Below are 57,671 nucleotides of genomic sequence, written 5' to 3' on the forward strand. Positions count from 1 at the left end.
GCACCTTTAACATGACCAAAAAATTCTGATTCAAATAGCTCAGCAGGGATAGCTGCACAGTTTATGGCAATAAATGGTCCTGTATTTCTCGGGCTTGTATCATGAAGGGTTTGTGCGCAAACTTCTTTACCGGTTCCACTTTCACCTGTGATAAATACACACGCTTTACTTCTAGCTGCACTATCAAGTAATCTAAAAACGGTTTTCATTGCCAGTGATTCACCAACAAAATCTTGATTTTTATCTCTGTTTTTAACCAATGGTTGAACTTTAACTTGCTCTTTTGGCGTCAAGGCACTTTCTACTGAACTAATGAGTCGTTGACTTGTGAAAGGTTTTTCTAAAAAATCAAAACCGCCTAAACGCATTGCTTCCACTGCAATATCAATAGAGCTGTTTGAGGTGATCATGACTACATTAGCAGGATTTTTTTGCTTATTTACAAATTGTAATACCTCAAGCCCACTTATATCTGGCAAGCATACGTCTTGTACTATGACCGCTGGCATTTTTTCTTTAATACCTACTAAAGCAGAGTACCCATCTGTAAAGTGTTTGCATTGGAAACCAGCCTGTTCAAGCTGACTTGCATATAAAGCACCACTGGCAATGCTATCTTCAACTATATAAACAAGACCTTTATCGATTATATCTGACACGGCTTTCTCCTAGATAGCTATACTATTACTCATTATTTGATACGCATCTCGGGTTTTATCCAAGTTGTGTTTAATAACAAGCGCTGCGTGCAAGTTTTCTTGTGTAGTTGACGGTGGCGAATCGTGTAATTGTGTTGCTAACGCAGCTAAAGCAGATGCACCATATAAAGCTGCTGAATTTTTTAAGACATGCATTACTTCTTTAATTTTTATAGTATCTTCACTACTAATTGCCGTATCTAATTGGTTAGCCATAGTAACTAATTCATCAATAAATAATTTAATTAAACGAGCTAACACAGTTGTCCCAACATCCTTTTCGAGTTGAGTTAATACATTTAGCTCGGTAATACTTTTATCGACAAACTGCTCTGATATGGGCATAGATAACCTTTGTGTAAGTTAAAACTTCGTACACTAATAATATGTAAGAGTTGTAGTTTAAGAGTAATTTGTTTTTTGCATTTTGCAAATCAAAATGAATATAAACATTTACAAAGCCCAAGTATCAATACTTTTAGTTAACGTTTGCGGCTTATCTAGCAGGTACCCCTGAGCTATATCGCAACCAAGTTGTTCTAATATTTGTAATTGCTCATTCTCTTCAATACCTTCTGCTACCGTTTGTAAACCCAATCGTTGAGCCATCGCAATAATTGCGCTACATAACGTAAAGTCTTCATTATTAGTTGCAATACCACTTACAAAACTGCGATCAATTTTTAAACCATCAATATCAAATTGACGAAGTAAACCTAAAGAGGCATACCCAGTGCCAAAATCATCAATCCACACCTTTACGCCTTCTTTATGGAAGTTTTCAAACGCCTTAGCTATTTTATCAGGACTATGAATGAGCGCTGTTTCCGTTAATTCGACTTTAATAGCCTGTGGTGGTATTTGGTGCTTTTCTAGCAAAGACATTACTTTTGCAAACACATCACCATCTAAGATTTGTACCGGTGAAATATTTAATGAAACAGCAATATCTGTCATACCAAACTGCCGCATATGTTTTAAATCAGACAAACATTGCTCAAAAATCCAGTCACCTAATTCTAAAATCATTCCCGATTGCTCTACATGAGGGATAAACTCATCAGGGCCAACAATGCCAAAGCGCGGTGATTGGCACCTTACTAGCGACTCAAAGCCGACCAGCTTTCCAGATCCCAATGATACAAGCGGTTGATAAACCATTTTAAAATAATTATTTTGCATTGAATCAGACATGATCCTCTCTAACTCATGCCATCTTGCTAGATTGACTGGTTTTTCCGATTCTAGGTATTTAAACGCACTCATGATTTTGCTCCGGTTTCACTCTTAGTGACTTATTATATTAAAGAGCAATTTACAGGCCATTTTAAATACAAAAAAACAGAAATAAAAACCAATATATTCAGGTAGTTAAATTAGAATATTAAATGGATTTACTTCTCCCATTTCATTCGCATTTTGCAATTCAGTTTGCAATGCAGCTACATTGGCAATGTGAGCGCTTAATCGAGCTTATAAAACACAGATAAGCCAGTTAATAGATACTGACCAAAGCTAATATTAGCAATTGTATATGAGAAAAGAGAAAGCTTTGATAAAACCCTGTTTAGGTTAAGCACCATCTAAATTTAAGAGAAAATAAATAATTTTATGGGGAGGGATAAAAAATTAAATTGGTGGTAGGAACATAAAAAAACGCAGGCAACTATAAATAGTTACCTGCGCAAAAGTCTCTAGTTTGAAAGAGTGTCGTTATTTTCGTTTTTAGAAGAAGTTACATGTTGTGCATAGTTGGTATTTTGCGAGTCAAACGTATTACTCATCAACTGAGCGTTTTCAACATCAGCTTGTGTAAAAGTAATTGGCTGAATATCTGCCAGCGGTTCAATCGAATCGCTACCTCGTAAAACTGTTATACCTATTACTAAAGTGGCAACAAGCAAAATTGACAAAACCATAATTTCAGGTGTTAGTACCCAATTGTTACCTTTAGGCTGTTGTTTGGCTTTTGTGTTTGTTTGCATATTGCACCCCTTAAAAATTTAACTAAATTCGTCTTGATTTGATATTTAATATATTGCGAAAGTCGTGCCAACCAGATAACAACTTTACAAAAAAGTAAAAACCTTACAAAATCATGTCGTTAAAATAAATTAAAGGTATGATTGAGTATTTAAATAAAGTTCATAACATTTTATTTTTATTTTGAATTGCAATTTGCGAATCAAATTAAAAAAACACACACTAAAAACACTCATTAATTACTAAAAAATAAATTTAACTTACCCCTAAAATACTAGGTTAATTTCTCCGTTTATCAAGTTCTATGCAACACAAACCCACTTTTTATATTGTCTGTTGATCTTTGCGGATTAAAATTCGTTCAAACTACAGGCGGTTTAATCGCGGCGCGAGGTTTATAACCTAGCGGGATCGGTAACTGCTCCTGCGTTACCCTACTGACTTACATCGATGTAAGACCGAGCAAAGCTTCCGCGTTCTGCTCACGCCCCTTACCCCTTCCCTACATGCATGTTGGCAACAAAGAGTAAATAGCCCTTAGGAAGAAACCTTTGGGCAGCGCCTGTTTGGCATTAATGCTACGTTATCGCCCATTTATGGAAAATAACCACACTGCATAGGCTCAACTTTGCCTAAATACCAAACACACTGCTACAAACTTAACCCTAAACGTTTAACAAACCCTAGCCTTCATTGCTCAACTCAGCTTTTCCCACACTTGCGCTAAACGAGAGAGCTTCAAATGTTTAGATTCAATAACCTGCTCTGGGGCATATTTATCAAGTAATAAATAAAGTGTCTCACTTACAATTGGCTTAGCTAAATAGTCATTCATCCCCGCGTCTATAAATCGCTCTTTATCACCATGAATCGCATTTGCAGTGAGTGCTATTATGGGGGTGGTTATACCTAACTTTCTGATTGCTTTAGTTGCAGAAATCCCATCGAGTATTGGCATTTGGATATCCATAAAAATAATATCAATTTCACCGCTTTGCGCCTTTATTATTGCCTCTTGACCATCACTAACAATATGCACACGGCAACCTTTTTGTTCTAAAAACTGCCGAATTACAATTTGATTATTCGTATTATCTTCAGCAACCAATACCTTGGTTCCGCTTAACTGAGTTAACCCTAAGGGGCTTTCTAAAGTTTCTTTTTGCTCACGATTGGTAAATATAATATCCAAATGAAACAGCTGCTCTTCTAATAAACTAATTGCCCGTAGTACATGCGATACTTTATAAGGGCCATTTAACCTAAGCTCTCTGTCGTTAATATTTTGCGGTAATAAGCTTTTACCTAGCAAATCTAGGATGAGTAAACACGGTGAATTAAGGGAGTTGTATGTATTTATACGCTCGCGTGTTTGGGCTAACATTTGAGGATCAGTTAGTACAATTGCATCAGGAAAACTATCGTACTTGGGTATATCTGGGCATACTTCGTAGTGTTCAAAAGTGATAGAAAACCGAGTGAGCGTATGCTCCAAGGCTGTTTTTAGAATTTCGTGACTTCCTACTATCCATACTTTTGGCTTTTTACTTCGTGCTGCAAACCCTTCTCTTAAAATTGAGTCAGTTGTGTCTATTTGCAGCGGGTAATTAACTATAAACTCGCTTCCTTTATTAAACTCAGAACTAACCGAAATATCTCCACCTACCACATCACAAATTTGCCTACATATCGCAAGCCCTAAGCCACTGCCACCATGCTTTCGAGTAATTGAATTATCGGATTGAATAAAAGGCATAAACATACTGTCAATTTTATTTTTTGCAATTCCCATACCCGTGTCTTTTACAGATATATAAAGGTTTAAATTATTACCTTCAATATGAGTGAACTTAACAGTAACCGTTATTACACCATGTTGAGTGAACTTAATCGCATTGGCTAATAAATTTATGACTATTTGTCTTATACGGGCATGATCACCAATTACTTGAGCTGGTACATCAGGATAAAAATCAAAAATAACCTCAAGCCCTTTTTGTAAAGCGCTTTGGGAAATTATATCTATTGCTTCTTCAATACACGTATCAATACTAAATGGCTGATTATTGAGTGTTATGGCTTGTGCTTCAAAACGTGAGTACGTTAATACATCGTCCAATACACTTAATAGCGCGTCAGAACTTGTTTTAATCATTTGTGTATAGCGCATTTGTTCAGAAGTTAAACCGGTATGATGCAAAATATCTGCAGATCCAATTACAGCATTTAATGGTGTGCGAATTTCATGACTAATATTTGCCATGAATCGGCTTTTTGACTCCGCTAGGGTTTCTGCCTGATGTTTAGCTTCAAGTAATATTTGCTCGCTTTCAATACGCTCTTGTATATCCACAAGTGTCGCAGCAATTGATGATAAATCACTTTCGTAGCCACCAACAATTGGAGTAAGTGTAATTTCGACCCAGTTATTTATACCTTGTGCATTAATTAAACGTATATCAAAGCGACGAATGTCACGCTTACCTTGTTTATAATCAAGTAAAGTGCTACTAATTTTTTCTACATCTTCTTTTGCTATAAACTTAATTATAGGTAAGCCAAGGCTCTCATCTACCTTGCTGTGTAGAACTCGCTGCCATGCTTGATTTATAAATAATAGATTGCCAAATGTATCAAGGCGTAAAACAATATCAGGGATATTATCAACGACAGAGTGATAATTATATTCTATCTCTGCCATTGCTTGTTCGGCTTTAACTCGCTGCGTAATATTAGTTTCTATAGCGATAAAGTGCTTTACTTGGCCTTCATCATCTCGCACTGGGTTTGCATCAATAGCAACCCAATAAATATTACCGTTTTTATCGTAATTTGTAGTTTCAACTTGAAAAGGAAGTCCATTTTTTACGGCATGAGACATGACCTTACGGCTTTTTTCACATGTTTTTGGCCCTTGCAGTAAATGACCAGGACTGGTGCCTATAACCTCATCACAGGTGTAACCTGTAAGTACTTCAAAACTATTGTTAACCCACTCAATTACGCCAAATTTATCTGTAATTATCACTAAGTTATTTGTATGGCTCGCAACAAGCGATAAGCGTTTTACATATTTTTGCTGTTGTGTAAGCAAAAGTTGTGAGTCTTTATGACGTTGAATGTCATAGAGTGAACCTATAAAACCGCTTTTTTCATCATAAACTAGCCTCAACTCAAACCAGTTTAAGAGTCCGTGACTATTTTTTATTTGTATTTCTACACTAGGAGTCTGCTTTCCTTCAAGCAAACAACAACTGTATGCAACAAAATGCATAATATCATCGCAATTCATTAACTTAGTAATATTAGAACCAATTAATGAATCGCTTGAGTAACCTAGTTTCTTCTCCCATGCTTCGTTAATATAGGTAAGATTTAAATGTTTATCACACTCAAAAATACATTCATCTAAAATAGCTAATAGCTTTGCTTGACGTCGATTACTATTGGAGAGCTTTTCGACCAATGCATATTGGATTTGCACTTGTAGTTCATCGTTGTTATCCATGCTCTCTCCAATGCTTAATAAAAGTTTTACTATCACAAACTCGCGCATAAAGAGGAAAAACCTCTTCACAGTAAAAAGTTTGTTCAAAAGGAGTGCGACTCGATGTACAGTCACTTAAAATAGTGACGTTAAAACCAAGTTCAACAGCCGTTCGCGCAGTTGAGTCAATACAAATAGAAGTCACCGTACCGGCTAAAATTACATTAGTGACACCATGTTCTTTGAGCTTTTGCGCTAGAGCAGTATGTGTAAAAGCATTTAAACCTCTTTTCCCAGGCACCACTTCTATAACATTGCTAAAAAAATCTAGCTGCTCAATGGTTTGAGCGCCGTACGAACCTGCTTTAAATGCGCCCACATCTGCAATAGCTTTTAATATGCCAATCGGATTTTTAAGCTCACTGTAGTTTTGTGTAAAATGAATGGGTGTATTAACAACTAACGCAAATTGCTCTGCACAGGCGGCCAATAAAGAGAGTGTATTTTCTACCACGCCAGTAATTCTTGACGACTCTTCAACCACGTCATACAAAATACCTTTTGGTGAAAAGTAATCATTTTGAAAACCAATCAAAATAAGCGCTGTTTTAGAAAAGTCATGCATCATTGCCACCTTATTAACCAATTTAAGACGCTAATTGCCAAGGTTTAATAAACTTTTCAAGCACTGCTTTGGTCACTGGTTTTTGTAAATAGTGCGTAATACCTTTTTCAAATAACTCAGCTATCTGCTCATCCCCTGTTAGCCCAGTTAAAATAACTTTGGGTGTATCATTATTAGGGGTATTTTGACGCACCAATTGCTGTGCTACGTCACTGCCAAACATTCCTGGCATGCGCTCATCTAAGAGCAGTAAATCAAATGGTTCATTTTGAGCAAGCGTTAAGGCACTAGCGCCATTTTCTGCACATGTTACTAAGCAGCCCAGCATTTCGAGCATCACTTTTGTTGCAATTTGACTTGGTAAGCTATCATCCGCCACTAATACAGATAAACGTGTTTGCGTATGAAATGTTGTTAAAATGGTAATGAGGTCAGTATCAAAAAATGGCCAACCTAATATTTTTTTAGATAGTTTGTTCTCTTGGCTCAGCTCACTAATGTCGCTAATAGTGCATAACTTTATGTGTCTATTTATGCTGTCACCATTTAGTTTATCAGTTAGCGCATCACCACTAAGGTGACGTAAATCCTCAATCTGTACCGTTTCCTTAAAAGTGCTATTGAATAATTTAAAATTTAAGCCAAAGCGCTCATGGGTATTATCCGATGTTATTAAACAACTTTTAAATAACGCCTCACAATCAGTTAGAACGTCTATATTTTGGCTAATATCAAGTGCCAAACTAACTGACTCTTTTGTTGCTAAAAGCCCATGAAAATCCAGCGTGCTTACTTGCTCAGAATCATCAATCTGGTAATGAAGGCTAACCCCTTGTATATTTGCTTCTAGGTTAAGTAAAAAGCTCTGCTTTACAGATGCTAGCGCTGGAATCAGAAATTCCTCGCATTGCGCAATCATTTGCTCAAGAGGGATTTGCAAACAAACGTAGTTACATTGCAACTTGTTAATTAAAGTAACTGAAAAATTTCGATTTTGGGTTTTACAATATTTACCGATTACCCCTTGGATAATTTCTAAAACGTGACTATTAATATTCATAAAGTATTCTCGTTAACCCAATGTATAGCTCTTAATCATCAAGTTATGTGCCACAAATTAGTTCTTGTAAACACACTTGCATTCATATACTTAAGTATTAGACAGACAGCGCTTTAGTTTCTCATTCGCATTTTGCAAATCATATTGATATGCAATATATGATTTATAGTTTTTATTAGAATGGTGTAATCGATTTTTTTTGCTTTAAATAATTTTTCAATCATTTAAACTGATTTTAATCAAATTGAGGAGAAAGCTATGTTAACTGTAATTTTTGGCCGTGAAGGTTGTCCATATTGTGTTCGTGCAAAAGATGTTGCGGAGCAACTATCAAATGAACGTGATGACTTTAAATTTCGCTACATCGATATAATTAAAGAAGGCATTAGTAAAGCCGACCTTGAAAAGTCAGCAGGTAAACCTTGCCCTACCGTTCCACAAATTTTTGTGGATCAAAATCACATCGGTGGATTTACAGAATTTGAAGCTTACGCAAAAGAAAACCTAGGCTTGTACAAATAAGCGTTGTATTAAATATGTTAACCAGTTTAATAAACCCCAAATCAAACTGGTTAAATTTCGACCAACATCAAACACATAGAAATTAGTTTCAATTTATACAAGCATTTGCCTCGCGAATCCTATATAATGCGCGCCTCTTTAAATTCGTTGAGGCGTATTAATGTCAGAACCAGTCACGTTTGAATCTCTAAATCTTTCTCCTGCAATTTTGAAGGCAGTTGAAGAGTTGGGTTACAAGACACCATCTGAAATCCAAGCTCAATGTATACCGTTATTGCTAGAAAGAAAGGACGTACTGGGACTAGCTCAAACGGGTACAGGTAAAACCGCAGCATTTGCACTGCCATTACTAAATAATATTGACCCGTCTGTGAAACAGCCACAGATCCTTGTACTCACACCAACACGTGAGCTTGCGATCCAAGTTGCTGAGGCATTCGAACAATATGCTAAACATGTTCGTGGTATTGAAGTATTGGCACTATATGGTGGCCAAAGCTACAGTATCCAATTAAGCGCACTTCGTCGTGGCGCTCAGGTTATTGTTGCAACTCCAGGTCGTTTAATCGATCACATTAACCGTGGCACTATCAAGTTTGATGCTCTACAAGCACTTGTACTTGATGAAGCCGATGAAATGTTACGTATGGGCTTTATCGATGATGTAGAAAGCATCATGGAAAAAACACCGCGCGAAAAGCAAACATGTCTTTTCTCTGCGACTATGCCTAAGCAAATTCAAAACATCAGCAGCAAGTATATGAATAACCCTGAACAGGTTCATATTTCTGCGCGTAACTCTACAGTATCATCTGTTGAGCAAGTGTTTTGGAATGCAAGCGTACACAAAAATAAAGCAATTGTTCGCTTCTTAGAAGCTGAGCAATATGAAGGTGCTATTGTTTTCGTACGTACGCGTAACGATACAGTACAACTTGCTGAGTTATTAGAGCGCGAAGGTTTCTCTGCTGCTCCACTTAACGGTGACATGAACCAGCAAGCACGTGAACGCACTGTAGATCGCTTAAAAAGTGGCATGCTAAACATTGTTATTGCAACAGATGTAGCGGCACGTGGTCTAGATGTTGACCGTTTAAGCTTAGTTATCAACTACGATATCCCACAAGATTCTGAAGCCTACGTTCACCGTATCGGCCGTACAGGTCGTGCTGGTCGTACTGGTAAAGCAATCTTATTCGTAAAACATAACGAACGTTATTTACTTAAAAATATCATTCGTCATACGAAGTCTGAAATTGCTCAAGTTGAATTACCTACAGCAAAAATTGTTGAAGAAAAACGTATCGAAGCGTTACAAGCAAAATTAACTATTGCGCTTGAAAACAAAGACATCACGTTCTTCAATGAAGTAGCTACTAACATGGCTGAAAAACTTGATCTTCCTCTTGAAAGCTTAGCGGGTGCGTTACTGTGTTTAGCACAGCAACAGTCGCCAATTAAAGTTGAAGAAGTTAAGATTCAACCTCGTGAACGTAACGAGCGTAACGACCGCAATTCACGCAACGATCGTGGTGACCGTGGACGTCGTAACGAACGTGGCGGCGAACGTGGTGGTGAACGCGCTGAGCGTAAACCTCGCGAACGTAACAGCCGTGATGCAGGTCCTATGGATACGTACCGTATCGAAGTGGGTCGTGAACATGGTGTTCAGGTTAAAAATATTGTTGGCGCTATCGCTAACGAAGCTGACATCTCAAGCAAGTTTATTGGTGATATTCGTCTACACGACAATCACAGCACGGTTCAATTACCGCAAAACATGCCTAAAGATGTACTTGATCACTTCCAAAAAGTGTTTATTTGTAAACGCCCTATGGGCTTAACAATTACAACTGATCAAGGTCCTGCTGAACCACGTGGCGAACGCTCTGAGCGTCCAGCTGGTGATAAGAAACGCAGCTTTAATAAAGATGACGGCGCACGCGGTGATAAGCGCAGCGGTCCTCGTAAAGAACGTCGCCCTGTAAGCTTCACAGCTAAATAAGCAACGACTCTTTAATAAAAAAACCTTGCCACGAAAGTGACAAGGTTTTTTTGTTTTTAAGCTGCTGCTACAGTGAAAACAAAGTAAACTTTCGCGTCAATTCAATAGCGGCTTGAGATAGTTTTTTTAGCCTGAGTTCGGGTTGCTTAATGCCTATAAATACATTTCTCTGATTTTTAAAATAACAAAAATTCTGTAAACTAGACAAAGGCTATAGTTCACGGACGAATTAAAAATTGAAAAAGATTTACGACAACTTGCTCTTTGTAGCAATAGTACTCCCCATTTTATTATGCATCACTATACCTATTTTAATGGACTTTACAGATCCACCATTCATCTCAAATGAACTATACGACGCTGTTTTCTTTATAACCCTCCCTATTATCTGTTGTGCACTATTTATCTATTTAAATATACTTATATTCAATAAATATAAACGCTGCAGTAAATATAGAGAATCACTTAAATACAATTTCTCAGATACTAAAATAAAATTAGCATCCATTTTCATGTACCCATTATCCCCTTTATTAATCTTTGGAATACTCTATGTTTTTATCTCTGATCCTATTAAATTATGGGCTTACTACACACAAGGCGACTATTGGTATAAAGAATACATCCTGACCGATGTACAAGAGTGTGGCACTGAGTATGAAGATAGCTGTACTCGTTTATACTTCAAAGACCCTAAAACGAATAAGATTCATGATTTTAGGTGGTATGACGATAAGTCTACAATAATGAACAACAAAAATGATTATGTGTATATTGTTGGAGAGGCCAGCTTATTTGGCTATATAGTGAGAGATTTAGAAAGATAACTTAGACTTACTTTAACATTACAGGACTTTTATTTAAAAACCTCACTCAAGTGAGTGAGGTTCATAAAGGTTTAGGCTAAGGCAATGCTGGATAAATGTAGCTTGCATCTAAACCTAAAGGAATACCAAGTGCCCAATAACCTAATAAAAAGATACTCCAGCCAATCATAAAGGCAATTGAGTACGGCAGCATAATAGCAATTAAAGTGCCTATACCGGTGCCTTTGACATACTTTTGACAGTACACCACCACTAATGGGAAGTATGGCATTAACGGTGTAATAATATTAGAGCTTGAGTCACCTACACGATAAGCGGCTTGAGTTAAGTCTGGCGAAATGCCAAGTTGCATTAACATCGGTACAAAAATGGGGCCAAGTAACGCCCATTTTGCTGAACTTGAACCTACAAACAAGTTAACAAAGCCAGTTAAAAAGATAATGCCTACAACCGTTACTGCACTTGGCAATTCCATCGCCTTTAATAACTGCGCACCTTCAATTGCGAGCAGTGCACCTAAATTTGATTTACTAAATGCAGCAATAAATAGCGAACAGAAAAACGCCATGACGATATAATATGCCATGCCGCTCATCGCTTTACTCATAGCATCAATCATATCTTTTGAAGTATTAAAGGTACCTACCGTAAAACCATATACAGTGCCTGGGATCCAAAAAAGTAAAAATATTAGTGGTACAATTGATTGCATTAAAGGAGAGCTAAAATTAGTAAGGGATCCGTCACTACTGCGCATTGCAGAATCGTCTGGAGCAGAGACAAATGCTAATAACGCAAGTCCTGCAATCATCACGGTACTGGCTATATAAAAGGCACGTTTTTCATCACTACGTGCATCTTCAAATACAGGTAAATCCTCTTTAGCACCATCAACTGCTGTTTTTTGTAAACGTGGTTCAATAATTTTATCGGTAATGTACCAGCCTAATGCCACAATAAATAAGCTAGATGCTGAAGCAAATGCCCAGTTATTTAACGGGTTAATTGTTATGGCAGGATTAATTATTTGCGCCGCACTTTGGGTAAAGCTTTGTAGTAATGGATCAATCCCTGATGGAATAAAGTTAGCCCCAAAACCACCACTGACTCCTGCAAATGCAGCTGCAATACCCGCAAGCGGATGGCGTCCTGCTGCATAAAATATAACACCGGCAAGTGGAATAACTAATACATAACCTGCGTCAGTAGCGGTATGGCTCACAATGGCCACTAAAATGATTGAAGGCGTTAATAGCTTTTTAGGAGTAACTTTAAGCATTAACTTAAGGCCGGTATTAATAAAGCCCGAATGCTCTGCAACACCGACACCTAACATAGCTACTAATACGACACCTAAAGGAGCGAAGCCGGTAAAAGTTTTTACCATAGAGGATAAAAAGGTAGCGAGCGAATCACTTGCCAGCATATTATTAATAATAATCGCTTCACCGGTACGTGGGTCTATTGCATCAAAGCTCACGCCTGAAAACCACCACGACAAAAACCAAATTAATAACATTGCAAATAGAAATATTACGGCTGGATCTGGAAGCTTATTTCCTACTCGCTCAACAAAATTTAAAAAACGCGCTACAACCCCTGAAGGTAAAGCGTCTTGATTATTATTCATTTTTATTGTTCCTAAAATTTATTTTAGTAACAATATCGCATAAAAACAAAACAGTAAATTAACATGGGAATGTGCTTTAAAAGTTTTGGGCACAAAAAAACACGATAGTGATAAACAAATCGTGTTTTTTTGCCACTTAGGGTTAAGCGAGGGCTTTAACTTCATCCCACAAGCGTGCAACTAATGCCTTGTCTTCTTCGTTAAGCTCGCCGTTGCGATATGCTTTAACTAAGCTTTGCTCTACAGTTTCATTTAGCTCATCTATACTGATTGTCAGCTTTTCTACTTCGGCATAACCAACTGCAAGATCAAAATGACCTCGTAAATAGCCGCCAGCAAATAACTCATCGTCAGTTGCTTTTATTACTAAATCATCGAAGTACTGCTGGGCTGCATCGATATAGTTCACTAAACTCATTTATTAATCTCCTGGTTTTGCAAAGCACCTGTATTTTCAAGGTTTTGGTGCCCTACTGCATACATAATATGGTCGTTAAATCCGGTGGTTACTTTAATATAACCGGTTAATTCATCATCTAATTCGCCATCGCCTGTATCACAAATAAGGGGGCGACCATTAAGCGCTAGTAGTTTTGTTTTTGTTGCTACTACAATAATATTTTCTTTGCCAATTGCGCGTATAAGCAAAGGACTCAATTGCTGGTTACCACGGCCAAATATATGCCCTTGCCCGCCAATGAGCGTAATGACTAACTTAGTACTTTGATCATGTGTAAGCTCAAGCAATTGCTTAGCCGTTAAATCTTGGGCAACTAAGGTTTGATCTTTTATTAAATCAACACCAAGTAACGTATTTTCAAGCCCCATTTCTTCCATTATGGCTTCAACCGTTGAGCCGCTACCCATAATATAAAATGTGTCTTCATCCATTTGCGATACAACATGCGCTGCAATGTCGGCAAGTACGAGTTCGTCGGTTTCTTTACCGCCATTTTTAACCGCTTGCATATAGCGTACTTCGCTAGGTGTTTGCATTTCGCCGTAGCGTTTGGCTTTTACTGTGCCTTGCCTGAAAGCATCTTCATCTATATCCATTACATCTGCATCGGCTAAGGTAACTAACTCCCCCTTAACCAGCATTTCGACTACGCGCCCTGCAGCCTTTGGCGTAATAGCGTAAACACCAGAATGGATTTTACAACCTGCGGGAATACCAAGTACGGGAATGGTATCCTCGATTGCATGGCAAATATTACGCGCTGTACCGTCGCCTCCAGCAAATAAAACTAAATCAACACCAAAGTCTTTAAGTACTTTTGCTGCTTGTTCTGTGTCATCTGGGGTTGTTATTGCAGAAGTGTTATATACAACCTCTACATTAAAGCCCAAAGCTTTTGCTGTTTGCTCACCCATGTCACCGTTAACAGTGTAAATGGTTAAGCGTTCTTTATAAGGTAATAGCACCTCAAGCGCTGCTTTTGTTCGGCTATTTGCTTTTGGCTCTGCGCCTAACTCTATTGCTTTTGCCGCTGTGTGTGCGCCATCACTGCCTTTTAAAGCGACTGTGCCACCTAAACCTGCTACAGGGTTTACAATTAAGCCTAATTTAAACGCCATTACAAAGCTCCTTTGGATGTTGCCACTTAAATTGCTGCGCTGTTAAGGGCCACGGTGTATTGTAAAAATCACACACTGCTTTTAAAAGTGACTCTGTACGAGAGTTAAAGCCATTTTCGATTAGCGATAATACCCGTGCATATACTCGCTGCTGAAAATCAAACCGACACGTTTGCTCGCCGTTTAAATTATCCACCGATACATTAAAATTAAACCCTGCTGCGGTGCTTAATAACCACTCTATAGCTTGGGGCTTTACTTCTACGTTTTCAAACTCAGCTTGTTTTTGTTTGTCGCGCCCGTCTGGGCAGTACCAGTAGCCGTAATCTTCTAATAACCGACGTGCATCACCGGCCACCAGCCAATGTGCTACTTCATGTAATGCACTGGCATAAAAACCATGCGCAAATACAACTTGGTGATATGGCACCTGCTCTGTTGCTGGTAAATACACAGGCTCACAATCGCCTTTTATCAGTCGTGTATTGTGACTTTGATAAAAAGTGCGCTCAAAAATTGAAATTAGATCAGCTATTTGATGCATAAAAATTGATTAATTCGTCTCGGTTACAGCGCCATATTAGCGCACTAAAAACGAGACGAATTGTACGGGCTTTTACAACTAAAGTAAAAATAAGGCGGGATAGTAAAATATAAGCGGATTAATCTTTCACTTTATTGATATTTTTAATAATACCTAAACAGTAAAGCGTATTGGCAAGTTCTTTACGCTGTGTTTTTTCACTTGAGGTTTTATTGGCTAAGCTAGTTAACATATCGTACCGTTTACGTAGAGTTAGTATATATCTGGCATGCTTACGGCATTCAAAACAACGTGTACAGTGTGAATCGACCCAAAAATCAAGTACCTCAAACCAATATTGCTGCTCTTGAGCAAAAAAAATAAATGCCTTAGAGCAACTTTCGCACTTCTCTTCAATATCAACATAAAGTGCCCGAGGGTCAATGGCATAGTTTTGCTTTTTTATATCTGCCAATATTACCGTATTAGGGAAGTATTTAAGCCTCGAGTAACGCCAGTGCGCATTCTCTATCGCCTCTATTGTCACTGAGGTATTGGTAGTTATCGGTTTATTGCCATACCTTGGGTGATTTAGATACATGAGCTGCCTAGTTTAAACTTATGATTTTAAGGCACATAACATGCCATATGAAAAACAATAATTATACAGGCGTTCCTGCTTCATCACACTCTACAATATCGGTTTCGGTTAATGCCTGAGTGATCCATGCTTGCAATACGGGGCAACGCATAACAAAGTCACAATATTGTTGCGCCTCTGGCGATAACGTAATTTGATACGTTTTTAAACGCAATACAATAGGTACGTACATAGCATCAGCAATACTAAAGTCACCAAAAAACCACTCGTTTGGAAACACATCTTGTTGCTGTGCAAATATCTCGTCTATACGGGCTATGTCTTTTAATGCTTCGCTCGATAGGTCTACTTTACGGGTAGCTCTTATATTCATTGGCACTTCGCTGCGCAGCGCCATAAAGCCTGAATGCATTTCAGCGCTTAGCGCGCGCGCTTTAGCTCTTTGGGTAATATATTTTGGCCATGCAGCGCCTGATAAGTAAGCATCGTTAATATATTCACAAATTGCTAGTGAATCCCAAACCTGTAAATCGCCATCAATTAACGCTGGAACTTTTTGCACAGCAAAGGTCTTTTTTAGTTCACTGTAAAAATCAGGGGTGTCGAGTACCAGCTGGGTTTCACTAAACTCAACATCAAATTTACTCATTAAATACCATGCGCGTAATGACCAGCTGGAGTAGTTTTTATTACCGATAAATAATTGCATATTGTAAATACCAAAGTGAATAGACGCTCCTACCTTACTAGGTGATTAAACAACCAACAACATTTTGTTTAAAGTCTCTTTGCTAACGGTTACTTAAAGCTATTAATTACTCACTTAACTGCTTGTTTAAATGTTTTTTTAATAGTTGTGTATTACGCGTATTAGCTTTAAAAAACGCATCAAATATATCGCCAAAAAATGGCACTAAGCCGCCCACAAAGTCAATGAGCATATTGATAATCATCTTAGTCTTTATACGTTTACTCACACCTAAACGCTGCGCTTCTATAAGCACATAGCTTGATAAAATTAGCCCTGCGGCATCACCTATAACGGGAATTAAACCAATCACAGCCTCTAGGCCTATATTAAATTTAGTAAAAGGAATACCAATGCTGCTATCCGTTAACTTACTGAAACGTTCTAAGCGGGCTATTGCAGCCTGGGCTTTTATTTGTGAGTGTTCATTAATATTATCGTTCATGATTACTACCCTCCTTCTTGCAGTATATAGGACCTACTTGAACAACTCCTGAAAGGCTTTAAACTAAATTACAGACATAAAAAAACGCGGTAATCCGCGTTTTTTATAATTATAAATACTTAAACAGAGCCGTTAATTGGGCCGTGCTGATGATTTACATGCGGATTTTGTCCGCGTTGACGCAGTAAATGGTCCATTAATGTAATAGCCATCATTGCCTCAGCAATCGGGATTGCACGAATACCTACACACGGATCGTGACGACCTTTAGTGATCATCTCAACCGCTTCGTTGCTTGTATTAATGCTGTTACCTGGAATAGTAATGCTCGACGTTGGCTTAAGCGCAATAGAAGCAATAATATCTTGCCCTGTCGAAATACCCGCAAGTACGCCACCTGCATGATTTGATGTAAAACCCTCAGGGGTTAGTTCATCACGATGCTCAGAGCCTTTTTGCTCAACTACGTCAAAGCCATCACCAATTTCAACGCCTTTAACAGCGTTAATACTCATTAATGAATGTGCAAGTTCGGCGTCAAGACGGTCAAATACTGGCTCTCCAAGACCAACAGGTACATTGCTTGCCACTACTTTTACTTTAGCGCCAACTGAGTCACCTTGCTTTTTAAGGTCACGCATATATTCGTCAAGCGCTTCAAGCTTACTTGCATCAGGGAAGAAGAATAAGTTATTTTCCACTTCATCCCAGTCAAACGTTTCCGCCTTAATAGGGCCAAGCTGACTTAAACATGCTTTAACTTCAATACCATGAAATTGCTTTAAGTATTTTTTAGCAATAGCACCTGCCGCTACGCGAATCGCGGTTTCGCGTGCAGATGAACGACCGCCACCGCGATAATCGCGCAAGCCGTACTTATGCCAATACGTGTAATCGCCATGACCTGGGCGAAATACATCTTTAATTTTGCCGTAATCTTGCGAGCGTTGATCGGTATTTTCAATCAATAAACCAATGCTGGTACCTGTGGTTTTACCTTCAAAAACGCCTGCTAATATTTTTATTTGATCGCTTTCACGGCGCTGCGTTGTATAACGGCTTTGGCCTGGTTTTCGGCGATCTAAATCAATTTGTAAGTCGGCCTCTGTGATTTCAAGACCTGCGGGAGTACCATCAACAACGCCGCCTAATGCAACGCCGTGGCTCTCACCAAAGGTGGACACTTTAAATAACTGCCCAATGCTATTACCTGCCATTAACTTTCCTCATTCCTAATGACTACCAATAGCCAAGCACAGGGCTTGGCTATTCATTTTTTACTTATTTTGCAAAATACTCATCTAGCTGCTTTTTGCTAATTACAAATACACCTAAGCCGCCTTGTTCAAATTCAATCCATTCAAACGGCGCGCCTGGATAAAGTGCATCCATATGTACCATAGAGTTACCAACTTCTACAAATAACAAACCGTTATCAGTTAGGTGTTCACTCGCTTCACTTAAAATAGTACGGGTTACATCTAAACCATCGTGGCCTGATGCAAGCCCAAGCTCTGGCTCATGATGAAATTCGCGTGGCAGGTCAGCCATATCTTCTGCATCAACATACGGTGGGTTTGCAACTATTAGGTCGTATTTTTGACCTGGTACACCGCTAAATACATCAGACTGAATCGGTAACACGCGATCACTTAACATGTAATCGTTAATGTTAATGTCTGTCACTTCAAGCGCTTCATACGATATATCTACCGCATCAACTTGTGCTTCCTCAAAAGCTTGAGCAAGTGCAATTGCGATACAACCCGACCCCGTACATAAATCTAATATGCGGTTAACCGATTGTGGCTCTTCAAGCCAGGGTGTAAAGCGGTTGCTGATAAGCTCAGCAAACGGTGAGCGAGGTATAAGTACACGTTCATCCACATAAAATGGCATACCCGCAAACCATGCAATATTTGTTAAGTAAGGTACTGGTGTGCAGTCGTTAATACGTTCTGCAATAAGACCCGCAAGTCGGTTTTTTTCTGTGCTTGTTAAACGCGCGTGCATTAATTCTTTTGGCGCATCAACAGGCAAGCTAAGCGCAGGCAGTAATAAGCTTACAGCTTCATCCCATGCGTTATCTGTACCGTGTCCAAAAAATATACTACTACTTGCAAATTGGCTTGTAGTCCAACGTAACCAGTCATGTAAAGTTGACAGTTCTGCAACGGCTTCTTCGAGTGTTGCTTCTTCTATTTGTAAATCGCTCATATATTTTTACCTGTATTAGCTTACTGACTGTTTTGAGTCTTTAAGACGATTGCATTGCCTATCTGCGCTGGGCAAATTACAATTGCCCCTCATTTAAGTATTGTACCGCCTTTTGCGCTGCGTTTTTACGTTTTTTTGTTTAGGTAATAGTTATGAAAAAAGACACTCCATCACATTCGTCCCTAAGCAATGACGACATAAGCTTATTTCGTCAAACGATCACAGGCGCCAAAGTATTTAAACAAGATACTCATCGTTTTGATACAAAGCCTAAGGTGTCACAAGCTAAGCAATTTGCCCAGCAAAAAAAGCAGGCTCAATCTGAATTTTTCTTCTCAGACGTTTATATTCCCGATATAGACACCCACGGCACGGTTAAATATGTAAAACCTGGCCAAGATACTTTCCTAGCTAAACAGCTTCGCCGTGGTGACTTTGCACCCGATTTGACGCTAGATTTACATGGCTTAAATAAAGAACTTGCTAAAGACGAACTCGCTGGACTCATTCACGAATGTAAAAAGCAGCATTATTATTGTGCATGTGTAGTCCACGGTATTGGTGGCGGCGTACTAAAGCACAAAGTGCCTCAGTACTTAGTACAGCACCCTGACGTAATAGCGATGCACCAAGCCCCTCTCGAATATGGTGGAAGAGGCGCTGTACTTATTTTAATTAATTTACCGCAAAGTGATGAATTTAGACGCTAACTTTAGCCATTACTAGGATGTAACTACGTGCATATTTTTTCAATTATTTTTCCGCTCATTTTTATTGTGGCACTGGGTTATGGATGTTGTAAGTTAAAGTTTTTTAACGAACAACACATTGCGGGTCTAAGTAAATTTACTTTTTATGTGAGTTTACCGGCCTTTTTAGTACTAAATATGTCGCAAATAAACTTACAGCAAAGTATTAGCCTTTTTGCATTTTTGAGCTTTTACATACCTGTTTTGAGTGTGTTTGGATTAGGCATTTTAATTGACCGCTTTTACTTAAATAAGCCATGTCTCAATAATAAAGCAATAAATTATCAACAACACAGCGTATTTGGTTTGGCAGGAAGTTATTCAAATATGGTGTTGGTAGGTATCCCAATTGTTATAGCGTCACTGGGTAAAGAGATGATTGCTATTGCATTTATGATCATCACCTTTCATAGCACATTGCTATTTGCCCTGACCTTTTTAATTGGGGCAAAAGGAAGTGCTGAAAACTTCTCATGGTATAACTTTAGCAAGAGTATGGTGCTAAACCCTATCGTACTGAGTATTGGTTGCGGGTTGATCATTAATGTATCTGGGCTTAGCTTATATGACAATTTAGTAAGCAGTATAGATTTACTCGCCAAACCCGCTATTCCGTGTGCTTTATTTGTACTAGGCGCAAACTTAGTATTTTATAAAATAGCCTCAAACTGGCAGCCCGCGCTTATATCTTCATTATTAAAAATTATTATATTACCGGCTGGGGTATTTGTTGCAGCAACTTATGTGTTTGATTTAGATGAGCAAATAAGAAATGTGCTAGTTCTATTGAGTGCATCACCTGTAGGGGTAAATGCTTACTTAATTGCGTGTCAGTTAAAACAGCATCAAGCAACGCTTGCAGGTACGGTGGTACTTTCTACTATATTGTGTATGTTGAGTTTTAGCTTTTGGTTGGCTATTTTGCTTTAAACAACTATATAACTAACAAAACTGCCATGAGCTATATAATTGTTTAATCAAATTACTTTAAGGCCGCTACAACAGATATTTCTACGAGTAGTGCATCACGTGCCATTTTAGCTTCCACACAGGCACGTGCTGGTGCATAACCCTCGGGTACCCATGCATCCCATACTGCATTCATATCAGCAAAGTATTCCATGCTCTTTACATAAATAGTCGCGCTAAGCATGTGTTCTTTTGAACTCCCTGCTTCATCAAGCAGCGCCTCTACTTTATCAAGCATAGTTTGAGTTTGCTCTTTAATATCTTTTTGCGCGTCGGCGCATACCTGCCCACATAAATAAACAGTGCCGTTGTGTTTTACTATGCGGCTCATGCGCGCACCTGTTTGTAAGCGTTCTATCGTCATAATACTTTTCTCAATTATTTAAAGGTTTTCTGGGGCATTTATACTTATATAACTACTACGCTGGGTTTGCTCATCATAACTAATAACAGCAACAGCACCTGTATTAAAAATTGGCATATTACCAGGGCTTAATTGGTCCACTAAATAACTTACAATAGGCATGTGTGCCACTATAAGCCATGTATTGCATTGGGGATGAGTAGCAATAAGCGTTTCAAGATAGTCAGCAGCAATTTGAGGTTTGCCTTCGGGGATAATATCGGACGTGGTTTCGCTAAATTTAAATACGTTATTTTTAGCCACACCTGCAGCTGTTTGCTGTGCACGAATGTAAGGACTAACTAACAGTGCATCAGGGCAATGTACTTTACTGAGCCAAAGGCCCATTTTTTCAGCTTCATCGTGTCCTGCTTGGGTTAAATTTCTACCTGCATCATCAGCCTGCATGGGTGTTGCTTCGCCGTGGCGCATTATTAGGATTGTTTTCATAAAAAATCAACCGATTAAAGAATATAAAACAGTAGCCAGTTTGCCCATTTGTCAGCTATATTAACAACATAAATCTATTTATTTCTAAATAATTCTTTCATGAGATTCAGGTAAATCTTTAAGCTGTATTTCGCTTTCCTGAAGCCATCATCTGTTGTTAACAAGTAAACGTTTAGTTTCAGGAGCATCATTTGAATATCAGCCGCAATGATAACAGAGCATACCGCGCCTTTACACTGGACAATGGTCTAAAAGTACTATTAGTGCAAGATAAAGATTCTACAAAAGCGGCAACATCAATGGCAGTTAACGCCGGGCATTTTGACGATCCTCTTGATAGGCAAGGCCTAGCACACTTTTTAGAGCACATGCTTTTTTTAGGCACAGACCAATACCCAGATTCAGGCAGTTTTAATAATTTTGTTTCGCAAGCTGGCGGGAACACTAATGCGTGGACTGGCACTGAGCATACCTGTTACTTTTTTGATATTAATAACCAAGAATTTGAACAGGCGCTTACCCAATTTAGCCGTTTTTTTATTGCGCCACTTTTAAATTCAGCCGAAACAGAAAAAGAACGCAACGCAATTGAAGCCGAGTTTAAACTAAAAATAAAAGACGATGGTCGCCGTATTTATCAAGCCCACAAAGAAACGGTAAATCCAGCTCATCCATTTGCTAAATTTTCTGTAGGAAACCTACAAACCTTAGCTGACAGAGAGCGCTGTATTAGTGATGAGCTTCGCGACTTTTTTAATAGTCAGTACCAAGCTCAGTGGATGACTTTAGTTATTTGCGCAAACGAAACATTAGACACACTACAAAGCTGGGCACAAACTTACTTTGGCGCAATTAAGGGTAATAAAAACCTCAAAAAGCCAGAGATCAGTGAGCCACTCTATCGCAAACAAGACATAGGAAAAATACTTCATATTGAGCCGCATAAGCATATGCAAAAACTTATCATAAGTTTTGCCATGCCTAATATTGACGACTTTTATCGCCACAAAACAGTGAGTTTTATTGCCCATTTACTTGGCTATGAAGGCGCGGGTTCTCTTTATTCTATTTTAAAAGAGCAAGGCTGGATAAACGCGCTTTCTGCTGGCGGTGGTATTAATGGTAGCAACTTTAAAGACTTTAATATTAGTTTAGCGCTTACCGATGAAGGTATTGAATACTTCGAAGACATTATTGAAATGGTGTTTGAATACATTTGCTTAATTAACGATAACACCGAAAAATTGCCGCGCTTATACCAAGATAAAAAAAATCTATTACAAATAGCATTCGATAACCAAGAAAAGTCACGCTTGATTGATTGGGTCAGTAATTTAAGCATTAATATGCAGCATTACGACGAAGCAAATTACGTGCAAGGCGACTATTTAATGGAAGGCTTTAAAAAAGCGACCCACGAAATGGCCATGCAGTGGTTAACGCCACATAATATGCGCATCGTACTTATACATCCAGATGTAGAGCCTGAACATAAAACCGCATGGTACAACACACCATATAAAGTAGAACATATTTCACCTAATTGGCTTGATGCACTTAGCGAGATAAATAAACCGCTGAGCGAAATGCTGCTGCCTACCGCTAATCCTTATTTGACAAAAGAAGTGGTGTTATTTGATGTCATAAAACCACAAACGAAACCCGAGTTATTAGTAAAAGAACCCGGTTTTGACTTTTGGTTTAAACAAGACAACACATTTCGTGTTGCTAAAGGTCATTTTTATTTGGCCATGGATTCTGATTTTGCCGTAAAAGATGTAAAGCATATGGCACTCACCCGCTTATTTACAGATTTATTTATGGATAGCGTAGGCGAGCAATTTTATCCTGCAGAACTTGCAGGACTTAGCTACCACTTAACCTCGCATCAAGGTGGATTAACTCTACATACCGCTGGGCTTTCATCCAGTCAGTTAGAGCTTGTTGATCAATTAATAGATGCTTTATTTAATGTAGAAATTTGTGCAAAACGCTTTGCTGAATATAAAAAACAACTTGTAAGGCATTGGCGCAATAGCAACCAAAACAAACCAGTCAGTGAGTTATTTAGTATTTTAGGCGCAAAAATAATGCCTTGGAACCCTCAACCTGGGGAGCTTGCATCGGCATTAAAAAACACCTGTTTTCAGCAATTTAATGAGTTCAGAACAGACTTTTTTAAAGCACTACATGTTGAATCATTTTTACATGGTAACTGGCAGCAAAGTGATGCATTAGCCTTTCAAAAAAAGGTCGCCGAACACCTAAAAAACGCAGCCATAATTGAAGATTTAAGACGCCCCCTTTTTGAAATTAAAAAAGTAACTCGCTACGAGTTAGAACTTCCTTGTAGCGACCATGCCATGGTAGTTTACTATCAGGCGCAAACGGATTGCGTGGCCGAAAAAGTAAAAATGATGGCGTTAAATCATTTAATTAATCAAGATTACTTTAACGAGTTACGAACAACACAACAGCTAGGTTATTTAGTGGGCGCAGGTTATGCACCTTTTAATACTCGTGCTGGAATAGCATTTTATGTGCAGTCACCTAAATTTGATGCAAAAACATTATTGCATCGTCATAACAGCTTTATTAAAAAATACCTTGATAACATTGATGCACTTGATGAAAACGATTGGCAACAGCAAAAACATGGCCTTAGTACTCATATTGCAGAAAAAGATAAAAACTTGCGCCTGCGCTCACAACGGTTATGGCTTGCTATTGGTAACAGAGATCACGAATTTCATATGCAGCAGCGACTTTTAGATGCCCTAAACGCACTAACACTAAGAGAAGTAAAAGTTTATGCACTAAGCCTATTTGATGATAATAGACCAAGATATGAGCTTTTAAGCTCGGCGAAAGTCAGTAAATCTCAAAATATGCCCGTTTACTCTCAATCTCTTTGACTCTAGGTTTAGCTTGTTTTAAATTATCATTTGTAAATTAGAAGTAATCAAAAAATGATAAAAACAATAATAAAACTAAGCATGCTTGTAGTACTTGCTTACTCATTTGAGCTTTTTGCCTTTGAGTCATCACTTAATTACAACTCAGACAATATACTTATACTAGCAAGCGCCATTATATCGCTTGCTTTGCCCTACCTGTTATTTGTAATCCATAAACTTAGACGTTCACGCCGCCAACTTCGACTTTCGGAAAAACGCCTTAAAAGTACCGTAGAAGGTAGCGGCGATACACTTTGGGACTGGAACATAAAAACAGGCGAAGTTATTCGTATTAACGATAAGTATTTAATGGACTCAACTACGTTAATGGGGTTTCCACCAAATAAAGGCCTTATCCATCCTCACGATATTAATAACGTTGAGCACTTGCTAAAAGTGCACTTTGCAGAGCAGTCTGCTTTTTTTGAAGCCACCTACCGAATCAAAGATACTTTTGGTCGTTGGCACTGGGTGCTCGATCGCGGAAAAATAATTGAAAAAGACGCCAACTTATCCCCCCTTAGAATGACGGGTACCGTTCGCGATATATCACAGTTAAAATCAACTGAAGAGCGCTTAAACCTTTTTGCAAAATGTGTTGAGTCGCTTACTGACGCCTTAGCAATTTACGATAGAAACTTTAAACTGGTTGATATAAACCCTAGCTTTTTAACCTTGTTTGGTGGCGTACGCGAACAATACTTAGGAAAAGATTTTAGCCTATCTGGGTATGAGCCAAGCTACACAAACAGAATTATTGAAATAGTAAAAGAGCGCGAACATATTCAACAAGAAGTGAAGCTTCGTAATAGTGAGCGCATTTTATTACCGATAGAAATATCGATAGATGAAATTAAAAACGATCAAAATCAAATAACTAATTATGTCGTTGTTTATTCAGATTTAACAGAGCGTAAAAAAGCAGAATCGCAGTTACATAACTTATCGAATCGAGATCGCACAACCAGTCTGCCTAACCGAAATTTATTTTTTACTGATTTGCAAAAGCTAGTAAAGCTCAATTCGCATCACGCCTTACTTGTGTTCGATTTAGATAACTTTAAAAAAATAAATGACTCGTTAGGACATCAGCTAGGTGACAGCTTATTAGCTAAACTAGCAATGCGCTTAAATAAACTAACCCGTGAAAATGATGTATTTTATCGTTTAGGCGGCGATGAGTTTGCTCTGGTAATGTCTGACACTAACGACATACATGTAATTACACGCATGGCTAAACAGTTTTTAGCAGCCATTGCTACACCATTTAAAATGGCAGGCCACGAACTGGCAATCACCTCAAGTGTAGGTATTGTATTATTCCCTGAAGACGGTAATACACCTGAACTGCTTTTAAAAAATGCAGATACCGCGATGTATCATGCTAAAAAGAAAGGTAATAGCTACCTATTTTTTAACGACACGATGAACCGTCAAGCCGTTAAACGACTGCAAATTGAAAACCTCATGCGCTTTGGTTTAAAAGAAGACCATTTTGAAGTGTACTACCAACCAAAAATGAATATTCGCACAGGCAAGCTAACCGGAATGGAAGCATTAGTGCGCTTTATTACACCCAAAAAAGGCATTATTAGTCCGGGAGTTTTTATACCTATAGCCGAGGAAACGGGCCAAATAATTGAAATTGGTGAGGTGGTATTAAACAAAGCCTGCAGAGACGTAAAAGAATGGCTAGATAGCGGTTTATTTAGCGGCCGAGTAGCTGTCAACTTATCAGCAAAGCAATTTAGCCTCCCCGATTTAACCTCTCGTATTGACGTTATTTTGCAAAAAAATGAATTACCTTCTTACTTTTTAGAGCTTGAAATAACAGAAGGTACTGTAATGGATGACCCTAAAGAAGCCATTGCAATTATGCGTTCGTTAAGTGCCCGAGGTATTCATTTAGCAATGGATGATTTTGGTACTGGTTATTCATCATTAGCGTATTTAAAGCAATTTCCGCTTAATACACTTAAAGTAGATAAAGCATTTATAGATGACATGACCAACGAACGTGGCCGTAATATGGTCGACTCAATAGTCACTATTGCGCATAACCTTGATTTACATGTAGTGGCTGAAGGTGTAGAACAAGCCCATCAAATTGATATACTCAAAAAGCTTAATTGCGAAACAGTACAAGGTTATTACTATTCTAAGCCTCTATCAAAAAGTGAATTTACTGAATTTTTAAAGCAGCAACAAACTAAAGCAGCCCCAAGCTTAATTAGAAAAAATAAAAATGTGGCGTCGATAAATTAAGGGCGCCATATACACGCATTTATTCCTACATTTCTAACTAAAGCGCGACGATAATGTAGATTAAACAAGCACCAGGCTACAGGTCCAAGTAAACCGCCTAAAATCAGCCATCGTTTAATTGGCATGCCTTTTTTAATGGTTTCTAAATACATTAAAGCTATAAATGCACTGCTTAGTAAAACTATAAACAAAGCTCCCCCTTAAAGTTGCTCAAAAATACGGCGCTTATTCTAACGCTAACGTGATTAAATTTAAAGCAACAAATCCCCGCGCACAAAAAAGCCGAACCTGTTAAACACAGATTCGGCTTTTAAAATTATAATTTACGCGTTACTTTTCAGCACGACCCATAAATTTGTGTTCAACAGTATTAATACGGATACGGTCACCTGTTGAAATATGCTCTGGCACAGAAATATTTAAGCCAGTAGACATACGTGCAGGTTTTGAACGAGCACTTGCAGATGCACCTTTAATAGATGGGTCTGTTTCTTCAACAACAAGTTCAACACTTGACGGTAAATCAAGTCCTACTGGCGCGCCATCAATAACAATGACGTGTACGCCTTGCGTTTCTTCATTAACAAATAAAATTTCTTCGCTAATAGCATCTTTGTTTAAGTTGTAAGGCGTGTAATCTTCATTATCCATGAACACATACTCGTCGCCATCAATGTACGATAGCATTACTTCACGGCGTGTTAAATCAGCCAGCGTTAGCATGTCACTGTCTTTAAATGTTTCGTCAACTTTACCACCGGTTACCACATCGTATAAACGCATACGGTATAAACTACCACCAGCACGACCTTGCGGCACAGAGCGCACAATATCTTTTACAACTAAAACGCGGCCATTGAAGTCAATAGCAGTACCTTTTTTAACATCACTCGCCTTTGGCATGTGTGAATTCCTATTATTTTTTTGATTGGCAGAAACATACCACGAACTGGATTTTGTTCAACTAAAATTACGTTGGTTTTACGCTACATGTTGTATTAGCTTGTAAAATTTTAATTTATACTAAAATACATATAATCAAATGTGAAAAAAACTGCTATGGTAGCTTTACCGAGTATGACTTCAAGGAATGGATCATGGACCAGAAAAAAGTACATGAGTATTTAGTTAAAAAACCACTTGTTCAGGTTACAAAACCATTTGCGCAAGAGGTTGATGTATATAAAGTGAATCATAAAATGTTTGCGACTCTTGCTATTGGCAATGACGGTCAAACTAATGATGATGGTGAGGTTATTTGGTGGCTTAACTTAAAATGCGATCCTGATGAAGCAATATCATTGCGTGATACTTTCCCGGCAGTGATCCCTGGTTACCATATGAATAAACGCTTATGGAACACAGTAATTTTAGACGGCACAATTGCACAAAGTGAAATTGAGAGAATGATTGATAACTCATTTAATTTAGTCGTAGAAAATATGCCAGAAAAAGACCGCAAAGCTATCGCACTTCACTTGTAGCACTTTTTGGGCTAGGCTACTAGCCCATTAAAACCTTAAACCTTAAGCGTATAAATTAAATCGTCATATAACTTTTCGCCTATTGTATGCACTTTAAAAAGTGTATCGGTATGGGTTAAGCCACACTTACTAAGCACCTTTTCAGAACCAATATTGCCACGCGTTACGACAGCTTTAAACTGCCTAATACCACATTCTTTCCAAGCCCAATCAATCACAGCTCTTAAAGACTCTGTCGCGTAGCCTTTATTAAAATACTCTGGCAATAATAAATAACCAAGCTCTGCGGTTTCTCCGTCATAGGCAAAGCCTGTAACACCCACTGGTTGTTTTGTTTTATTATTAATAATGAGTAAGCACAGTGGGTGGCGTGATTTAGTATTCCACTTAGGTAAGCGTATCTCAAAGCGGTTTCTTATCAGTGACTCCATTGGCATATCAAAACAATACTTAAGGACTTGAGGATCGCGATGAAGCGCTAGAAAAAGAGGCCAATCAGATTCTTCCATTTGGTACATGCTCAATCTTTGTGTAAATAATGTCATTAAGCTCCTCATTTAAATATTAAAAATCATAAAAAAACCGCATCTAAATGCGGTTTTTATAAACAGTAGAAACTTTATTCTTTTGTTTCAATCTCTTTAGTAACTTCAGGCTCAGTGACACTTTGCTCTTGTGGCTCAGTGCTTTGTACTTCAGGAGCTACAACCTCAACAGTTGCTGCATTATAAAAAGTAGTACCAGAGCTTGCCATTGTTACCAGTGACTCACATGGAGCAAAGTTAGCATCGCTGTTAGCTAATGTAGACATATCAGAGCTTATTTTACTTGCGCCTAATTTATCCATATAGCTAAACGGGCCACCTAAAAATGGTGGGAAACCAATACCAAATATTGCACCAATGTCGCCATCACGAGGGCTTGCAATAATGCCATCATCTAAACAGCGTACTGCTTCGTTAAGCATTTTCGATACACATCGCTTAGCAATTTCGCTTTTGTTTAAACGTGGAGCTGGGGTAACACCCAATAGTTCGTAAACTGACTCATCAACCTTTTTGCCTTTTTTGTCGTATTCATAAAAACCACGACCGGACTTACGGCCAAGGCGTTTTGAATCAATCATACGCATAAATGCATCAGGGCCTTTAAAACGCTCACCTAATTCTTTTTCAAGAATTGGAGCAATTTTAGAGCCAATATCAATCCCTACTTCATCAAGTAGAGCCAGCGGTCCTACCGGAAAGCCAAACTCAACTAGGGCTGCATCAATCTTTTCAATTGGCTCACCCGCAAGCATTAAATTAGCAGCTTCGTTTAAGTAAGGCGCTAAAATACGATTTACGTAAAAACCGGCCATGTCTTTTACAACAATTGGCGTTTTACCTTGCTTACGTGCAAAGTTAACAACGCGAGCAATAGTCTCTTTAGATGTACCTTCGTGTGGAATAATTTCCACTAATGGCATTTTTTCTACTGGTGAAAAGTAATGTAAGCCAATTACATTTTCAGGACGTGCTGCCTGCGCTGCAATTTGCGAAATTGGTAATGATGACGTGTTACTAGCAAAAATTGTATTTTCTTGGCATTGCTGCTCTACGTCGGCAACCATACCTTGCTTAAGCGCAAGATCTTCAAACACAGCTTCTATTACTAAATCAATGTGTTTAAAGCCGCTGTAGTCTGTTGTACCTGTAATACGGTTCATTGTTAACTGCATATCAGCTTTAGACATAATACGGCGCTTAAGGCGCTTGTCTAAAATTTTGTAGGTGTAGCTCATTGCATTACTAATGCCCTGCTCTGCTACATCTTTAATACGTACCGGTACTTTAGCTTTAACAGCACTTACGTGCGCAATACCTGCGCCCATTAGTCCACCACCTAAAACAGCAGTTTTGCTAATTGCGGGTGCGTCATCATTGCGCCACTCTTTTTTCATTTCAGTGGTTGCAAAGAAAATACCGCGAAGCGCTTTCGATTCGTCACTCATTACAAGTGTTGCAAAGCTTTCAGCTTCTGTTTTATACGCTTTTAGCTCATCAAGCTCTACACTAGCACGCACTGCTTTAATAATAGCGAGTGGTGCTGGGTAGTGCCCGCCCGTTTTTTTAAGTACGTTTTCTTTAGCTTTTATAAAGATAAAGTTACGGCCAAACGGGTTTGACTCTAGTAATTTACTAATATTGTCGAGCTTTGGCTCTTTTGCTTGTGGCTTTTTCTTAGTCGCAAATTCTTTTGCAACTTTTAGCAGCACACTGTGTGGTACACAGTCATCAAGCACGCCTGCTTTTTTAGCTTGCTTAGGGCGAATTTGTTTACCTGTTAGCATCCACTCAAGTGCTTTTTGAATACCAACAATTTTAGTTAAGCGCTGCGTACCGCCGCCACCTGGTAGTAAACCAAGTTGCACTTCTGGTAAGCCAATTTTTGTTAAATCGCTGTCGGTACCAACACGGTAGTCACACGCTAAAGCAAACTCTAAACCACCACCTAATGCAGCGCCATGAATCGCACTTACTGTTGTGTATGGCAGTTTTGTCATATCAAAAAATGCTTGATGGCATAGTTCGCTAATAGCTAAAGCATCATCACGCTTTTGAACGCTATCAAGCATTTTTACATCGGCGCCCGCGATAAAGTTATCGGTTTTTCCGCTTATAAATACCATGCCTTTTACATTTTGCGACTTAGCGTCTTCTAATAATGCTTTTAAGTCATCGGCAAAACTACTGCGCAGGGTATTCATTTTCTCCCCTGGCACATCAATCGTTACTACGGCAATTTTGTTTTCATCTACCGCTAAATTAAATACTGAATCAGTCATTACGCGCTCTCCAATACAAAGGCTGCACCTAAACCACCAGCAGCACACGCTGTTGTTAATGCCAAACCGCCACCACGACGTTTAAGCTCGTGTAAGCTTTGCGTAATTAAGCGTGCACCTGTTGCTGCAAATGGGTGACCATATGCTAAAGAGCCGCCGTTAACGTTAAACTTATCCATGTTAATTTCGCCAATTGCTTTGCTGCGACCTAAATGCTCTTGTGCAAATTTGTCTGAGGCAAACATTTTCATATTGGCAAGTGTTTGCGATGCAAACGCTTCGTGCATTTCAATTAAATCTAAATCAGCAAGCGTAATACCCGCTCTATCTAGTGCAATAGGCGTTGAATGAGCTGGGCCCATTAACATGTCTTTTTCTACGCCAATTGCCGAAAATGCAAAGCTACGTACGTAACCTAGTATTTCATAGCCAAGTGCTTTTGCCTTGCTTTCGCTCATCATAAGTACGGCCGCTGCACCATCAGTTAATGGTGTTGCATTTGCAGCGGTAACAGTACCGTGCTGACGGTCAAAAACAGGTTTAAGCTTGGCGTAGCCTTCAACCGTTGAGTTTTTACGAATGTTGTTGTCTTCTGAAATAAAGCTTTTATATGGCGGTAAATGCGCCGTCATTACTTCATCTTTTAACTTACCATCAGCCCATGCTTGCGTTGCAAGTGAGTGAGAACGATGCGCTAACGCATCTTGATCTTCACGGCTAATGTTGTGTGTTTTAGCCATTTGCTCAGCAGTTTGCCCCATTGAAAGGCCTGTTGAGTACTCTGCAACTGCAGGAGGCACTGGTAATAAGTCTTTTAAACGCAGTTTTGAAAATATTTTTAAACGTTGACCAAGCGTACGCGCTTTATTTAAATCAACTAAGCTGCCTGCTAGATTTTTACTTACACCAATTGGCAATACTGATGACGAATCTGCGCCACCTGCAATACCTACACTTACAGATCCCGCCATAATAGACTCAGCTACATTAGCAATAGCCTGAAAGCTGGTAGCACATGCGCGCGATACAGAATATGCATCAACCGATACAGGCATACCTGTGCCCAATACAATTTCACGTGCAATATTTGGCGCTTCTGGCATTTGTACTACTTGACCAAATACAAGTTGATCAATTTCTGACTTATTGAAATTTAATCGTTCAAGCATTTCGTTAACCACCAATTTCCCCATATCAAGTGCAGGTACATGGTGAAACGCTGTTGCTTGTTTTGCAAAAGGTGTACGTAAGCCGCTAACGATTGCAATACGGTCGCCCTTTGGTGTTTTTAGTATGTTTTGCTCAGACATTTATGCTCTCCCGCTGACAGGTCTGACCTGTTTGTTTTCCTCGATTCTAAACAACCCGTGCCCTAAAGCCAATAGATAAACACAAATTTATATAAACAGTGTTTAATTACGACTATCACAATAGGCTTTTTTAGACGCATTTACAAAGTTTTGTGGTACGCTAAAATTCGTTAAAAAATAACGAACTATTTTAAAAAATACAGTCTAACTCTTGAGTTACCCAATTATAAACCTTATAAATAGGTCAGTATTTATCACCTAACACTATTAGGTACAAACCCAGCTGACGAGGACAGTCCACTTATTATGGCAGCTAACGCATTTTCACAATTAAAAACGTACTTAGATACACAAATCATTGGCCAGCCAGAGCTTACTCAAGCGCTACTTATTGCTATTTTAGCTGATGGTCACTTATTAGTAGAAGGCCCTCCTGGGCTTGCAAAAACACGTGCAGTTAATGCACTTGCTAAAGGCATTGAAGGCTCATTTCAGCGCGTACAGTTTACGCCAGATTTATTACCAGCTGATGTAACAGGTACCGATATTTACCGCCAACAAACTAGCGAGTTTGTATTTGAAAAAGGCCCTCTTTTTCACAACCTAATTTTAGCTGACGAAATTAATCGTGCACCAGCCAAAGTACAATCAGCACTATTAGAAGCCATGGCAGAGCGACAAGTTACCGTGGGTAAAAATACCTATCCGCTTAGCGAACTGTTTTTAGTTATGGCAACGCAAAACCCGCTAGAGCAAGAAGGGACTTACCCGTTACCAGAAGCCCAGCTGGATCGCTTTTTACTGCACCTAAGTATTGACTACCCTGGCGCAGAGCATGAGCTTGATATACTGCGTTTAACACGCGGCGAAGCGCTTAACGAGCAACAACCAGTAATGCAAAAAATTAGTCAAAGCGATTTATTTGCAGCGCGTAAAGAAATATTAGGCCTTTATTTAGCAGAGCCACTTGAGCAATATTTAGTACAACTTATTATAGCCACCCGTGAAGGCGCTAAATTAGACGCGCAACTAGGTAGCTGGATTGAGTTTGGTGCAAGTCCGCGTGCAACAATAGCACTTGATAAATGTGCTCGTGCTCATGCATGGCTTCAAGGCCGTGACTTTGTAGCACCTGATGATATTCAAGCTGTTGTGCATAACGTACTGCGTCATCGCATTATTTTAAGTTACGAAGCCCAAGCCGATGGCATTACTAAAGATCAAGTAATAAGCCGTATAGTTGAACTTGTAGCCGTACCATAAGTTATGCAAAAACAATTAGAAACCCAAGCATGGCTCAAACAGAGCCATAGCCACGGTGTTAATTTAGCACTCAAAGAGCTGATGTATTACAAAGCCAAAGCGCAATTGCTTGAACTTGCCCCTAAGGTAAAAATAAAAAACACCTTAACAGGGCAATACCTTGCACCGCACAAAGGCCGAGGAATGGAATTTGCCGAAGTGCGACATTATCAGCAAGGTGACGATATTCGCTCTATTGATTGGCGAGTTACTGCGCGTACCGGCGAGACTCACACAAAGCTCTTTCAAGAAGAAAAAGAGCGCCCTGTGTTTGTGTTCACTGATTTTTCTAACTCAATGCTGTTTGGCTCAAAGTTACTGTTAAAGTCGGTGCAAGCTGCGCATATAAGCGCTCTTGTTGCATGGTCGGCGTGTCAGCGCGGCGATAGAATTGGCGGTATTGTGTTTAATCAGCACTCGCATTTAGAGCTAAAACCCAGCGCCCGTGAAAAAGCCGTGCTTAAGCTTTGTCATAATTTATGCGACAACCACCAGCAAGCGCTTAACAATATTGATAAAACAGCCACTAACAACTTTAGCGATAACCTAAAGCGCCTTAACCATTTAGCAAAACCAGGCAGCTTAGTGTATTTAGTGTCTGATTTTAATGCTCTGGATGATGCCAGCTTTAAGCAACTTGAAATATTAAGCCGCCACTGCGAGCTGATTGGTTGCCACATAAGCGATCCATTTGAGCATCAGTTACCTGCGTTTAAGCAAGCCGTTACCGTTAATGCAAATGGTCAAGACTTTGCCCTACCATTAATGGATAACAGCTTTAGAGAACGCTTTGCTAAAAATGCTGAGCAAGCATTTAGCGCGCGCTTTAATCGCCTAACTAAATCGGGTCTTAATTTAATATCATTCAATGCAGCAACACCGCTTGAGCTGCAATTAGTGAGAAAATAACCATGCAAACCAATCCACTCGATGGCCTGCACGATATAATAGCGCCAAGCCAAGTTAATTGGTGGCCACTCGCCCCTGCTTGGTGGGTTATTATTGCACTGCTGTTTTTAGCACTGTGCGCAGCTATTTATATATTTTATAAAAAACATAAATTTAAAAAGCCTAAACGCTACGCAATACAATTGAGCCAAAGTGAGCAAAACCCTCAGCAACTGCATATTATTTTAAAACGTTTAGTGATTGAATATTACGACAAGCGACTTGCTGCGCAATCTACCTCTAAATGGTGCACAACACTTAATACACTCACCGGTTTAAGCTTTACAGAACAAGAAATACTAAGCTTGTATAACCCCAGCCAAAAAGATACAACACTGTGCGAAAAATTTCGCCAAGGTATTAAGCAATTTAAAATAAAGGAGTCAGTAAATGTTTGAATTTAGCTGGCCATGGTTATTTTTATTACTACCCTTGCCTTTATTACTTTTACTATTAAAACCCGCAGCAAGTAATGCCAGTACGCGTTTACGTATACCCAGTTTTGCAAAGCACAATTTAACCAGCCAAAGCATCGAGCCACACGCACGACGTTTAAACCCTTTCGAGTGGGTAATTTGGTTATTACTTGTTACTGCTGCTGCCAATCCAACATGGTTAGATGAGCCAATTTCATTACCAAATGAAGGACGCGATATAATGTTAGCAGTTGACTTATCAGGCTCGATGACCGAACAAGACATGGCTTATAATGGCCAATATGTTGACCGCCTTACCATGGTAAAAGCTGTACTCAGTGATTTTATAGAGCAACGTCAAGGCGACAGGCTTGGGCTAATATTATTTGGCGACACCGCGTTTTTACAAACCCCGCTCACCCGCGACGTTAAAACAGTAAGTAAAATGCTCAGCGAAGCGCAAATTGGTTTAGTGGGGCGCGCAACAGCCATTGGTGATGCATTGGGTCTTTCGGTAAAACGCTTTGCCAATAAAGATGAAAGTAACCGAATTGTGGTGCTATTAACCGACGGACAAAACACCGCGGGCAATCTAAACCCAGAAGATGCCCTACTGCTAGCTCGCGAAGAAGGTATTAAAGTGTACACCATTGGTGTTGGCTCAGATAATCCGCGCGGCTTTAGTCTCTTTAATGTGGGAGGCTCTAGTGGCAGTAATTTAGATGAAAGCTTACTTAAAAAGATTGCCGAGCAAACTGGCGGATTATACTTTAGAGCTAAAGATGTAGCTGGCCTTCAACAAATTTACGCAGAGCTTGATAAGCTTGAACCTATTAGCGCTGATGAACAAACATTTCGCCCACAAAGCTCATTATTTTACTACCCGTTACTTATCGCTATTTTACTTATTAGCTTAAAAGTAATGCTTAGTACACTGCGTGCATTAAAGGAGCCAAACTAATGGATTTTGAATTTATTCGCCCCGCTCTTTTATGGTTACTCATACCTGCTGTGGCATTATTTTTTGTTGCCTTAATTAAGCATAAAAAAACGACTAGTGAGCAGCTAATTGCACCTCATTTAGCACAATTTATAATGAGCGAAGCAAACACTAAAGCCAGCCAGCCACTTTGGTTAGTTGCTTTGTTTTGCAGCCTTGGCATTTTATTTAGTGCTGGGCCTAGTTTTGAGAAAAAACAAGTTCCTGTATTTCAAAGTAAAAGTGCCCGTGTAATTGTTATGGATATGTCGTACTCAATGTACAGCACCGATATTTTACCAAATCGTTTAATGCAATCACGCTTTAAAGCGCTTGATATGATTGAGCTATTTAAAGAAGGTGATACCGCGCTTGTAGCTTACGCAGGCACGGCCTATATAATTTCACCACTAACAAACGATGCCACAACACTCAGTAATTTAATTCCAAGCTTAAGCCCTGAAATAATGCCAGACAAAGGCTCAAACGTTTTAGCCGGTCTTGATATGGCCAAAGAGCTATTAACGCAAGCGGGTTATATTGATGGCGACATTATTTTAGTAACCGACGGTATTGACCAACAAGAACAAAGCGACGTGAGAAGCTTTACCAGTAACAGCCAATATAGATTAAATATTTATGGTGTAGGTACCGCTCAAGGCGCACCAATTAAATTACCTGAAGGCGGCTTTTTGAAAGACAGATACGGCCAAATTGTAGTACCTACAATTAATGCCTCTCAGCTTAAAAATTTAGCATCAAGCAGCGGTGGTAAATTTGCTAGTTACCAACCTAGCAATAACGACATAAATACGTTTGCCCCAAATGCGCAGAGTGAATTATTGAAAGACGAAAAACAAAGCCATGCGCTTTGGCGAATAGATGCAGGTATTTACGGACTCTTGTTATTACTGCCATTTGGTTTGTATTTATTTAGACGCGCTGCCTTGCTAGGCGCATTTTTAGCTTTTGGTTTTTTACCGCAGCAAAATGCGTATGCCGTAGAGCTCCCTACTCTTTTGAAAAATGCAGATCAACGTGCATTAGAGGCTTACAATAATAAAGAATACGATGCAGCAACACAGGCGCAATCGAGTGAGTTAAAAGGCGCTGCGCTTTACCAGCAAGGTAATTTTGATGCTGCACTTAATGAGTTTAGTAATGATAAGTCGGCTACCGGTTTATACAACTACGGTAATGCCCTTGCCAAAGCTGGTAAACTTGAGGACGCAATTGAAGCGTACAAACAAGCCCAAACCTTACAAGATGACTTTACGCAAGCAGCCGATAACCAAGCCTTAGTTGAGCAATTACTAAATCAACAAGAGCAACAAAACCAGCAAGATCAGCAAGATCAGCAAAGCGACGGCGACGACTCTCAAGACCAAAATGATAGTCAGAAAAAAGATGAGCAAAACCAAGGGCAAAATTCTGATGAGTCAAAACAGGATCAGCAACAAAATGGTGATAAAAGCGATTCTGAAAAAGGCGAAAACGAAAGTCAAAGCTCAAGCGATGAAAAATCAGATAAAGAGTCTGAACAATCAAAAGATCAACAAGGTGAGCCTGGCGAGCAATCAGATAAGCAAAATGAGCCTGATATGCAAGCCCAGCCACAAAGCGAACAAGGGCAAAGTAAAGACGCTGACCAGCCTAAAGAGGATGAGCAGCAACAAAGTAAGCCACAAGCAATAAGTGAGCAACCTGCCACTGATGAGCAAAAACAAAATGCTCAGCAACAAGCGATGCAAGCCCAAGCAAGTGAGCTCACTAATGAAGAAAAAGAAAAAGCACAACAGCTTAATCAACTACTTAGAAAAGTCCCGGACGATCCGGCTATTTTATTACGGAATAAAATGCAATTAGAAGCCCAAAAAAGACAATACAAACGTCGCCCTACAGGAGTCGAAAAATCATGGTAATGCGATTATTTTGCTGTTTATTGCTATTAAGTGCGATGCCTTCGTGGGCTGCCACCAAATTAGAAGCCAGCGTAGATAAAAACCCTGTATTAGCGGGTGAATTTTTTATGCTTAATATATCGGTAGACGATACAGTTAAAGGCGAGCAACCAGACACCTCATCGCTGTTAAAAGACTTTGTTGTAGGCCCAACAAGCTTAAGCTCTCGTACCAACATTATTAATGGCAGCATTAATAAACAAACTACGTGGTCAGTTAAACTAATGACCCGTACAGAGGGTGATTACACGATACCAGCATTTAGCGTTGCAGGGTTAACCTCACAACCTATTAAGTTAAAAGTGGCAAAACGCTCAGTTGATGCAGATAAAAATAACGAAATATTTTTAAAAACGTCGCTCTCGAGTAATTCATTATTTGTGCAAGAAGCCGGTGTTTATACTGTTAAGCTCTACCTTGCCAAAGAACTGCTTGATGGCAGCTTAAGCACACCAAGTATGGAAGATGCTCAGCTAACCCAATTAGGTAAACAAACTGAGAGTTATGAGCTAGTTGATGGCAAACGCTACCTTGTTATTACTCGTGAGTATTTGATTCAGCCACAAAAAAGTGGTGCCTACACGATTGCAGGCCCCGCTTTTCAAGGGCGAGTACAGCAAAATTACCGCCAACTGGAGGTATCTGCTCTTGGCGATGATCAGCAAGTAGAAATAAAACCAATCCCGAGTGACTATAAAGGCGCATGGTTACCAAGCGAATTGGTTAACCTTGATGAAGAATGGCAACCTAACGACAACACAGTAGAAGTAGGTACGCCTATAACACGTACTATTACGCTTACCGCGCTTGGAGTTACAAAAGAGCAATTACCTGAAATCTCTATGCCTACTATTGATGGCATACGCAGCTATCCTGATAAAAAAGAAAATAACAATGCAGTGCGAGACGGACGCGTTGTATCGCAACAAACGGCATCATATGCCTTACTGCCGCAAAAACCAGGTACTTATACTTTGCCTGAAATAAAGCTGCCTTGGTTTAATACCAAAATGAACCGTATTAGTGTAGCTACATTACCAAAGCGTACTATTACAGTAACACCAAGTACTACCGCGCCTAATACAGCCATAGCAAACCCACAACCCAGCACAAATAATTCACCTACTCTTGAAAATATTTCGAATCAAGCAACTGGCACACAACCTATTGAAACTAAAAGTGATACTCCTCTTTGGTTAATAGTTGTTGCCGCTTTAGGGTATATTTTATGGATTGGTACTGTAATTTTTTACTTAATAAGCCGTTCTACTAAAGATACGACTGAAAAATTACAGCTAAACACCCGTGGTACTTCTCAGCCAAGCTTAAACGAGCTTAAAGCATTAGCCAAAACACACGATGTGAAAGCCTTTTACACCGCATTAAATAACTTTTCTGTAAAGGTGACCCATAAAAATGTTGGCGCGATTGATGAGCTCTGCATCCACGTAAACAGCAGCGAGCTTAATGGTCTCATTAGCCAATTGCAGGCACAACTTTATAGTAATAAAGGCGCAAACACGGATCTTAATGCTATTATTAAAATTCTTGAGATCTATCAAACTCAGGCATCAAAGTCGCAACAAACTGTATTAAAAGACCTTTATGATTAATAACTACGAACCTCAGGTCTTTTTTGCAATAACTAATAATTTTTAATTAAAAAAGTGCTTATGCTTGGAAAGAAAAAATCAAACAATCAGGTCTTAATCGATATGGCAGAGAAACAAAAGCGTTATGAAGCCTTGGTCCACGTTTACAATAAAGAGCTTTATCGCTTTGCTTATTGGTTATGCCGTGATCCGCACATAGCAGATGATTTAGTACAGGAAACGTTTTTACGCGCATGGCGTTCACTCGACTCTTTACTTGATCAAAAGGCAGCTAAACCTTGGCTGCTTACTATATTACGAAGAGAAAACGCACGCCGATTTGAACGTAAACAGTTTGATTACAGCGACGTAGAAAACGATACGCTTGTTGATGAAACCAGCCATTCATTAGACGATGAAATGGAACAAACGGTAATTCAACGCCAGATTGCACTGCTATCTGATGAATACCGAGAGCCATTATTACTGCAAGTTGTAATGGGCTGCTCTGGTGAAGAGATTGCAAGCATACTTAATTTAAATAAAAACACGGTAATGACTCGTTTATACCGTGCCAGAAATCAACTTAAAGAGGCTTTAAGCCGTGATGATGAACAACTTAAAGGGGCATCAAAATAATGGATGAACTTGAGTTTCGTCGCCGCACTATTGCGCAGCCAAACGACATTGACAAGGAGCTTATGGAGTTTGCTGACAATAACCCAGAGCGACAAAGTTTTATTAACGATATGAAAGATTTTGATAAATTCATTCAAGATTCTTTAGATATACCTGTGCCTGAAAATCTTGCAGACCGCATTCTTTTAAACACATCGTTAAAAGAAAAAGCACTCCAAGAAGAACAAGCAACTGGTAAAAACGTGGTTGATGCTCGATCGCGTTTTAAGTTTGATCGTGTACATCTTGCGTTAGCAGCGTCTTTTGTAGTGGCGATTAGTGCCTTCTTTTTTAGTACAGAGCAAAATATTGCACATGAAGCAGGTGAGCATGCGCTTGCCCATGTGTACTACGAAATTAATGCGCTTGATAAAAAAGAGCCCATTAGCCTACAAAGCGTCAACGACAAGCTTGCAGTATTAGGTGGTCATCTTGATGAACTTCCTGGCGCTGTAACTTATGCGATGTTTTGTGATTTTAAAGGCGAAAAAGGACTGCATTTAATATTTGAGTCTGACTTTGGTCCTATGACGGTATTTATAGTGCCTTCTGAAAATAAATCATTTGGTTTTGGGGATGACAACTTCCGCGATGAGCGCTTTGAAGGTCACATTAATCGTGGCTCACAAGCTGATACTATTTTAGTGGCAAGTCTTGGAGCACCTCTAGATACATATAACGAACGCGTTACTGGCGCAATTCGTTGGCTTTAAAATAGACAAATTTACCGCTTAGTTTCTACTGAGCGGTTTTTTGATTATATACTCACCAACAAAGCGTTTCTTCACTCCCCAAAACCTCTGATTTTTAAAGTAATTAATTAAATTCCTAAAGAAAGTAAATTATAATCGCGGCTCGATTTTAATTAGGGAATTTCATGAAGAACATCATCGTTATTTTTTCATTATTGGCATTGTTATGTACAGCCAGTTTTGATGCACATGCACGTAAAAAGTTTGGCAGCAGTAAACGCGGACAGACACCTGCAACACAACAAACAGCGCAAAAACAACAAACAGATACAACAACACCTACAGCTGCACCTAAAGCCACATCGAATAAAAAAGGCATTATGGCAGGCGTTTTTGGGGGACTTTTAGCGGGTGGCTTAATTGCAGCAATGCTAGGCGACGATTTTGAAGGTTTTCAGCTATTAGAAATGATTTTATTAGCTGGCGGACTCTTTATTTTATTTAAGCTAGTAACGGGCTTTTTACGTGCTAATCGTGCCCCACAACTTGCCAGTGCAAGTACAAGTGCTCAGCAAAATGCTTTTAAACAAGCACCTATCGAGCAACCAACAAGTTCAGCCTTTGCAAGCAGCGCCCCACAAGGTGAAAGTGTGCCTTTTAATTTACCACCTAACTTTGACGTTAATGGCTTTTTGCAAGGTGCCCGTAGTCATTACCATACGCTACAAACTGCATGGAACAATGCCGATTACACCACAATGGCTGAATACTTAAGCCCTGCACTTGTTGCCGAGTTTAAAGCTGAACGTGAAGCTATACAAAGCGTAGAAACAGAAGTGATGTTTATTGATGCCGAACTTGTGCGCGCAGATACAAACGCGCAATCGTGGCAGATTAGTGTTCGCTTTAAAGGTAAGTACCGTGATTTAGGCGATAAAAAAGAAGAGCCTATTTTAGAAATTTGGCACTTAGAGCGTCTAATTTCAGACGATGCTCCATGGCTAATAGTGGGTGTTGAAGATTTAATTGATACTCAATAATTTTGTATTGTTTAAAGCACCGCGCTTTTAGCGCGGTGTTTTTTTATTTAAAAAACAATTGATTTACCACGTCCTGATGCTTCAGAAGCGGCATCTAATTGGCCCTCTTTATTAATAATAACGTGTAAGTCACCAAAGTGATTCTCATCTATGGTGTAGCCCATTTTTGTAAGCTCTGCTTTTACGCTATCGGTTAAACCTATGTGTGTTCTAATTATATTTTTAGGCCACAGTTGATGATGAAAACGAGGGCTATTTACAACCTGCTCTGCAGTCATATCAAACTCTACCGCATTTAAAATAGATTCGTACACAGAGCTAATAATTGTTGTGCCACCAGGCGAGCCTGTCACCATTTTAACGGTGTTGTCTTTAAGGAGTATTGTAGGCGTCATAGAGCTAAGCATACGCTTGTGCGGCTGTATTTCGTTAGCTTTGCCGCCTATTGCACCAAACACATTCATAACGCCTGGTTTGGCACTAAAGTCGTCCATTTCATCATTTAAAATAAACCCTGCACCTTCAACAACTACACCGCTACCAAACCCTAAGTTTATTGTGGTGGTATTTGCGACAGCGTTACCCATTTTATCAACGATTGAAAAGTGTGTAGTTTGCTCACTTTCTTTAAGGCCCGGTTTAATATTTTCGGTAGTCGAGATAGCGGTTAACGAAATGCCATTACTGCGCTCTTTGAGGTAGTTAATATTAGTTAATGCGTTGACTGGTACATCAAAAAAATCAGGATCGCCTAAATACTCCGCCCTATCTGCAAATACACGTTTACCTATTTCAGAAAGTAAGTGTACATACTGAGTAGAGTTATGCGCTAAGCCCGCATCTGGTTTTTGTAGCTCATACATTTTAAGCCACTGTAAAATAGCAATACCACCTGAGCTCGGCGGTGGAGAAGTAAGTACTTCATAACCATTCCAACTCGCTTTAATAGGTGTACGTGATTTAGCGGTGTAACCTTTTAAATCATCTTGATTAATTATACCGCCATGTTGGTGCATAAATTTAGCAATAATATTTGCAGTTTCGCCTTTATAAAACCCATCTTGGCCGTTATCACGGATACGCTTTAGCGTTGCCGCTAACTCGGGTTGCTTAAATACTTTATTAGCTTTTACATCAGCAAAGTATTTTTCGAAGTTTACATTTATTTTTTGCTCTTTTAGGTGGGCTATATAATTGCTCACACCTTTTGCTAACTTAGGCGGAACTACAAACCCTTGCTCAGCCAACGTTACCGCTGGTTGTACTAATTCTTCCCACTTTAAAGTGCCATGTTTTTGATGGGCAAGCCACATGCCCGCTACACTGCCAGGTACACCGCTTGCGTGAATACCATATATTGATTTATTTGCAATAACATTACCTTGCTCATCTAAATACATATCACGATGAGCCGCTGTTGGCGCTGTTTCGCGATAATCTATAAAATCGCCCTTGCCATCTTTTTGAATAAGCATAAATCCCCCGCCGCCAATATTGCCGGCTTCAGGAAGCGTTACTGCAAGTACAAATTGTGCCGTAATAGCCGCATCAACAGCATTACCGCCTTGCTCTAATATACTTTTAGCAGCATCGGCACTGAACGAGTCAGGCATTGCTACCGCACTTTGCGATAAAGGCTGCGCTAAAACACTAAAAGCAGCGAACTGTAAAACCAGCACACTTTTGACAATTAATTTACGTGGTGAAAAAAGCAATCCCATACAACATCCTTAATTTATTATTTTTTAGTTACGCATTCTTATTAATGCACGTCACTTAAGGACAGGTCAATCTTTATACTGTTGATATTTAATCATCTTTAAACACTTTTTGAATAAAGCACCGCAGGTAAGTCGCCTTGCTCGTCTGTATGTGTATAATTTTTTATAAATTGCAGACCTAGCTTTTTCATTATATTTATAGAGGCCGTATTATCTTTTAGTGCCGTTGCACTTATCGCCTTAACGTCATCTTGCTTTATAAGTTCATCACATAATGCTAAAGCCGCCTCGGTTGCATAACCATGCCCCCAACTTGCTTGCTTAAAGCGCCAGCCTATTTCAATATCACTGTAGTTTGGTGCATCAGTAAAAAAGCCCATAGGCCTTATTAATACCCAACCTATAAATGTATTGGTTTGCTTTATAGTGATACTCCACAGCCCCCAGCCTTTAAGCTCATTTCGATATGCGAGCATACGAGGCACTCCCTCATTTTTTATTTGCTCTAAAGAGGTAGGTTCACCTCGTGTTAAATACTGCATTACAGCCGGGTCTTGGTCGAGTTCAAATAATTGAGGCCAATCATGCTCATTCATTAATTTAAAATTTAATCGTTTTGTTACGGGGGCGTTCATTTTCATTGTTGTATAGTCTGCCTCGAATTAATTATCAGTCTCTAAAGGAGATAGCACATGAATAAATTAGCAGGTTTAGCTTTATTAGGCACTTTAATTACATTAACTGGTTGTGAAGATGCCAACGAAGTTAAAGAAGATGCAAAAGATAAAAGCGCACAAATGCAAGAAAAGCTTGGTGATGCATGGAACGACGTTAAAGAGACAACTAACGATCTTAAAAATGACGAGTCTTTAAACGAGCTATTAGAGCAAAGTAAAGCAATGGGCTTAGACATGTACGACGACGGCAAAGAGATTGCGGTTGACGCATGGATTAAAAGCAAAGAAGCTGCTGGCGAGTTAACTGAAAAAACTAAGCAAAAAGCGCAAGAAATTGCAGACGAAATTGAGCAAGCGCGTCAAGAACATAACGAAGGTTAATTAAACTTTCGATAATAAAAAAGGAAAGCCTCGGCTTTCCTTTTTTGTTTTGGACTATTTAGCCCAGTTATGCGTTTGCATATAGGGCTTATAAGCTCAAATTAACCTTTGTACTTACTCATCACTAAAGTCGCGTTTGTGCCACCAAAGCCAAAGCTATTAGACATTACAGTATTTAACTCAACATCACGACGCTCAGTAATAATATCTAAACCTGTCGCTTGCTCATCTAGCTCATCAATATTAATTGAAGGTGCTACAAAGCTGTGCTCTAGCATTAATAATGAGAAGATAGCTTCGTGAACACCTGCAGCACCTAGGGCATGACCCGTCATTGCTTTAGTTGCGCTGATCATTGGTGATTTACCACCAAACACTTCTTGTATCGCACCTAGCTCTTTAACGTCACCTACTGGTGTAGATGTACCATGCGTGTTTAGGTAATCAATACTATCTACATCTTGCATAGCTTGGCGCATACAACGTGCTGCACCTTCGCCAGATGGAGCAACCATGTCGTAGCCATCTGATGTTGCACCGTAGCCAACAATTTCAGCGTAAATGTGCGCGCCACGTGCAAGTGCATGTTCAAGTTCTTCAACTACAACAATACCGCCACCGCCAGAAATAACAAAACCATCGCGATTTGCATCATATGTACGAGATGCTTTTTCAGGTGTTTCATTGTATTTAGTAGAAAGTGCGCCCATAGCGTCAAATTCCATTGCCAATGTCCAGTGTAGCTCTTCACCACCACCAGCAAACACAACGTCTTGCTTGCCAAGCTGGATTTGCTCTACGGCATTACCGATACAATGCGCAGATGTTGCACATGCAGAGCTAATTGAATAGTTAACACCTTTAATTTTAAATGGTGTTGCTAAACAAGCAGATGTAGTGCTCGCCATAGTGCGTGGCACCATATAAGGCCCTACACGTTTTACGCCTTTTTCACGTAAAATATCAGCAGCTTCTACTTGCCATTTAGACGAACCACCGCCAGAGCCAACAATAATACCCGTGCGCTCATTTGATACTTGGTCGTCAGACAAACCTGAGTCTTCAATTGCTTGCGTCATTGAAATATAAGAGTAAGCAGCAGCATCTCCCATAAAGCGCATTGCTTTGCGGTCAACGTGTGCTTTAACGTCAATATCAATTTTACCCGATACGTTACTACGTAACTTATAATCGGCAAATTCTTGATTAAAAGCGATGCCGCTTTTGCCCGTTTTTAACGATTCTAATACTTCTTCTTTGTTGTTACCTATACTTGATACAACACCGATACCTGTAATTACAGCTCTTCTCATGGGTAATTCCCTTAGCTTAATACTTAATTGCATTCTATTTTACGCGAATTTAATCACCTAAGTGGTCAGCTTTCTAGCGTACACTTGTACTCTGAACTGCTAGCTTATAAATAACGCCAGACTATTTCAAAGAAAACCCGTAAAATAATTAAAAAATATATCTATAAAATTAAAAAATCATGATCAAAAATGCACATATACACTTTAATAATTTAGGTACACCTTTCGCTAATGACTTCGGTGATATTTATTTTTCTAATGACGATGGCTTAGCTGAATCGCATTATGTGTATTATGAGCAAAATAATATAGATGCACGATTACAAAATCATGACCAGCCACATTTTGTTATTGCCGAAACCGGCTTTGGTACAGGTTTAAACTTTTTAAATACATGGCAACGCTTTACTGACCACCTTGCACGTCAACAAGTTCAAAATCAATTAGATAATGGTGTTAAACGCTTACACTTTATTTCATTTGAAAAATATCCTCTGCACATAGACGATTTAAACAAAGCACTACAGGCATGGCCTTCATTAAGCGCCTTTAGTAACAAATTATCTAAACAATACCCAATTAATTTAGAAGGATGCCACAGACTCGAATTTGACAATGGACTTGTTGTTCTCGATTTATACTTTGGTGATGCACTTGAATCAATACAAGCAATGAGCTATCCGCAAACAGGAATTGTTGACGCTTGGTATTTAGATGGTTTTGCGCCAAGTAAAAACCCCGAAATGTGGCAGCAAAGTTTATTTAATTCTATGGCCAATATATCAAGGGCAAGTGCAACCTTATCAACATTTACTTCAGCAGGTTTTGTTCGCCGTGGATTAATTGATGCAGGCTTTAATACTAAAAAAGCCAAAGGCTTTGGCCAAAAAAGAGATATGCTTGTTGGCCAACTAGAGTGCGTAAATGATGCTCAATCAGCTCCTGCATATTTTCATCAAGATAGCAGTGCTTTAAAAAATGTAGCGGTCATTGGCGGCGGTATAGCCAGTAGCTGCATTTTATATAGCTTGGCTAAACGAGGCATAGCAAGCCAATTATTTTGCCAAGATGAAAAACCAGCTATGGGGGCATCGCACAATGTGCAAGGCGCTATTTACCCTCACCTACAAGCAAAAAACTCGCCGCACAGTGAATTGTTCGCACATAGCTTTTTATACGCTAGACGCCTATATAACAACTTACTTAGCAGTGGTTTTAATTTTGATTACGATTGGTGCGGCGTATTACAACACGCAGTAAAAAAAACTCTGGCCGATAAACATGAAAACTTAGCACAAAAACAACTGTGGCCAACCCAGCTAATGCACAACGTAACCGCAGAGCAAGGCGACGAAATAGCCGGCGTAGAAACAGGTTATTCGGGCGTGTTTTTTGAGCAAGGCGGCTGGGTTAACCCTCCGCAATTAGTAAACGCCATGTTAAGCGCTGCAAATAGCATAAACCCATTTAAAAGCGTATTTAACTGCAATATAAAACAGCTTAAAAAAACTGACAGCGGTTGGTTTTTATTAACGAATGATGAGCAGTTAGGTCCTTTTAGTGATGTAATTATTTGTGCAGGCGAGCACAGTGATGCATTTGAGCAAACAAAAGCGCTACCAATAGTAGGCGTACGCGGGCAAGTTTCACATATTGAGGCAAGTGAGCAATCACGTAAACTTAAAACAGTGCTGTGCCATAAAGGGTATTTTACCCCAGCCTATTTAGATCATCACTGTATGGGAGCCACGTTTGAAAAAAACACCAAAAGCCGTCAAGTTACAGCGCTCGACAACCAATTAAACCAAGAGCAACTACTTAGCTTTTATCAGCAAAGTGAATTTGCCTCAACCCTTGGCAATATTACCTCGGCAAAAGCAGCTGTACGATGCACATTTATAGATCACCTACCAATGGCAGGGCAATGGTGCGAACAAAGTGATTATACAATGGCCTTTGCTAACCTACGTTTAGGTAAACGCTATCAGTACGAGCAACTTAATAAGCCACAACAAGGCCTACATATTTTTACCGGCTTTGGCGCCCGCGCTTTATGTAGCGCACCGCTAAGTGCAGAACATCTCGTAAGTTGTTTAAATAACGAGCCTCGCCCATTAAGCGAACGTGTAAGCCAAGCTATTCACCCTGCTCGGTTTATAGTACGAGATTTAATTCGTAATAAAATTTAAATGACAAAGGTGCTTATTGAGGTAAAATGAGCCCCAATAAATGGAATTTATTATTTAAAGGACTTTAATGAAAACTTTAGCATTTTTAATAATACTGCTATGCACTCTATCGTTTAATGTGCTTAGCCAAAACGTCACTGAAATCCCACTTCCTGAAGAGTTTGTTACAACAATGGATGTAGCAGGTGAATACCCAATGGTTCGCACTGGTTATTTAACAGATTCAATTTCTGATATCGCTCGCTTTTATCAGCAAAAATTAGGTGAGCCGTTAAAAACAAACGGCAATAATACATATCGCACTTTGTTTTATAATTACCAAGAACATAAGGTTCGTATTAGTCTATATCGCCGTAGTTATGTGACCGAAGTGAGTATAATGGTTGAATAAAAAGTTCTAAAAAACACACCAAAAGCCGCTAATTTTAATGCTCAGTTAAGTATTGAATTTTAATTAAAGTATTTTTTGAAATTAGCTCATTTAAACTCTTTTTTACCCTTTAAAAATTATCCCCTACCCCAAGGTCTGTTTATAAGCACATTACTTTTACTATTTATTGGAAGGAGTTAATTATGAGTAAGACCCTAATTATTGGCGCAAGCGGACAAATAGGTAAAATGGCAACTGAGCTACTTTTAAAAAATGAGCAAAATGTTGTGGCATTAGTGCGTGACAAAAATAAGCTAAGTGATTTAAACAGCTCTTTTTTAACTATTGTTGAGCAAGATCTTGAAGGCGATTTTGGCAAAGCAATAAAAGGCTGTGACCAAGTGATTTTTGCTGCAGGTTCTGGCGGAAGTACAGGCGATGATAAAACTGTACTTATTGATTTATGGGCTGCAACTAAAGCAGCTACCTTTGCAAAAGAGCATGGCGTTAAACACTTTATTATGGTCAGCTCAATCGGTGCAGACGACCCAGATTCGATTCAAGGTGATTTAAAACCTTACTTAGTTGCCAAGCACATGGCTGACGAGCACTTAATAAATAGTGGTTTAAATTATACCATTGTTCGCCCTGGTACACTGACTGATGATAGTGCTTCAATGCAAGTAACAACGCAGCGACCAAGTGATCGTTCTGAGGCTAAAATTAGCCGCGAAAACGTAGCCAATGCATTATTACATATTGCGACTAACTCATTTATTAGTAACCGCATTTTTGAGTTATTTGATGGCGACAAACCAATTAAAGCCGCTGTTAAATAAGCTTTAATACCAATTTATTTAAACGTATAAACAATTATTGCAGATTAGTATAGTTCATCGATAAGCCCAAAAATTACAGTGTAGTCGCTCTGCACCGGTAGTTTTTAGGCAATGAATTGTTTAATTCGCTTAAGTGATTTATGTTTAATAAAATTAAATTTACTCCACTAAGTAAATTAGTGGAGTAATATTTTAATACCTTGCCAACCGAGTTGTAGCGTTAAAAACGTTAAAACGACTCTAAAAATACGCTCAAATCTATCCCCAGACATACTTTTAAGTAATTTAATTCCAAACCAAGTACCTACAGCACCACTTATTATCATAGCAATTACAAGCGGCATCCATTTCCAAAAACTAAAGCCAACAGCACCATAAATTACCGCTTTTAATAAATGCTGCACACTCATAATGCTCGAAAACGTTGCCGTAAATTTTAACTTTTCGTAATTATTTATATATAAACAGCTACCAACTAATGGCCCGCTCGCTCCCACAAACATAGAAATAAAAGTCGTTATGCCACCGGCGACCATACGCCATAACTTAGAGGTTAATTTTACTGGCGGTGTTTTACCCCACAGTAAATAAATAACAAAAATAGCGACCACTAACTTCATAGCATCAAGCGATTTATCATCAATAACAAAACTTGATAACCCCGCCCCTACTAAGCCGCCTAACGCAAAATATACAAACATGCTTTTATCAATATGCTTAAAGCTGAGTAATAACCTATTTGCATTAGAGCCAAGCTGCACTAAACCATGCACAGGCACAACAACTGCCATAGGCATAAACGACGCCATAACAACAAGCAACATTAGCCCGCCACCCGCACCAAATGCAGCAGATATAAAAGAAGTAAAGCCAGCGGTGATCATCATTAATAGAAACAAAAATAAAGACATACTGTCGGGAAGTAAAAAGTCCATAAAACTCCACTGCCTATTTAGGTACTTTAAAGTCGCAGTATTTTAAACAATAAAAGGTACAAAATACACCTATAGCAAGTGTTATAAGTCTCTATTTCAGGCAATGTATTATGTTGCGTTGTTTTTGCACTTTGTTTGCACATTTAACAAATATTATACATTCAACTTCATTACCGGATATTTCTGATGAGAAAACTTAACGCACTAATTTTAGCACCGCTTACAGTGTGCATACTTGCACTGGGCTTAGCTGCCTGTAACGGTAGTGATGCTGAAAATACCGTCGTAACTGAAACAACCACCGATGAGGGCACTACAACAGATACTTCAACCGATTTCGTTGTTGAAGTTGACCCTTTTAACTTTGAAAGCGATGCGCTCATTTCATCAATTACAACTCAAACATGTACGCTAAGTAATGGCGATGAAGCTTCATGCTACAAAATTGATATAGCCGGTGCGCCTTCAAATTACGAGATTGGTGTATTCTGCCCTAGAAATATCACATCAACAGCAGACGAAGCCGGTATTTGGTTTGATGGCACCGGTGAGGTTTACGATATAACTGGCGACTTTATTTTAAATCTACCAACATTATATAACGATAGCCATTGGCAGCTATACGACGAAGGTACTGGCCTTGTAAATGTAACAGACACACAAGAATCGTGTGATGGTGCTGCACGTCCAAACGTAGAGGAGCAATACCAAAACCACTGCGTAGAATGCTCTATTGATTATGTTGATGGCGGTATATCAGAATCATTTTTAATTCCAATAACGCCTGTTGCAACCACTCAAAATAGCAGTATTGGTAACGCTAATGTAGGTGTTGCTCTCAATGGTGTTGTACTTGCTGCACCCGCCCCTGTTGAGGCTATTTTAGGCGCATATACTATTGCAGCCTTTGATGATTGCGCTGGCCATATTAACTTAGTAGCAGGTTATCACTACCACGGTGAAGCAGGCTGTAGCCAAACACAAATCCAATCAGACGGTCATGCCGCCATGATGGGTTATGCACTCGATGGATTTGGTATATTTGGCATGCTTAACGAAGATGGATTAGAACCCACTGATTTAGACGAATGTAGAGGCCACACCGACGATACACGCGGATACCACTACCATGCAGCCGATGTATCTGAAAACATGTTTATTGGTTGTTTTAAAGGTCCTACCGCAAGATAAGTCGCATTCTGGCTAAATAATTAACTGAGATACTAATGAAAATATTTAACGTAATAAAAGCACTAACCACTGGCTTTTTACTTGCTACCTCATGCTCAGCGCTAAGTCATGCAGGCCACGGCTCAAACGCGCCTTGGGAAGCATGTGAAGAAAAAGCCATTAATGAAGGTTGTAGCTACACAAGCCATGATAAAAAAGCGACAGGCACATGCCAAGCAATGAACAAAGTACTTATGTGCGTTCGAAATAAACCACTTGAAACATTAATAGACAAAGCAACCCAACCTGCCAGTGATCAAAAGCAATCTGTAAAATCACTCGCAAAACGATAAAGTAAAGTAACAGCTACACGCCAAAGTCTTAACGCTGTTTGTTAAGGCTTTTTTTAATCACAAATCATTAGAAAGCATACCCTTTATCTGTTAAATTAGCTTTGTGTATCAAATAATAAAAATAAAATTCCAAAAATGGAATTACACAAGCAAGGTACTAACGTGAGCGCTACATTTAAAATTGTTTTTAATGGTCAGTTATATCAAAATACTGACCTTACCTCTGCCCAAGAAAAACTTAGCCAACTTCTAAATATTCCTCATAATATTGTTGTTCAGTTATTTGATGGAAAAGCTTACGCTTTAAAAAAAGACTTATCGAGTATTGATGCTGTTAAAACAGAATCCTCACTAAAAAAGCTAGGATTAATTACTAAAGTAGAACCGCAACTCTCTACTGTAACCTCTCAATCTAAAAATAATCAAATAGCACTCACTGAGCACAACAAAAATACAGATAAACACATTAGTGAAAGTACTGACGGCAAAAGTATTTCAATACAAAACGAACGCCTAGATACAAACGAAGCCCCAAATACAGCTGCAGCTATTAAGCAAAGTTATAATAAATATAAATTACTGCGTAACACTTTAAAAAGCGGATTGTACTTTTGCTATTGCGCACTTTGTATTATTACCATAATAGGCGTAGGGATCAGTGTTAATGCACTTAAAAACAATTTTGGCACTCTAAATAATGGAACTACAAATAACACAACTACAAACAACTTAAGTTACCAAAATTATAAACAATATTTGATTGATCAAAATAGCCTAAATCAACCAGCACAAAAAGTAACAAACGAGCAAGCAGCTAACCCTACCCTACAAAAAAATAATGAGTACTTTAGTCGCTTTTCATCACTAATAAATAGCTACGCGCAAAGTACAGGACAAGCTGATATAAAAACGATGGGGGGTGATAAATTACAACAGCACCTGCAAGAAATAGACGACCTAGGCCCTAAAAATGAATTTTGGCAGCAACTGGTACAACTTTCAAAAGGCTTAGATAACGATAAACATGCAATAGTGAAGCTAAACAATACTGATCCCGCCAAAGTACAATGGATAAACGCGGTAGATTGGATCAGCCAAAGCTATATTAGGCAACAACAAAACTCGCAAACTACAAACAACTCTCCTGTCACTACCTACGAGCCAAGTAACCCTATACTTAATCTAACGTTGTTAATAAGTATGCTGTCGTTATTTAGCCTGCTTGTGATTGCAATTAAAATGAAGCTACGCGCAATAAGACATTCTTAAACTCTATTTTTACTTTATAAATTCCATAAAAAAACCCGCAAATTTGGATTAACAAATTTGCGGGTTTCTTATGGTTTTCGAATAACGAGTTCAAAAACCTTTATTGGTGGGCTGGGGGGATTTGAATTTACCACGTATGACATTGTTATATATATACTTAACTAATTTAAAAAACACCTATTGTTACATTAGGTGTTACATCAATATCCTGCTTAAAATGCAACTGAACCCCCGTCCTAATATGAATTTATCTCATAATCAGAGCTATTTAAATAATATATTAGCCCCCTATTAACCTATTTTATAAGTTGCTGGTGGTAAGATTGGTTTACAATCAGTTTAGTTCATCAAACATTTAACACTAAGGGAGTAGATATGAGCACATTAGGTATATGCAAATTATGTGAACAAGAAAAGGAATTGCAGTTATCGCACGCTATAGGTAACGCAGTATTCAAAAGAATTTTTAAAACAAATTCAGGAAAGGGAATAACTATCCGTGATAACAACTCACCAATAGATTATAGCTCTGATAGTTGGGCTGAATTACAGTTATGCTCTGAGTGTGAGCTTCACCTGAATAACGAATATGAGCGCTATTCTTTAAAAGCTCTAAGGGATCATCGAAATTGCGTAAAAACGCCTACCTGCTTAACTTTCTGTGGAGTTGATCAATATAAGCTTATGCTTTATTTCTTATCCATTTATTACCGTTCAGCTTTATCAAGCCAAAGGCCATACCAAAATACCCACATCACTAAACAACATCAAAGGTTATTAAAAGTAGTCTTATTAGGTAATCAATGCATTGAATATAATGAAATACCCGTCAAGATTTCCAGAGTTATAGATAGAAAAGCTGGTGGTTTCAGCCAAGAAGACATAAAGCAAATACTGTGTGCCCCATTTTGTAGGGTGAGTAAGGGCGAGCGTAAAACCATTACGGCTTGTTTCCTATTCGAAGGCTTTTTTATAGAAATATTTATTACGGGATTTAAATTTAAGAATAGAAATGAGCACGGAATATTAAATAAAGCCAAAGATAATCTATACATTCCTTATAAAGACCTTTTTTCAATACCTGAAATAGTTGATTTAATGGTACTAAATCTAGGTAAATATCAAGATGGAAACCACCTTATCAAAGATTAAGCTTACTAAACCAACCCTTAGACCTCTTTATCTAGTCCGCTTATATTCCCACTAATTAAGCAGTGGGAACTGCTACCGTGCATTGTGGGAATCAATAAGAGCATTATTTATTAATAAGTTACCTATAAAATTCCCAGTTTCCCACTATTCCCACTGTAAAAAGCTGGTATCTGGTTCTCGCGCTCTGTTTTACGTTTTGAAGTGCGGCCATCAGTTAAGTTAAGGGTAATTTAGAGCATATTTATAAAACCTACTTGATGCTATTAGCACCATCAATAAAGTAATACTAAATAACTACAGCTCAAATAAAACAACTAGGGTAATGAATATCTATTCATTATTGGGTTTTTTACTTTATTTCACAGCTTACGTAAAAATCTCATTAAGGCGGCGGTGTTCGTAGCATACCGATAGACTTTTACTATCCCCCCACTTATCACAGGCCAATAATAAGAACCGGAACCCCCCTATAGAAAATAGTAGCTGTTAAAAACTCGCGACATCTGCCTCGCATAAATGAAAACCTTTAAAGTACCTTGGCAAAATAAACTAATGAGCCTGTAGCCCTTGCCATGACTGGCATTAATACCTTAATACTGATAGTAAACCCGCACTACAATACAGGACAGGGGGAAAGGGGGTGGGAATAGTGGGAAAGTGGGAATGGTTAAACTAACCTATTGTTATTAAATAACTTAACCGTTCCCACTAAAAGAAATAGTAATTCCCATTCTAAAGATAGTGGGAATTTAATTTGATTAAGCCAATGCTCTTTGCACTGTAGATAACGCACAGTCACATTGATTTGCTATCTTTCTAAGAGATAAGCCACCAGCTCTAAGTTCTCTTATCTCATCATGTAAGCTTATGTTTGTTGGCCGTCCTTTATATTTACCTTTAGCCTTTGCCTGTTCTACGCCTTCCAATTGGCGCTCTTTAATCATTGAGCGTTCAAACTGGTAAACACTACCCAGCATACTGAGCATTAAATCTTGCATAGGATTGCTTTCACCAGTAAAGGTTAAGTTCTCTTTGTGGAAATAGATTGATATATTTCGCGCCGTTAAACTCTTAACCAAAGTAAGTAAGTCCTCAAGGTTACGAGCTAACCGACTTATATCATGAACATGAATCTCATCACCTTCACGGATATACTCAAGCATGGAGGCTAGCCCTTCCCTGTTGGTATCTTTACCAGAACATTTATCTTCGAATACTTTATCTAAGCTTAGACCGCTTAATTGTCTATCTAAGTTTTGATCAACTGAACTAACTCGAACATACCCAACTTTTGACATGATAACCGTACCGTTTTAAGTCTAAGATGCTAAGAGTATAAAGTACCGTTATATAAAATCAAGGTTTAAAAGGTACACTTAAAGTAATAAATTGTACTCGTTGCTAATGTACCGCTTAGGGTATACTTAAATAAGTACAGGCTACCCCCCATAATCCTCAATGGTTGGAATATGATTTGTATAGCATTCAAACGTATCTACTAAATCACACGGAACAACATTCACACCATCAAGACAAACCAAACCAACCTTTTTAACCCCATTTAAACCATTACTATACTGACTATTAGATGGTGTTTTAACCGTTAACCACGCAATAAGCGGTATCGGTTTGGCCGTATGTGTGAAATTTGCAGCCCATCCTGTACCAGCAATTTCAGAAACAACGTTATAGTGAATATTTTCCACCAGCTTGTAGAGCTGGTGGTCGTTAACTTGGTCTTTGCTTTCAGTCATGTGATTTCTCCGTATTATCATTAAATAAGGCACTGCCTCTAATTTTGTAAATTTGGCGCATGGTTTTACCTGAGCCTGGTATTCTTTCTTTCGTCTTTAAACGGTTTTCTTTAAATTCACTATCACGCAATACAAGCGCCCCTTTATCCCTAAGTAGCCTAGCAATACGTAAGTGATCATTCCCCTTGCATATAACCTTTTCAAAAGCTGTTGGATAAACATAATAAATAACGTCTTGCGTATCACCATCAAGAGGGCTTTTACTGTCTAAATGCTCTCTATACCCCCACATCTCACTGGGCGTTGGTACATGGGTATCTATTATCGTACTGGGATTATCAGCCATTGTTTTAGTGGACTTATCCCAGCGTTTAAATTTAGATTCACCGTATAAGTCAAATTGCTGCTTAACATGGTCAAATAACTGCTTATCCTCCATGTTCCCCTCACCGCCTCTAGTGTTAAGCCATGAGTTAAAACATTCTTTCGCGGCTGCGTATGCCTCACCTTTAGACCAGTCAGTGATACCCCATTTAGTTGCTAGTTCGCCAGATAACCCCACCAAGGCAAACTTTGCGGCGGCGCGTTGTACTTGACCACCAGCCTCAGCGGTTAAATTAGTTGAAACAAACTTATCAACCTCTTTAACGAGCCAAGCCACCAACTCTTTAAAATCTTGCTGAACCAACATTTTTATAAATTCAGGAAATGCAGTCCCGTGGTTGTTTTTCATATTGCGGTTTAAGTGATTCGATAAGTCAGCACCACCAGCGAACTCGTGACAATGATTAAATATCCCTTTGTTTTTCTTATCTGCTTCACTATCGTTAAAAGTGGCCTTTATTCCGATAAAGCGCATTTCCATACCACCAGTGACTTTTTTACCCCCTTCTAACAAGTATTGTTCTAATGTTTTTTCGCCATTAGTTAAATAAGTCAATTTCCATCTATGTTGTGAGTCTCCTGCTTGGCCACGTTCATTTGCTCTGTGTTTACCTTGGCCATTACCTAACATGTAGATAATATCGCCGATGATCCTTGAATCGACTTGGTTAATTTCATCAAGTGCCAGCAACATATCTGAATGAGATGATGCAAGGCTTTCTAATGCATTATCTGTAGCTCTAAAAGTACATTTATATTTTTCAGGGTTGCCAAAAACTGAGCACGCAACATTTAACAAAGTAGATTTACCCCACGAACTATCCCCAAAAAAATGAAAACCCATTGACTCATAACCCATAAGCTCAACCAATGGCGCAGACAAAGCCGCACTAACCGCGAATAAAGCTAAGGGGTTACCAGAGCAATATTTACTTATATTACTTTTCCATAGCTCTAATGTGCCATTGATACCCAATTTACACATTGCTGGGCGCTCGCTGTAATACATAACATTAGAATCAGAGCCTATTACGCTATCAGGTAATACAAATGACTTGTTATGCCACCCCATTTTATAAACTAACGACATACGCCTACTTGTTTCATATTCTTGCAAGTATTCTAATATCTTTCTTTTTGCATCTCTGTGGGAACTAATATCCAAACCTCGCTCTAATAGCCCCCTAATAACT

The 57,671-nt window shown here is 38.9% G+C and carries 55 protein-coding genes (2 of these 55 cut by a window edge); 25 read left to right on the forward strand and 30 right to left on the reverse strand.

Annotated features, from left to right (window positions below; all coding sequences use genetic code 11):
* From H5161_RS08810 to H5161_RS08840, 7 genes are all read right to left on the reverse strand, one after another.
* Window positions 1-659, reverse strand: partial view of a sigma-54 dependent transcriptional regulator gene (locus tag H5161_RS08810; protein ID WP_084324654.1) — the 5' portion only. It extends 739 nt beyond the left edge of the window; only the first 659 of its 1,398 coding nucleotides appear in the window; it begins with the start codon at window positions 657-659; the stop codon falls past the left edge of the window.
* Window positions 660-668: 9 nt separating this feature from the next.
* Window positions 669-1,043: an Hpt domain-containing protein gene (locus H5161_RS08815; RefSeq protein WP_039489282.1), complete on the reverse strand. Its 375-nt coding sequence runs from the start codon at window positions 1,041-1,043 to the stop codon at window positions 669-671.
* A 108-nt stretch (window positions 1,044-1,151) separates the two neighbouring features.
* On the reverse strand, window positions 1,152-1,892 hold the full coding sequence (locus tag H5161_RS08820; RefSeq protein ID WP_024595976.1) for a bifunctional diguanylate cyclase/phosphodiesterase: 741 nt from the start codon (window positions 1,890-1,892) through the stop codon (window positions 1,152-1,154).
* Between the two features lie 500 nt (window positions 1,893-2,392).
* Window positions 2,393-2,683 (reverse strand): hypothetical protein, encoded by a 291-nt coding sequence (locus tag H5161_RS08825; protein ID WP_182715663.1) that lies wholly within the window; start codon window positions 2,681-2,683, stop codon window positions 2,393-2,395.
* A 695-nt stretch (window positions 2,684-3,378) separates the two neighbouring features.
* A complete protein-coding gene (locus H5161_RS08830) occupies window positions 3,379-6,189 on the reverse strand; it encodes a PAS domain-containing hybrid sensor histidine kinase/response regulator (protein ID WP_182769104.1) in 2,811 nt (936 codons plus the stop codon).
* Window positions 6,182-6,796 (reverse strand): isochorismatase family cysteine hydrolase, encoded by a 615-nt coding sequence (locus tag H5161_RS08835; RefSeq protein ID WP_231619836.1) that lies wholly within the window; start codon window positions 6,794-6,796, stop codon window positions 6,182-6,184. The genes H5161_RS08830 and H5161_RS08835 overlap by 8 nt, the downstream gene beginning before the upstream one ends.
* Before the next feature lie 19 nt (window positions 6,797-6,815).
* Window positions 6,816-7,853: a response regulator gene (locus tag H5161_RS08840; protein WP_024595980.1), complete on the reverse strand. Its 1,038-nt coding sequence runs from the start codon at window positions 7,851-7,853 to the stop codon at window positions 6,816-6,818.
* Window positions 7,854-8,111: 258 nt separating this feature from the next.
* Between H5161_RS08840 and H5161_RS08845 the strand changes: the two genes are divergently transcribed.
* The 3 genes from H5161_RS08845 (at window position 8,112) to H5161_RS20105 (ending at window position 11,207) form a co-directional block, all read left to right on the forward strand.
* Window positions 8,112-8,375 carry a GrxA family glutaredoxin gene (locus tag H5161_RS08845; RefSeq protein WP_024595981.1) on the forward strand — a complete coding sequence of 88 codons (264 nt, stop codon included), beginning with the start codon at window positions 8,112-8,114 and terminating at the stop codon, window positions 8,373-8,375.
* Between the two features lie 160 nt (window positions 8,376-8,535).
* Entirely contained in the window at window positions 8,536-10,380 is a 1,845-nt protein-coding gene (locus tag H5161_RS08850) for a DEAD/DEAH box helicase (protein WP_024606656.1), read from the forward strand.
* A 512-nt stretch (window positions 10,381-10,892) separates the two neighbouring features.
* Entirely contained in the window at window positions 10,893-11,207 is a 315-nt protein-coding gene (locus H5161_RS20105; protein ID WP_240915864.1) for a hypothetical protein, read from the forward strand.
* Window positions 11,208-11,283: 76 nt separating this feature from the next.
* On the opposite strand, the gene H5161_RS08860 is transcribed toward H5161_RS20105, so the two are convergent.
* From H5161_RS08860 to prmB, 9 genes are all read right to left on the reverse strand, one after another.
* A complete protein-coding gene (locus H5161_RS08860; RefSeq protein WP_182693393.1) occupies window positions 11,284-12,837 on the reverse strand; it encodes an AbgT family transporter in 1,554 nt (517 codons plus the stop codon).
* A 142-nt stretch (window positions 12,838-12,979) separates the two neighbouring features.
* Window positions 12,980-13,255, reverse strand: a complete 276-nt coding sequence (locus tag H5161_RS08865; protein ID WP_024596509.1) for a YfcL family protein — start codon at window positions 13,253-13,255, stop codon at window positions 12,980-12,982.
* Complete coding sequence (locus H5161_RS08870; RefSeq protein WP_182693394.1) at window positions 13,252-14,415, reverse strand: ATP-NAD kinase family protein; 1,164 nt, start codon at window positions 14,413-14,415, stop codon at window positions 13,252-13,254. The genes H5161_RS08865 and H5161_RS08870 overlap by 4 nt, the downstream gene beginning before the upstream one ends.
* On the reverse strand, window positions 14,405-14,959 hold the full coding sequence (locus H5161_RS08875; protein WP_182769105.1) for an elongation factor P hydroxylase: 555 nt from the start codon (window positions 14,957-14,959) through the stop codon (window positions 14,405-14,407). The genes H5161_RS08870 and H5161_RS08875 overlap by 11 nt, the downstream gene beginning before the upstream one ends.
* A gap of 118 nt (window positions 14,960-15,077) precedes the next feature.
* Window positions 15,078-15,539: a zinc-ribbon domain containing protein gene (locus tag H5161_RS08880; protein WP_029753288.1), complete on the reverse strand. Its 462-nt coding sequence runs from the start codon at window positions 15,537-15,539 to the stop codon at window positions 15,078-15,080.
* A 61-nt stretch (window positions 15,540-15,600) separates the two neighbouring features.
* A complete protein-coding gene (locus tag H5161_RS08885; protein WP_182715667.1) occupies window positions 15,601-16,248 on the reverse strand; it encodes a glutathione S-transferase family protein in 648 nt (215 codons plus the stop codon).
* Between the two features lie 106 nt (window positions 16,249-16,354).
* On the reverse strand, window positions 16,355-16,732 hold the full coding sequence (locus H5161_RS08890; protein ID WP_024591638.1) for a DUF4112 domain-containing protein: 378 nt from the start codon (window positions 16,730-16,732) through the stop codon (window positions 16,355-16,357).
* Between the two features lie 119 nt (window positions 16,733-16,851).
* Window positions 16,852-17,949, reverse strand: coding sequence for a chorismate synthase (gene aroC / locus H5161_RS08895; protein ID WP_002962170.1), 1,098 nt, complete (start codon window positions 17,947-17,949; stop codon window positions 16,852-16,854).
* Window positions 17,950-18,013: 64 nt separating this feature from the next.
* Window positions 18,014-18,949, reverse strand: coding sequence for a 50S ribosomal protein L3 N(5)-glutamine methyltransferase (prmB, locus tag H5161_RS08900; RefSeq protein ID WP_007580615.1), 936 nt, complete (start codon window positions 18,947-18,949; stop codon window positions 18,014-18,016).
* 152 nt (window positions 18,950-19,101) lie between these two features.
* On the opposite strand from prmB, the gene smrB reads away from it, so the two are divergent.
* Window positions 19,102-19,659, forward strand: a complete 558-nt coding sequence (smrB, locus tag H5161_RS08905; protein ID WP_007377742.1) for an endonuclease SmrB — start codon at window positions 19,102-19,104, stop codon at window positions 19,657-19,659.
* Window positions 19,660-19,686: 27 nt separating this feature from the next.
* Window positions 19,687-20,628 (forward strand): AEC family transporter, encoded by a 942-nt coding sequence (locus H5161_RS08910; RefSeq protein WP_182769106.1) that lies wholly within the window; start codon window positions 19,687-19,689, stop codon window positions 20,626-20,628.
* Between the two features lie 52 nt (window positions 20,629-20,680).
* On the opposite strand, the gene H5161_RS08915 is transcribed toward H5161_RS08910, so the two are convergent.
* Both H5161_RS08915 and sixA read right to left on the reverse strand, forming a co-directional pair.
* Window positions 20,681-21,031 (reverse strand): RidA family protein, encoded by a 351-nt coding sequence (locus H5161_RS08915; protein WP_182769107.1) that lies wholly within the window; start codon window positions 21,029-21,031, stop codon window positions 20,681-20,683.
* 18 nt (window positions 21,032-21,049) lie between these two features.
* Window positions 21,050-21,520: a phosphohistidine phosphatase SixA gene (sixA, locus tag H5161_RS08920; protein WP_182769108.1), complete on the reverse strand. Its 471-nt coding sequence runs from the start codon at window positions 21,518-21,520 to the stop codon at window positions 21,050-21,052.
* A 191-nt stretch (window positions 21,521-21,711) separates the two neighbouring features.
* Between sixA and H5161_RS08925 the strand changes: the two genes are divergently transcribed.
* Together H5161_RS08925 and H5161_RS08930 are read left to right on the forward strand one after the other, a co-directional pair.
* On the forward strand, window positions 21,712-24,435 hold the full coding sequence (locus H5161_RS08925) for an insulinase family protein (protein WP_182769109.1): 2,724 nt from the start codon (window positions 21,712-21,714) through the stop codon (window positions 24,433-24,435).
* A gap of 54 nt (window positions 24,436-24,489) precedes the next feature.
* On the forward strand, window positions 24,490-26,742 hold the full coding sequence (locus H5161_RS08930; protein ID WP_182769110.1) for an EAL domain-containing protein: 2,253 nt from the start codon (window positions 24,490-24,492) through the stop codon (window positions 26,740-26,742).
* Here H5161_RS08930 and H5161_RS08935 read toward each other — a convergent pair.
* Window positions 26,739-26,933, reverse strand: coding sequence for a hypothetical protein (locus H5161_RS08935; RefSeq protein WP_024604473.1), 195 nt, complete (start codon window positions 26,931-26,933; stop codon window positions 26,739-26,741). The genes H5161_RS08930 and H5161_RS08935 overlap by 4 nt on opposite strands.
* A gap of 139 nt (window positions 26,934-27,072) precedes the next feature.
* Window positions 27,073-27,645, reverse strand: coding sequence for an elongation factor P-like protein YeiP (gene yeiP, locus H5161_RS08940; protein WP_002962153.1), 573 nt, complete (start codon window positions 27,643-27,645; stop codon window positions 27,073-27,075).
* Between the two features lie 194 nt (window positions 27,646-27,839).
* On the opposite strand from yeiP, the gene H5161_RS08945 reads away from it, so the two are divergent.
* Window positions 27,840-28,226: an MmcQ/YjbR family DNA-binding protein gene (locus tag H5161_RS08945; RefSeq protein WP_024596739.1), complete on the forward strand. Its 387-nt coding sequence runs from the start codon at window positions 27,840-27,842 to the stop codon at window positions 28,224-28,226.
* Window positions 28,227-28,261: 35 nt separating this feature from the next.
* On the opposite strand, the gene H5161_RS08950 is transcribed toward H5161_RS08945, so the two are convergent.
* The 3 genes from H5161_RS08950 to fadI all read right to left on the reverse strand — a co-directional run bounded on the left by H5161_RS08950 (window position 28,262) and on the right by fadI (window position 32,363).
* Window positions 28,262-28,771: a GNAT family N-acetyltransferase gene (locus H5161_RS08950; RefSeq protein WP_024596740.1), complete on the reverse strand. Its 510-nt coding sequence runs from the start codon at window positions 28,769-28,771 to the stop codon at window positions 28,262-28,264.
* A gap of 74 nt (window positions 28,772-28,845) precedes the next feature.
* Entirely contained in the window at window positions 28,846-31,053 is a 2,208-nt protein-coding gene (gene fadJ / locus H5161_RS08955; protein ID WP_182769111.1) for a fatty acid oxidation complex subunit alpha FadJ, read from the reverse strand.
* Entirely contained in the window at window positions 31,053-32,363 is a 1,311-nt protein-coding gene (gene fadI / locus H5161_RS08960; protein ID WP_182724567.1) for an acetyl-CoA C-acyltransferase FadI, read from the reverse strand. The genes fadJ and fadI overlap by 1 nt, the downstream gene beginning before the upstream one ends.
* 306 nt (window positions 32,364-32,669) lie before the next feature.
* Between fadI and H5161_RS08965 the strand changes: the two genes are divergently transcribed.
* From H5161_RS08965 to H5161_RS09005, 9 genes are all read left to right on the forward strand, one after another.
* On the forward strand, window positions 32,670-33,626 hold the full coding sequence (locus H5161_RS08965; RefSeq protein WP_007377762.1) for a MoxR family ATPase: 957 nt from the start codon (window positions 32,670-32,672) through the stop codon (window positions 33,624-33,626).
* Window positions 33,627-33,629: 3 nt separating this feature from the next.
* Window positions 33,630-34,574 carry a DUF58 domain-containing protein gene (locus H5161_RS08970; RefSeq protein ID WP_004335626.1) on the forward strand — a complete coding sequence of 315 codons (945 nt, stop codon included), beginning with the start codon at window positions 33,630-33,632 and terminating at the stop codon, window positions 34,572-34,574.
* Between the two features lie 2 nt (window positions 34,575-34,576).
* Window positions 34,577-35,011, forward strand: coding sequence for a DUF4381 domain-containing protein (locus tag H5161_RS08975; RefSeq protein WP_004335624.1), 435 nt, complete (start codon window positions 34,577-34,579; stop codon window positions 35,009-35,011).
* Complete coding sequence (locus tag H5161_RS08980; RefSeq protein WP_096792684.1) at window positions 35,004-35,990, forward strand: VWA domain-containing protein; 987 nt, start codon at window positions 35,004-35,006, stop codon at window positions 35,988-35,990. Before H5161_RS08975 ends, H5161_RS08980 begins: the two co-directional genes overlap by 8 nt.
* Window positions 35,990-37,930, forward strand: a complete 1,941-nt coding sequence (locus H5161_RS08985) for a VWA domain-containing protein (protein WP_182769112.1) — start codon at window positions 35,990-35,992, stop codon at window positions 37,928-37,930. Before H5161_RS08980 ends, H5161_RS08985 begins: the two co-directional genes overlap by 1 nt.
* Window positions 37,924-39,582, forward strand: coding sequence for a BatD family protein (locus H5161_RS08990; RefSeq protein WP_182769113.1), 1,659 nt, complete (start codon window positions 37,924-37,926; stop codon window positions 39,580-39,582). The genes H5161_RS08985 and H5161_RS08990 overlap by 7 nt, the downstream gene beginning before the upstream one ends.
* A gap of 60 nt (window positions 39,583-39,642) precedes the next feature.
* On the forward strand, window positions 39,643-40,200 hold the full coding sequence (locus H5161_RS08995; protein ID WP_182753610.1) for a sigma-70 family RNA polymerase sigma factor: 558 nt from the start codon (window positions 39,643-39,645) through the stop codon (window positions 40,198-40,200).
* Entirely contained in the window at window positions 40,200-40,952 is a 753-nt protein-coding gene (locus H5161_RS09000; RefSeq protein WP_138489429.1) for a DUF3379 family protein, read from the forward strand. The genes H5161_RS08995 and H5161_RS09000 overlap by 1 nt, the downstream gene beginning before the upstream one ends.
* A 164-nt stretch (window positions 40,953-41,116) precedes the next feature.
* Window positions 41,117-41,971: a Tim44 domain-containing protein gene (locus tag H5161_RS09005; protein ID WP_182769114.1), complete on the forward strand. Its 855-nt coding sequence runs from the start codon at window positions 41,117-41,119 to the stop codon at window positions 41,969-41,971.
* 47 nt (window positions 41,972-42,018) lie between these two features.
* Here the strand turns inward: H5161_RS09005 and ggt are convergent, their stop codons facing one another.
* Both ggt and H5161_RS09015 read right to left on the reverse strand, forming a co-directional pair.
* A complete protein-coding gene (ggt, locus tag H5161_RS09010) occupies window positions 42,019-43,692 on the reverse strand; it encodes a gamma-glutamyltransferase (protein WP_182769115.1) in 1,674 nt (557 codons plus the stop codon).
* 98 nt (window positions 43,693-43,790) lie between these two features.
* Window positions 43,791-44,333, reverse strand: a complete 543-nt coding sequence (locus H5161_RS09015; protein ID WP_004335610.1) for a GNAT family N-acetyltransferase — start codon at window positions 44,331-44,333, stop codon at window positions 43,791-43,793.
* Window positions 44,334-44,384: 51 nt separating this feature from the next.
* Between H5161_RS09015 and H5161_RS09020 the strand changes: the two genes are divergently transcribed.
* Window positions 44,385-44,750, forward strand: a complete 366-nt coding sequence (locus tag H5161_RS09020; protein ID WP_024596750.1) for a hypothetical protein — start codon at window positions 44,385-44,387, stop codon at window positions 44,748-44,750.
* A 101-nt stretch (window positions 44,751-44,851) separates the two neighbouring features.
* Here H5161_RS09020 and fabB read toward each other — a convergent pair whose 3' ends face one another.
* Window positions 44,852-46,063, reverse strand: coding sequence for a beta-ketoacyl-ACP synthase I (fabB, locus tag H5161_RS09025; RefSeq protein ID WP_004335606.1), 1,212 nt, complete (start codon window positions 46,061-46,063; stop codon window positions 44,852-44,854).
* A gap of 179 nt (window positions 46,064-46,242) precedes the next feature.
* Here fabB and mnmC point away from each other — a divergent pair, with 179 nt between their 5' ends.
* The 3 genes from mnmC to H5161_RS09040 all read left to right on the forward strand — a co-directional run bounded on the left by mnmC (window position 46,243) and on the right by H5161_RS09040 (window position 49,461).
* Window positions 46,243-48,252 carry a bifunctional tRNA (5-methylaminomethyl-2-thiouridine)(34)-methyltransferase MnmD/FAD-dependent 5-carboxymethylaminomethyl-2-thiouridine(34) oxidoreductase MnmC gene (gene mnmC / locus H5161_RS09030; RefSeq protein WP_182769116.1) on the forward strand — a complete coding sequence of 670 codons (2,010 nt, stop codon included), beginning with the start codon at window positions 46,243-46,245 and terminating at the stop codon, window positions 48,250-48,252.
* A gap of 67 nt (window positions 48,253-48,319) precedes the next feature.
* The gene (locus H5161_RS09035) at window positions 48,320-48,643 is read left to right on the forward strand and encodes a hypothetical protein (protein ID WP_004335602.1); all 324 of its coding nucleotides are present in this window, start codon (window positions 48,320-48,322) and stop codon (window positions 48,641-48,643) included.
* A gap of 182 nt (window positions 48,644-48,825) precedes the next feature.
* Entirely contained in the window at window positions 48,826-49,461 is a 636-nt protein-coding gene (locus H5161_RS09040) for an NAD(P)-binding oxidoreductase (protein ID WP_182715677.1), read from the forward strand.
* Window positions 49,462-49,637: 176 nt separating this feature from the next.
* Here the strand turns inward: H5161_RS09040 and H5161_RS09045 are convergent, their stop codons facing one another.
* Window positions 49,638-50,396: a sulfite exporter TauE/SafE family protein gene (locus H5161_RS09045; protein WP_182769117.1), complete on the reverse strand. Its 759-nt coding sequence runs from the start codon at window positions 50,394-50,396 to the stop codon at window positions 49,638-49,640.
* A gap of 186 nt (window positions 50,397-50,582) precedes the next feature.
* Here H5161_RS09045 and H5161_RS09050 point away from each other — a divergent pair, with 186 nt between their 5' ends.
* From H5161_RS09050 to H5161_RS09065, 4 genes are all read left to right on the forward strand, one after another.
* Complete coding sequence (locus tag H5161_RS09050; RefSeq protein ID WP_182769118.1) at window positions 50,583-51,587, forward strand: YHYH protein; 1,005 nt, start codon at window positions 50,583-50,585, stop codon at window positions 51,585-51,587.
* Between the two features lie 35 nt (window positions 51,588-51,622).
* Window positions 51,623-51,919: a hypothetical protein gene (locus tag H5161_RS09055; RefSeq protein WP_024596756.1), complete on the forward strand. Its 297-nt coding sequence runs from the start codon at window positions 51,623-51,625 to the stop codon at window positions 51,917-51,919.
* Between the two features lie 162 nt (window positions 51,920-52,081).
* A complete protein-coding gene (locus tag H5161_RS09060; protein ID WP_310737007.1) occupies window positions 52,082-53,188 on the forward strand; it encodes a hypothetical protein in 1,107 nt (368 codons plus the stop codon).
* A gap of 375 nt (window positions 53,189-53,563) precedes the next feature.
* On the forward strand, window positions 53,564-54,340 hold the full coding sequence (locus H5161_RS09065) for a hypothetical protein (RefSeq protein WP_182769120.1): 777 nt from the start codon (window positions 53,564-53,566) through the stop codon (window positions 54,338-54,340).
* A 758-nt stretch (window positions 54,341-55,098) separates the two neighbouring features.
* Here H5161_RS09065 and H5161_RS09070 read toward each other — a convergent pair.
* The 3 genes from H5161_RS09070 to H5161_RS09080 form a co-directional block, all read right to left on the reverse strand.
* Window positions 55,099-55,638 (reverse strand): recombinase family protein, encoded by a 540-nt coding sequence (locus tag H5161_RS09070; RefSeq protein ID WP_182769121.1) that lies wholly within the window; start codon window positions 55,636-55,638, stop codon window positions 55,099-55,101.
* 141 nt (window positions 55,639-55,779) lie between these two features.
* Complete coding sequence (locus tag H5161_RS09075) at window positions 55,780-56,094, reverse strand: hypothetical protein (RefSeq protein WP_182769122.1); 315 nt, start codon at window positions 56,092-56,094, stop codon at window positions 55,780-55,782.
* Window positions 56,087-57,671, reverse strand: the 3' portion of a protein-coding gene (locus H5161_RS09080; protein WP_182769123.1) for a DUF927 domain-containing protein. It continues 1,298 nt past the right edge of the window; 1,585 of the gene's 2,883 nt are visible here — the last part of the coding sequence; its start codon lies off the right edge, out of view; the stop codon is at window positions 56,087-56,089. Before H5161_RS09080 ends, H5161_RS09075 begins: the two co-directional genes overlap by 8 nt.

The sequence above is a fragment of the Pseudoalteromonas sp. SG43-5 genome (assembly GCF_014164345.1).
Taxonomy (GTDB): domain Bacteria; phylum Pseudomonadota; class Gammaproteobacteria; order Enterobacterales; family Alteromonadaceae; genus Pseudoalteromonas; species Pseudoalteromonas distincta.

Excerpts from the sequence above, each read along its gene's own strand:
- H5161_RS08995 (WP_182753610.1), top strand. The coding sequence starts at position 39,643 with ATGCTTGGAAAGAAAAAATCAAACAATCAGGTCTTAATCGATATGGCA.
- sixA (WP_182769108.1), bottom strand. The coding sequence starts at position 21,520 with ATGAAAACAATCCTAATAATGCGCCACGGCGAAGCAACACCCATGCAG.
- H5161_RS08885 (WP_182715667.1), bottom strand. The coding sequence starts at position 16,248 with ATGCAATTATTTATCGGTAATAAAAACTACTCCAGCTGGTCATTACGC.
- H5161_RS09065 (WP_182769120.1), top strand. The coding sequence starts at position 53,564 with ATGAGCACATTAGGTATATGCAAATTATGTGAACAAGAAAAGGAATTG.
- H5161_RS08865 (WP_024596509.1), bottom strand. The coding sequence starts at position 13,255 with ATGAGTTTAGTGAACTATATCGATGCAGCCCAGCAGTACTTCGATGAT.
- H5161_RS09075 (WP_182769122.1), bottom strand. The coding sequence starts at position 56,094 with ATGACTGAAAGCAAAGACCAAGTTAACGACCACCAGCTCTACAAGCTG.
- H5161_RS09055 (WP_024596756.1), top strand. The coding sequence starts at position 51,623 with ATGAAAATATTTAACGTAATAAAAGCACTAACCACTGGCTTTTTACTT.
- H5161_RS08840 (WP_024595980.1), bottom strand. The coding sequence starts at position 7,853 with ATGAATATTAATAGTCACGTTTTAGAAATTATCCAAGGGGTAATCGGT.
- H5161_RS08985 (WP_182769112.1), top strand. The coding sequence starts at position 35,990 with ATGGATTTTGAATTTATTCGCCCCGCTCTTTTATGGTTACTCATACCT.
- smrB (WP_007377742.1), top strand. The coding sequence starts at position 19,102 with ATGAAAAAAGACACTCCATCACATTCGTCCCTAAGCAATGACGACATA.
- H5161_RS09020 (WP_024596750.1), top strand. The coding sequence starts at position 44,385 with ATGAATAAATTAGCAGGTTTAGCTTTATTAGGCACTTTAATTACATTA.
- H5161_RS08870 (WP_182693394.1), bottom strand. The coding sequence starts at position 14,415 with ATGGCGTTTAAATTAGGCTTAATTGTAAACCCTGTAGCAGGTTTAGGT.
- H5161_RS08980 (WP_096792684.1), top strand. The coding sequence starts at position 35,004 with ATGTTTGAATTTAGCTGGCCATGGTTATTTTTATTACTACCCTTGCCT.
- fadI (WP_182724567.1), bottom strand. The coding sequence starts at position 32,363 with ATGTCTGAGCAAAACATACTAAAAACACCAAAGGGCGACCGTATTGCA.
- H5161_RS08990 (WP_182769113.1), top strand. The coding sequence starts at position 37,924 with ATGGTAATGCGATTATTTTGCTGTTTATTGCTATTAAGTGCGATGCCT.
- H5161_RS09050 (WP_182769118.1), top strand. The coding sequence starts at position 50,583 with ATGAGAAAACTTAACGCACTAATTTTAGCACCGCTTACAGTGTGCATA.
- H5161_RS09005 (WP_182769114.1), top strand. The coding sequence starts at position 41,117 with ATGAAGAACATCATCGTTATTTTTTCATTATTGGCATTGTTATGTACA.
- H5161_RS09035 (WP_004335602.1), top strand. The coding sequence starts at position 48,320 with ATGAAAACTTTAGCATTTTTAATAATACTGCTATGCACTCTATCGTTT.
- fabB (WP_004335606.1), bottom strand. The coding sequence starts at position 46,063 with ATGAGAAGAGCTGTAATTACAGGTATCGGTGTTGTATCAAGTATAGGT.
- H5161_RS09000 (WP_138489429.1), top strand. The coding sequence starts at position 40,200 with ATGGATGAACTTGAGTTTCGTCGCCGCACTATTGCGCAGCCAAACGAC.
- aroC (WP_002962170.1), bottom strand. The coding sequence starts at position 17,949 with ATGGCAGGTAATAGCATTGGGCAGTTATTTAAAGTGTCCACCTTTGGT.
- H5161_RS08970 (WP_004335626.1), top strand. The coding sequence starts at position 33,630 with ATGCAAAAACAATTAGAAACCCAAGCATGGCTCAAACAGAGCCATAGC.
- H5161_RS08975 (WP_004335624.1), top strand. The coding sequence starts at position 34,577 with ATGCAAACCAATCCACTCGATGGCCTGCACGATATAATAGCGCCAAGC.
- H5161_RS09045 (WP_182769117.1), bottom strand. The coding sequence starts at position 50,396 with ATGGACTTTTTACTTCCCGACAGTATGTCTTTATTTTTGTTTCTATTA.
- H5161_RS08875 (WP_182769105.1), bottom strand. The coding sequence starts at position 14,959 with ATGCATCAAATAGCTGATCTAATTTCAATTTTTGAGCGCACTTTTTAT.
- H5161_RS08825 (WP_182715663.1), bottom strand. The coding sequence starts at position 2,683 with ATGCAAACAAACACAAAAGCCAAACAACAGCCTAAAGGTAACAATTGG.
- H5161_RS08815 (WP_039489282.1), bottom strand. The coding sequence starts at position 1,043 with ATGCCCATATCAGAGCAGTTTGTCGATAAAAGTATTACCGAGCTAAAT.
- H5161_RS08820 (WP_024595976.1), bottom strand. The coding sequence starts at position 1,892 with ATGTCTGATTCAATGCAAAATAATTATTTTAAAATGGTTTATCAACCG.
- H5161_RS08965 (WP_007377762.1), top strand. The coding sequence starts at position 32,670 with ATGGCAGCTAACGCATTTTCACAATTAAAAACGTACTTAGATACACAA.
- mnmC (WP_182769116.1), top strand. The coding sequence starts at position 46,243 with ATGATCAAAAATGCACATATACACTTTAATAATTTAGGTACACCTTTC.
- H5161_RS08860 (WP_182693393.1), bottom strand. The coding sequence starts at position 12,837 with ATGAATAATAATCAAGACGCTTTACCTTCAGGGGTTGTAGCGCGTTTT.
- H5161_RS08930 (WP_182769110.1), top strand. The coding sequence starts at position 24,490 with ATGATAAAAACAATAATAAAACTAAGCATGCTTGTAGTACTTGCTTAC.
- yeiP (WP_002962153.1), bottom strand. The coding sequence starts at position 27,645 with ATGCCAAAGGCGAGTGATGTTAAAAAAGGTACTGCTATTGACTTCAAT.
- H5161_RS09015 (WP_004335610.1), bottom strand. The coding sequence starts at position 44,333 with ATGAAAATGAACGCCCCCGTAACAAAACGATTAAATTTTAAATTAATG.
- H5161_RS08950 (WP_024596740.1), bottom strand. The coding sequence starts at position 28,771 with ATGACATTATTTACACAAAGATTGAGCATGTACCAAATGGAAGAATCT.
- H5161_RS20105 (WP_240915864.1), top strand. The coding sequence starts at position 10,893 with ATGTACCCATTATCCCCTTTATTAATCTTTGGAATACTCTATGTTTTT.
- H5161_RS08915 (WP_182769107.1), bottom strand. The coding sequence starts at position 21,031 with ATGACGATAGAACGCTTACAAACAGGTGCGCGCATGAGCCGCATAGTA.
- ggt (WP_182769115.1), bottom strand. The coding sequence starts at position 43,692 with ATGGGATTGCTTTTTTCACCACGTAAATTAATTGTCAAAAGTGTGCTG.
- H5161_RS08850 (WP_024606656.1), top strand. The coding sequence starts at position 8,536 with ATGTCAGAACCAGTCACGTTTGAATCTCTAAATCTTTCTCCTGCAATT.
- H5161_RS08890 (WP_024591638.1), bottom strand. The coding sequence starts at position 16,732 with ATGAACGATAATATTAATGAACACTCACAAATAAAAGCCCAGGCTGCA.
- fadJ (WP_182769111.1), bottom strand. The coding sequence starts at position 31,053 with ATGACTGATTCAGTATTTAATTTAGCGGTAGATGAAAACAAAATTGCC.
- H5161_RS08830 (WP_182769104.1), bottom strand. The coding sequence starts at position 6,189 with ATGGATAACAACGATGAACTACAAGTGCAAATCCAATATGCATTGGTC.
- H5161_RS08880 (WP_029753288.1), bottom strand. The coding sequence starts at position 15,539 with ATGTATCTAAATCACCCAAGGTATGGCAATAAACCGATAACTACCAAT.
- H5161_RS08845 (WP_024595981.1), top strand. The coding sequence starts at position 8,112 with ATGTTAACTGTAATTTTTGGCCGTGAAGGTTGTCCATATTGTGTTCGT.
- H5161_RS09070 (WP_182769121.1), bottom strand. The coding sequence starts at position 55,638 with ATGTCAAAAGTTGGGTATGTTCGAGTTAGTTCAGTTGATCAAAACTTA.
- H5161_RS09040 (WP_182715677.1), top strand. The coding sequence starts at position 48,826 with ATGAGTAAGACCCTAATTATTGGCGCAAGCGGACAAATAGGTAAAATG.
- H5161_RS08835 (WP_231619836.1), bottom strand. The coding sequence starts at position 6,796 with ATGATGCATGACTTTTCTAAAACAGCGCTTATTTTGATTGGTTTTCAA.
- H5161_RS08945 (WP_024596739.1), top strand. The coding sequence starts at position 27,840 with ATGGACCAGAAAAAAGTACATGAGTATTTAGTTAAAAAACCACTTGTT.
- prmB (WP_007580615.1), bottom strand. The coding sequence starts at position 18,949 with ATGAGCGATTTACAAATAGAAGAAGCAACACTCGAAGAAGCCGTTGCA.